Below are 57,671 nucleotides of genomic sequence, written 5' to 3' on the forward strand. Positions count from 1 at the left end.
ACGCGCAACGCTTCATCGACCTGGGCGGCCAGGTGGCTCAAGGCGATGCCGCCAGCTTGCGTCCCGAAGCAGGCGGATGGCAAGTCCAGACCGCGGACGGCCCGCTGCAGGCACGCCACGCGGTGATCGCACTGGGCCCGTGGGCCGCCGAGCTGACATCCACGCTGGGGTACCGCCTGCCGCTGTTCGTCAAGCGCGGCTATCACCGCCACTACCGCGGCGGCCCCGGCCTGAACCTGCCCCTGCTGGATGCCGAGCGCGCCCTGGTGATCGCGCCGATGGCGGCCGGCATGCGCATCACGACCGGCGCCGAGTTCGCTCGCGTCGGTGCGCCCGCGACGCCGGTGCAACTCGGCAAGGCCGAGACGGCGGCACGCGAACTGATCGAGCTGCCGGAGCCCGTGGAGGCCGTGCCCTGGCTCGGCAATCGCCCCTGCACGGTCGACATGAAGCCGGTCATGGGCCCTGCGCCGAAGCATGCGGGGCTGTGGTTCAACTTCGGCCATTCGCACCAGGGCTTCACGCTGGGGCCAGTGAGCGGACGGCTGCTGGCCGAGATGATCGAGGGCTCGCGACCGCTGGTCGATCCTGCGCCTTTCGCGCCGGCGCGGTTCTGAAATTCACCGGGCACAATGGGCCGCCGGCACGCATCGACTCCGGCATACAACAACACAGATGGAGAGAGACACCCGTGCAAATGAAATCCAAGGCCGTGGTCTTCCGCGGTGAGAACCTGACCGTCCACGTCGAGGACATCCTGGTCGACCCGCCGGGCCCCGGCGAAGTGATGATCAAGATGGCGGCCTGCGGCGTCTGCCACAGCGACCTCTCGGTCACCAACGGCACCCTGCCCCTGCCGCCACCCATCGTCCTCGGGCATGAAGGCGCGGGCGTGATCGCGCAGGTCGGCGCGGGCGTGACCGACTTCAAGGTGGGCGACCACGTCATCAGCAGCTTCGTCAACACCTGCGGCAAGTGCCGGTTCTGCGTGACCGGCCGCCCCAACCTGTGCGGCGCCACTCCTCCGATGGTCCTGTTCGGCGGTCATCTGCGCACCAGCGACGCGGCCGGCAGGCCGCTCAACGTCATGGCCAGCTGCGGCGTCATGGCCGAATACGCCACGCTGCACGAGAACAGCGTGGTGAAGATCTCGCAGGACGCGCCGCTGGACCGCTGCGCCCTGATCGGCTGCGGCGTCATGACCGGCTGGGGCGCGGTCTGCAACACGGCCGCGGTAGAGCCCGGGTCGACCTGCGTGGTGTTCGGCGTCGGCGGTGTTGGGCTCAGCGCGATCTCGGGCTGCGTCGCGGCCGGTGCGTCGATGATCATCGCGGTCGACATGCTGGCCAACAAGCTGGAGATGGCGAAGACCTTTGGCGCCACGCACGTCATCGACGCGTCGAAGTCGTCCAACGCCGTGAAGGAGATCCGCAACCTCACCAACGGCGGCGCCGACTACGCCTTCGAATGCGTGGGCCACGGCGACATCGTGGCGCAGGCCTACGGCAGCGTGTGCAAGGGCGGCACCGCCGTCGTGGTGGGCGTGGCCCGGCCGGACAACATCACCACCATCAAGACCGCCACCCTCGCCTTCGAGGAAAAGACGCTGAAGGGCAGCTACTACGGCTCGACCCGGCCGCGCTATGACTTCCCGCGCCTGGTGGGTCTCTACCAGGCCGGCAAGCTCAAGCTCGACGAGCTGATCACGAAGCGCTACAGCATCGACCAGGCGCCGCAGGCCTTCGATGACCTGGCGCAGGGGCGTAACGCTCGGGGCGTGATCGTGTTTGATTGAAGAAGGGGCGAATCTTTCTACGGCGGCCACCGATCTCGGGCCTGCGGTACTCACCGCACGAGAGTGCGGTTCCGTTCCTCAACCCGACCTCGGCGCCCTCGCTACGAAATCTTCATCCCTTCTTACCGCCGTTTGATGCACTTCATCAAGCCGGAGGGCGCGTCGCTTCTACTGGTGCGACCGGCACCACGATCGGCGCCGTCGCCGGCACCGCCACCACCGGCATGCCATCCACATCCTTGTCTTCCAGCCACGCATCAATCAGCGTGTAGGCCACCGCCAGGATCACCGGCCCGACGAAGATGCCGACCAAGCCGAAGCCCAGCAGGCCGCCGATCACGCCGGCGAAGATCAGCAGCAGGGGCAGGTCGGCGCCGCGCTTGATGAGCATGGGCCGGATGAAGTTGTCCATGGTGCCGACGACCAGCGTCCAGACGGCCAGGAAGATGCCCCAGCCGGTGGAGCCGTTCCAGAACATCCAGATGGTCGCCGGGGCCAGCACCAGCGTCGGGCCGACTTGCACGATGCACAGCATGAACATCACGGCGGTCAGCAGGCTGGCGAAGGGAATGCCCGCGATCGCCAGGCCGATGCCGCCAATCACCGCCTGTACGATGGCCGTGACGCCGACACCCATGGCCACGCCGCGGATGGCCTTGCCGGCCAGGACGATGGCGTCTTCCCCGCGCACCCCGCCGAGCCGGCGCCCGAAGCGCCGCATCCAGTTGGCGGCTTCCTCGCCCCCCGCATACATCACGCCGGCGATGGCCACTGTCAGCACGAACTGCACCGACAGCGCCCCCACCACACCCAGTTGGGACACCAGCCAGCTCGTCACCTGCCGGGCATAGGGCGTGACCTTGGCCTCGACGCCGGAGACGCCGGAGGCCACCAATTCGTTCCAGGCTGTCGCGAGCTTCGGACCGACGAAGGGCAGTTGCGCGACCCAGTCGGGCAGCAACAGCGGCCCCTCGCGCGTCAGTTCCTTGACCCAGGCAATCACGTCATCGGCATTGGCGGCGATGGTCGTGATCGCCATCGTCAGAGGCAGCACGAACAGCAGCAGCAGGATTAGCACCATGACCAGCACCGCCGGGCCGCGCCGATTCCACAGCCGCGCCTCGAACCACAGCAATGCGGGCCAGGTCGCCACCACCAGCATGGCAGCCCAGATCGTCGCGCCCAGGAAGGGCCGCAGGATCCACAGTGACGAAAGAATGAGCAGGACGATCGTCAGGACGCCAAACGTGAGCTTGGCCAGGTCGACACGGGGCTCTTGCATGATGCGCACCTCCTGTTGCAGCAATGCCCGGAGTGTGCGCGACGCGGCGCCAGGAGGTGTCGTGTCGGTGCCACAAGTGGGGGAAATGCAAGAAGTCATTTCCCCCGGGGCGGCCAACAGCTGGCGGCCAGTTCAGGCGGTGGGGTCAGGCCGCGGCTTCTGCGTCTGTCTGAGCCACGAGTTCCTGCTTGCGCGCGGCAAGCTGTTCCTTGAGGCCGACCAGGTCCATGCCGGAGGCGCGGGCCTTGGGGAACATTTCCTCGCGTTCTTCCTTGACGTGGTGGTCGATCTGTTCGCCGAGGACGATGACCTTGGCGTCGAACAGCGGCTCGTCCGCCTCCATGCCCTCGATCTGCGAGATCAGTTCCTTGGCGCCCGCATGCTCGACAGTCGCCTCGTCCATCAGCGCATCGTCGTGCAATTCGGCACGCGCCGCAGGGTAGAAGATCTCTTCCTCGATGGTGGCATGCACGGTCAGCGCGTGGCAGATCTCGTCGGCCAGCGCCTTGCGCTTCTGCGCGGGGGCCTTGGCATCGGCGAGCTTGCCGAATTGCTGGAACAGCTTCTTCACGGCGATGTGGTCGGCGTCGAGCAGGTCGACGGCGTCATTCTTTTTCGGGGGAGCCTTGCTCATGATGATTCCTTCCGGTTGTCGTGGGGGTGGATACGCCGCGTGGGGCAGCAGGGATCCAACTTAAGGAAGCGCTTGCGCGGACATGTGGGGCGTGGCACTCGCTGGCTGTAGGACGGCGGCAGTGCGCATCACATCAAGTAGCACTTTGAAGACAGCCGATCGGCCGCACTTCCACAGCCTTGACCGCGCGTGATCCAGCGCGCGCCGTGCCCGAGCGCGCCGGCCGCGCCAGTCAGGACCCGATTGCGAAATTCCCCGGAAAGTAATGCCGAGGTCCTCGTCACGGGATGCTTTCCGACAAACATGGCAGACAAACGCTCTACTTCGCGCGAGACGAGTTCACAACCCGCCGATGTGAGGTCACAAAGCATTGATGATTCGGCCCTGCACCGGCACAGGTCGCCGGTGGTCATTTCAATGAGGAGCATTTCCATGATCAAGATCGGCATCGTCGACGACCACGCCATCGTCCGCAACGGACTGCGCGACTACTTTGCAAACCATGTCGATCTCCGGGTGGTCGGCGAAGCCGCGAGCGGCCGGGAAGCGATTGACCTGGTGCGCAACAACGAAATCGACGTGCTGGTGATGGACCTGCTGATGCCAGGCCAGAGCGGCATCGACGCGATCGCCATGATCCGAGCCAAGGCGCCGGACGTGGGCATCCTGATCCTCAGCGGCTATCCCGAGGAACACTATGCGATGAACATGATCCGCCAGGGGGCTTCCGGCTACCTTAACAAGGATTGCGACCCGGCCGAGATCGTGAAGGCGATCCAGGTGGTGGCGATGGGCCGGCGCTACATCACGCCCGCCGTGGCGGAACTGCTGGCACGCCAGTTGGACCGCAAGGACAACGCGCCGGTGCACGAACATCTGTCGGAGCGCGAGTTCCAGGTGTTCCTGAAGCTGGCCAAGGGCGAGACCATCGGCGCGATCGGCGAGGCGCTGTCGCTGTCGGTGAAGACCGTCAGCACGTACCGCACGCGGTTGATGGAGAAAATGAACCTGGCCAGCAACAGCGACCTCACCTACTACGCGCTGAAGGCGCAACTGATCGATTGATGAACTGGCCGCGCCAGCGCCTGATCAGGTGCTGGCGCATCGGGGTGGGCGTGCTCTCAAGCGCTGCGGCGGACCGCCGGCCAAGTGGTCTGCAACCCCATCAGCGCGCGCGCATAGAGGTAGTTGTTGCGCGCCCTCTCGCTCAGCGAATCCATGTCGACATTGCCGCGCGCATCGCAGGGGAACGCGTAGAGCTGGTTGCCATCCTGCAGCCGGCAAAAGCAAAGGACAAATCCACTGGGTGCTTGCGATGCGTTCATTTCGATCTCCTGCCATTCAGTTCATGGTTGAACTATGGATCGCAGGGCGACGGAAAGATGTCAGCAGCCAAGCCCGCGTGCACGCTGCGCGCAGCCTCTGCGCAGGTAGGACGCCAACCGCCGCGCGCGCAGGCCGCGCGTCAACCAGCGAGTGAGCGGTAGGCGTTCGTCCAGAAGTCGGTGAACACCGCCGGCGGCTCGGGCGAGTCCATCAGGCGCTGTGTCAGCAGGATGCCGATGAAGTCGTTCCTCGGGTCCGACCAGGCCGAGGTGCCGAAGCCCCCGTCCCAGCCGAAGCGTCCGGGCACGGTCCACGGCTTGGTCGCAGCGATGTTCACGGCCATGCCGAAGCCCCAACTGCTGTGGCCGCCGAAGAACATGTCCCCGCCCTGCCGCTGCGCTGGCGTGAGCTGGTCGCGCGTCATCGCGTCGACCGCCGCTTCCGACAGCACGCGCCCGCCGCGCCCGCGGCCCTTGTCCAGCAGCATGCGGCAGAAAGCGTGGTAGTCGTCGACCGTGGAGACGAGGCCGCCCGCGCCTGACGCGAATGCGGGCGGCTGGGACCAATCCGGATTGGCTGCGCTGTCGAAGACTTCCAGCTTTCCGCTCTGATCGTCGAGCCAGTAGCAGCCCGGCAGGCGGTCGAGCTTGAACGCCGGCACAGTGAACGAGGTGTCCGTCATGCCCAGCGGGTCGAACAGGCGCTCTTGCAGGAAGTCTTCCAGCGATTGGCCTGATGCGCGCTCGACCAGCACGCCCTGCACATCGGAGGCCGTGTTGTAGAGCCAGCGCTCGCCCGGTTGCTGCATCAGCGGCAGTGCGTCGAGCCTGCGCATCCATTCGTCGGTGGCGGGCGTTTGAGCGCGGTTGGGTGGGCCGTCACCGCCGAGAAAGCCTTCGGCAATCGGCTGCTGGATCGGATGCGTGCCGGGCATCGCCATGACGCTGCCGAAGCCGAAGCTGGAATTCAGGACGTCGCGCACGGTGATCGGGCGAACGGCGGGAACGGTGTCGTCGAGTGCGGCGCCGATGTGGCGCAGCACCTGGCGATCGGCCAGCTCCGGCAGCCATCGGTCCACGGCGTCGTCGAGATGCAGCCTGCCGTCGTCAACCAGCGCCATGGTTGCGGCGGCCACGATGGGCTTCGTGATGGAGGCGATCCGGAAAACGGTGTCGCGCCGCATCGGCGGGCCGTCACCCACCGTCATCTTGCCGATGGCGTCGACCTGGACGTCGTCGCCGTGTGCGATGAGCGTGACGATGCCGGGAATGTCGCCGCGTTCGACGTGGCCGCGCATGGCGGCGTGGAGACGCGCGGGCTGGAGCTTGGCGTTCATGGTCCTCGCGGCGAGAGCAGTCGGAACGCGGATTCTGCGCGAGGAACGCTGTCGATGCGGGGAACGCGTGCGAATGCGGGAGCGGGATCGGACTTGGCCGTACGCAGAGGACGCGAAGGTTGCGCGAAGGACGCTGAAGAAGACCCAAGATTTCTTCTTGGGTTCCTTTGTGTCCTTCGCGCTTTTTCGCGGCCTTCGCGTGCGATCAGTCAGGTCCGCATTTCTGGCCGCCTCAAACCAGTTGCGTCAGTGCATTCTCGAACGCAGTCTTGGCGATGCCGGTGGGCGCGTTGGAGCGGCCGTGGCAGTTCGCCAGCGCGGTGGCGATGGTGGCCGACACGTCGCGGAAGATCGCGTCATCCGAGATCTCCGCATCGCCCTGCATCATGAAGGCGAAGGCGCGCGCCATGCCGCAGTTGGCGATGAAGTCGGGGATCACGGCGACCTTGTGGTCGGCATGTTCGTAGATCGGGCCGTAGAAGATTTCCTTGTCGGCGAAGGGCACATTGGCGCCGCTGGCCACCACTTCCAGGCCGCCGTCGATCAGTTGCTCGACTTGCTCCTGCGTGACCAGGCGCGAGCCGGCGCAAGGCAGGAACACTTCGGCGCCCACGCTCCACACCAGTTTGTTGACCTCGTCGAAGGACAGCATGTCCTCGGTGTTCAGCTGGTTGCCGTTCTTGTTGAGGAACATGGTGCGGATCTGCGCAAAGCTGAAGCCCTCGGCATTGATCACGCCGCCCTGGCGGTCGATGATGCCGACGACCTTGGCGCCGGCTTGCGCCAGGTAGTAGGCCGCGGCCGCGCCGACGTTGCCCCAGCCCTGCACCACCACGCGCTTGCCGAGGATCTTGCCGCCATAGAGGCCGTAGTAGTGCAGCACCGACTCCGCCACGCCCCAGCCGGTGATGAGGTCGGCCACGACGTATTTGCGGCCGCATATCGGGGTGTAGCGCGGGTCCTCGACGACCTTGGCCACGCCCATGCGCAACTGGCCGACCTTCTGGATGCGCTCGCTGTCGGTGGGCTGGTAGTGGCCGTTGACCACACCCTCCTGCGGATGCCAGAGGCCGTAGCTCTCGGTGATCGGGATCACCTCGTGCACTTCGTCGACGTTGAGATCACCGCCCGTGCCGTAGTAGGTCTTGAGCAGCGGCGTCACGGCCTTGTACCAGCGCTGCAGCACGCCTTCCTTGCGCGGGTCGGCCGGGTCGAAGTCGATGCCCGACTTGGCGCCGCCGATGGCCGGGCCGGAGACGCTGAATTTCACTTCCATGGTCTTGGCCAGCGACACGACCTCGCGCCGGTCCAGGCCCGGGCGCATGCGCGTGCCGCCACCGGCCGCGCCGCCGCGCAGGGAGTTGATGACGACCCAGCCCTTGGCGGGCGTCTCGGCGTCTTGCCATTCGAAGACGATCTCGGGGGCCTTGTTCTCGAAGCGGGTGAGGAGTTCTTTCATTTCAATCTTTCAATGTGTTTGGAGGCGTTCTGAATGCGGACTTGACCGGACGCAGAGGTCGCGAAGAATTCAAAAGAGAAGGAGAAGCTTGCGGCCCGGTTCGGGGCCGCGGCAGAAAGAGCGCAGGCTCAGGCCAGGAGCAATTTGTCGTCGTCCAGCTTTTCGCCACGCGTCTTCTCGAACATGCGCAGCAGGTCGGGCACATCCATGCCGTCACGTTCCTCGCCCTCGACGTCGAGGATCACGCGGCCCTCATGCAGCATCACGGTGCGCGTGCCGTAGTCCAGTGCCTGGCGCATGCTGTGCGTGACCATCATGGCCGTCAGCTTGCTGCCTTCGACGATCTTGCGGGTGAGTTCCAGCACGAAGGCGGCTGTCTTCGGATCGAGCGCCGCCGTGTGCTCGTCGAGCAACAGGATGCGCGAGGGTTGCAGCGAAGCCATCAGCAGGCTCACGGCCTGGCGCTGCCCGCCGGAGAGCAGACCCATGCGGTCGGCCAACCGGTTCTCCAACCCCAGTTCGAGGATGCTCAACTTCTCGCGGAAGAACTCGCGCAGGCTGCGCGTCACTGCAAAGCCGAAGCTGCGGCGCGCGCCTCGCTTCATCGCGAGCGCCATGTTCTCCTCGATCGTCAGCGCCTCGCAGGTGCCGGCCATCGGGTCCTGGAATACGCGGGCCACCAGGTCGGAGCGCTGCCATGCGGCCAGGCGCGTGACGTCGGCATCGTCGATCTTGATGCTGCCGCTGTCGACCATCAGGTCGCCGCTGACGGCATTGAGGAAGGTGGACTTGCCGGCGCCGTTGGAGCCGATCACCGTGACGAACTGCCCCGTCGGGATCGTCAGGTTGAGCCCGCGCAGCACGCGGTTCTCGATCGGCGTGCCGGCGTTGAAGGTGATTTCCAGTCCTTTTGCGCGCAACATTACTTGGCCTCCTTGATGGTCACGACAGCGTTGCCACGCACGCCGGAAAACATGCCCGCCAGCTTGCGGCGGAAGTTGGGCACCAGCAGCGCCAGCGCCACCAGCACGGCAGTCACCAGGTTCAGGTCCTGCGCCTTGAGACCGATGAAGTCGCTGTTCAGTGCCAGCGCAATGAAGAAGCGATACAGCACCGCGCCGAGCACGCAAGCCAGCGTCGTGATGACGAGGCTGCGGGCCGGCAGGATGGTTTCGCCGATGATCACCGCGGCCAGGCCGACGACGATGGTGCCGATGCCCATCGAGATGTCCGCCCCGCCCTGCGACTGCACGAACAGCGCACCGGCCAGCGCGACCAGCGCGTTGGAAATCGCGAGGCCCCACACGGTCTGCCGGTCGGTCGAGATGCCCTGCGCCCGCGCCATTCGCGGATTGCCGCCGGTGGCGCGCATCGCCAGGCCGATCTCGGACGCGAAGAACAGGTCGATCAGCAGCTTGGCCGCGACCACGACCACCAGCAGGACGAGGGGCTTCAGCCAGTAGTCCGGCATGACGCCGAAGTCGAGCATGCTGAACACCGTCGCGTCATTGATCAGCGCGACATTGGGCTTGCCCATGATGCGCAGGTTCACCGAGTAAAGCCCGATCATCACGAGGATGCTGGCCAGCAGTTGCATGATCCGCAGCCGCACGTTGAGCCAGGCCGTGAGGTAGCCCGACATCGCGCCGGCCACGATGGCCGCGCCGGTGGCGGCGAACGGATTCCAGCCCGAGACGATCAGGATCGCCGCGACGGCTCCGCCGAGCGGAAAGCTGCCGTCGACCGTCAGGTCCGGGAAGTTGATGATGCGGAACGAGAGGAAGACACCGAGCGCGACCAGCCCGAAGATCAGGCCGATCTCGATGGCGCCAAGCGAGGCGATGAGCGACATGTGCTGGTGCCCTGCTTACTTGACGACGACCTGGGCCGACTTGATCAGCGCCTCGGACAGCTTGACGCCCTGCTTCTCCGCCGCCGCCGGGTTCACGTGCAACTCGAAGTTGTTGCTGGTCTGCGAGGCGATCGTGCCCGGCTTCTGGCCCTTGAGGATGCTCACGACGATCTTGCCGGTCTGCTGGCCGATGTCGTAGTAGTTGAGGCCCAGTGCGGCGACCGCGCCGCGCTTGACCGCGTCGGTGTCGGCAGCGACCACGGGGATCTTGGCCTGCTGCGCGACCTTGACGATGCCTTCGAGGGCGGACATCACGTTGTTGTCGGTCGGTGCGTAGATCACGTCGACCTTGCCGACCAGGCTCTGCGCCGCGCTCGCCACGTCGACGGTGCGCGCCGCCGCGCCCTCCACCAGCGTCATGCCCGAAGCCGGCATGGCCTTCTTCAGCGCCTCGACGATGGCCACCGAGTTGGCCTCGCCCGGGCTGTAGATCACGCCCACGCGCTTGGCATTCGGCACCACGCGCTTGATCAGTTCCAGATGCTTCTCCAGCGGCGACAGGTCCGACACGCCGGTGACGTTGGTGCCCGACGCATCCCAGCTCTTGACCAGCTTGGCTGCGACCGGATCGGTCACGGCGCTGTAGACCACCGGGATGTCCTTGCTCGCGGCGACCACGGCCTGGGCCGACGGCGTGGCGATGGCCACGATCACGTCCGGGCGCTCGCCGACGTACTTGCGGGCGATCTGCGCGGCGGTGCCGGTGTTGCCCTGAGCGCTCTGGTATTCGTACTTCAGGTTCTTGCCGGGCTCGAAGCCGGCGGCCTTCAGTTCGTCGCGAACGCCATCGCGCACGGCGTCGAGCGCCTTGTGCTCGACGATCGCGGTGACGGCGACCGACTTCTCGGCGGCAAAGGTAGGAGCAGCAGCAAGGCCGGCGACGGCAATGGCGAGCAGGGACAGGGGGGTGCGCAGGAAAGAATATTTCACGGTGAGGTCCAGATGTGAAGAAGAGCGGTTGGCCCGAATTCGAAAAACCGTCCCGAGCGAGGAAGCTTGTGATTCCCGTCGCCGAACTGCTTTCGAGGTGGAGAAGTGTGAACTTCTGCACGAACAATCTGCTTTCATCCCAGGCTAGGGCGAACCCTTGCCCGCGCAATATGATTGCGTCAACAGGTCACATTAGGAGACGATCTTGTATGGACGTTGAATTCGACCGGATCGACCGCAAGATCCTGGGCTTTTTGCAGGAGCATGGACGCGCGTCCAACCTCGAACTGGCCGAGGCCGCCGGCCTCTCGCCCGCGCAATGCCACCGCCGCCACAAGCGACTGGAGGAAGCCGGCTTCGTCGCCCGCTACGAAACCCGCCTGAATGCCGCCAAGCTGGACCTGAACGTCGTCGCCTTCATCCACGTCGCGATGGAAAAGGGCCACATCCGCGAGATGTCGAAGTTCACCGACGTCGTGGTCGACCTGCCCGAAGTGCTGGAGTGCTACTCCACCACCGGCGACTACGACTTCATGATCAAGGTGATCGCCCGCGACCTGAAGTCGCTGTCGCAGTTCCTGATCGACAAGCTGATGCGCCTGCCCGGCGTGGACGCCGTGCGCTCCAGCGTGTGCCTGGACGAGTTCAAGTGCACGAGTTCGTTGCCGTTGCCGGAGTGACGGTCTGGATGGTCGGCAATGCGCGGCAGTCCATGTAGGTTTGCGCTGCCTCGCGTTGTCGAAGTGCGCCGTCAACACTTCCCGCCGCGACGTGCAAACTCGGGTTTTCAACCTTCTGGAGGCGAGTCATGCGCATGCTGTCCGAAATGCTCGGCGGATTCGTCAACGGTGCGCTTGGCGGACGCGGGGCTGCGCAGGCGGGCGGCGGCGCGCGAAGTACGTTGTGGATGGCGTTGCTGCCCGTCCTGCTGACGATGCTGAGCCGGCAGGCCCGCCAGGGTGGCGACGCGTATGGCGCAGAGGCTGCGGGAGAAGGCGGACTCGGGGGCTTGGGCGACCTGCTCGCCCGACTCACTCAGAAGGGCTACGGCCAACAAGCGGCTTCGTGGGTAGCCAGTGGCGAGAACGAGCCGCTGCCGCATCGCGCGATCGATGAAATTTTCAGCGCCAACGAACTGCAACAAGTGGCCGACCAGGCCGGCATCGGCGCGGACGAGGCGCGAACAGTCATCGCCCAACTATTGCCCGATGTCGTCGACCACCTGACGCCGCAAGGCGTCGTGCCTGAGGACCACGCGCTGACCGACAGCGTCGATGCCTACTTGAGACGGCTGGCCTGAGTGCCGAGCCGCGACCGGCGGCTCATCCACCTCTGTCGCTCGTCCCCTTCCGCATCGAGATCACACGGAACGGGCACACCACCGCGCAATCGCTGCACCCCGTGCATTGCCCGGCGTCGTGCAGCGTCGACGTCTTTCGCCATTGCACGACTTCGAGGCTCAACAGGTGCAGGCCGCATGCAGCCACGCACCAGCCGCAGCCCGTGCAGCGCGCGGCGTCGATGACGGGCAGCCAGCCGGGGCGGGCTGGCCTCGCGGGTCTCGCTGGCACCGGGGTTGATTCGTGGGAAGGACTGGGCATGGGTATTGCGATCCGCATTCGACCTCGAGGCGGACACGGTCTTGAGTCATCATAGACACCGATGCCCGAAGCTCGCAGCACGGCCAGGAAAGGCCTCCGAAGCGGCCGGGCCGCTCCCTCAACCTTCATCCGCCGATCCCACCCATGCCCACGTTCCCCGAAGACATCTACACCGAGCCTTCCGACCTGGACGGCCACACCCTCGCCAACCTCGGCCCCCTGCGCCGCATGGCCGGCCTGTGGCGCGGCGAGAAGGGCGTGGACGTCAAGCCCAAGGCGCAGGGCCCGAAGACGCAGACCTACGTCGAGCACTACGAGCTGCAACCGATCGACCCGCAGACCAACGGCCCGCAGGTGCTCTACGGCCTGCGCTATCACACCTTCATCCACAAGACGGGCTTCACCAAGATGTACCACGACCAGGTCGGCTACTGGCTGTGGGAGCCGGCGACCGAGACGGTCATGCACACGCTGGCGATTCCGCGCGGCCAGATCGCCATGGCCAGCGGCAAGGTCAGCGCCGGCGCGGACAGCTTCGAACTCGTAGCCACGCATGGCAGCCTGGTGAACGGGATCGTGTCCAACCCCTTCATCGAGCATGCGTTCACCACGCTGGAATGGCGCATCAAGGTGGACTTCCACCCCGACGGCACGTGGTCCTATGACCAGGACACCGTGATGCAGATCAAGGGCCTCTCCGAGCCCTTTCATCACACCGACAGGAACACGCTCGCCAAGGTCGGCGAGCCCTCCCCGAATCCGCTCGCATTGCAGCCGCGGTGACACGCGCTGGCAGCGAGCCCTCCCTGCTTGCTGCCTCTCTTAAAAGCTGTACTTGATCCCGGCCTGCGCCTTGACCGAGCGGTAGCTGTTGGCCCCGGCTTCCACGCCGACACTGCCCCAGGCGCTCACGTTCTTCGACAGGTTCCCCTGCAGGCCGAACTTCGCCTCGATGCGGTTGGCGGGCACCCGGTTCGCAACCCGGTCGGTGTTGAACATCATCGACTGGTCGAACCCATTGCCGCGCCACCAGTTGAACTCCGCGAAGGGCCGCAGCGCGCTGCCGCCCGCGCCGCTGTCGAGGCTGCCGTGGATGCGAACGCCCAGCCGCGTGGTCACGCCGGAATCGTTCATGCCCGACACATAGGTGCCGGTCGACTCCAGGCGATTGCCGGCGCTGTAGTTCTGCACCACGACCTGCGCCTGCGGCTCGATGAACATCTGGCGCTTGCCGTCGTCCAGCACCTTGAACGCGTAGCCCGCCTCCAGCGATGCCGTGACGACGCGCGACCGGTAGCTCTCTTCCAGCAACCCCTGGCCGCGCACCTTGTTGTTGTAGGAGCCGCCCATCACCCAGGCGTCCACGTAGGCGCCGGTGCTGATGTCCCTGTTGCCGTACCAGGTGGCATACAGGCCCAGGCTGTAGCCGTCCACATCGCCGTTGGCCGTCAGGCCGTCGGCATTCTTCACGCGGTTGCTGGTGCTGCCGAACATGCCCATCGCGCCGATGCGGATGCTGCCGTCGCGGCCATCGCTGAAGCGGAACAGGTCGGCGCCGCCGTGCACCAGGTGCGCCTCGCTGCGGGTCTTGCCGAACGTGCCGGGACCGTCGTAGCGGGTGGTCGCGTCGACCACGCGGAGCCAGCCGTTGCTGTCACCGGAGGCGTCCGTGTTCTTGCCGTCCTGTCCCGTCGGCTGGCCCTGGCGCTCATGCAGGGTGTGCACCGACATCTGCAGGGCCGCCTGGCGGTTGGCGTGATAGGCGCCAACTTCGGGACGATAGACCGGCAAGGCGGTCGCGCCGGCCAACTCAGCGCTCGCCGACGCACCCGACGCGTCCGCGGGTGGGCTGGTGATCACCGCCGACGTGGTGCTCGACAGATACCAGTCCTGCGCGCTGCCACTGTTCGCCCCACGCACCAGGTGGTAGTCGAAAGCGCCAGCCGCCAGGGTGCCGCGACCATTGCGATAGCCGTCCGACGTCGGGTCGAGCGTGAACGCGGTGGCGGCAGTCGTCCCGCCGTTGCGTGTCTCGACGACGCGGATGCCCTGCCGTGTCTGCGCACCGATGCCGCCCGCGGACCGCACCACCAGTTCGGTGGCGCCGGAGGCCTTGCCGCCGTCGATCACCAGCTTGTCCGTGGCCGACGCGTCGTCGCCCATGACGGTGCGGATCACCACATGGCCCCCGTTGCCGAGATAGTCGCCCTTCACCACCAGTTCATTGCCAGGCGCGGTGCCGGCCGGCCCGGTGAGGTCCAGCGTGCCGCTGTTGGTGAGGCCGTTGGCCAGCGTCAGGACGCTATTGCTCGCCGACCCGGCCAGCGCATTCGACGCGATCACGGTGCCGCTGTTGTTCACATGGCCGTTGACCACGCCCGAGCCCGCGAGCACGGCCCGCTTCGCCACCGTCACCAGCCCGGCGCCGGTGGCGCCGAGCGTTCCGGGTGCTTCGGCGTCGCTGATCACCAGCGTGCCCGCGACGACATCGGTGCGCCCGGCATGCTGCAGCTTGCTGCCCACGAACAGCAGGCCGGCGCCGGCCTTGACCACGTCGCCGCTGCCGCCGACCGTGTTGCCCAGCTTTCCGTCGCCGGCCACGTCGGCGACCAGGGTGCCGGTGTCCACGATCGCGCCGCTGCCCAGGCCGTCGGCCCTGCGGATCACGACTTCGGCGCCCGCCGCGATGGTGGTCGTTGCGCTGAACTCCGCGTTGGAACCGGCCACCGCCAGGCTTCCGCCATTGACGTTGAGCCGGCCGCGCCCCGTCAGCGCCCCGTCGACCCGGCCGCCGTCCGCGATGGCCAGCGTGCCGCCTTGCAGCGCCAGCGTCGAGCCGGCATCGGCCTGCAGTTGGCCGATCGACTGCGAGGTGCCGGCGAGTTGCGCCTGCGTGGTGGCGCGCAGGTTGAGCGCGCTGGTGCGGCCCAGTGCGTTGTCGGCGGTGAGCCGCAAGGTGCCGCTGCGCACCGTCGTGGCGCCGGTGTAGTCGTTGCCGCTGTTGGAGAGCGACACCGTGCCCCAGCCCGCGTCGATCGCCAGCTGGCCGGCGCCGGTGATGCGCGCCGACTGGTCGGCCGCGTTGCCCGCCGCCCCTTCGCGCTGCTGCAGGATCAGCATCTGGCCGGCTTGCAGGTCGAGCTGCGTCAGGCCGTAGTTGACGTAGAGGCCGTCATCCTTCTGCGTGGTCAGGCGGAAGTCGTAGCCGCCCTTGGCCACCACCTGGCCGCCTTGCGCGATGTCGACGCTGCGGCGGTCGGATATCCGCATGCCGTCCTGGTCGCGCAGCACCAGTGCGCCGCCGCTGCCGATCGTGGTGGTCGCGTTGACCAGCTTTACGCCGATGTTGCCGTCGTCCTGCTCCATCAAGGTGGCCCTGCCGTCGACGGCCTGTGCGGCCGGGACGTACGGCGCGGGCACCTTGATCTGCACGTTGCCCGCGCCGCTGGCGTCCAGCGTGCCGACCGTGATGGTGCTGGCCGCGAACTTCGCGTCCGGCAGCGTCGCGTCGAAGATCGCGGTGCCGCCGCTGAACTTCAGGCCGCCGATCGCCTGGTCGCCCGCGCCCACGGTGGTGATGCTCTTGTCGCCGAGTTCCAGCATGGCATTCCGCAGCGACGCCGTGTTGGCGCCGGCCAGCCCAAAGGTGCTGTCGCCGAGCTTGACGGTCCCGGCGAAGGCGTTGCCCACGTTGCCGGTGAAGTCGAAGGCCTGTCCCGCGGTGTCGGTCGTGACCGTGCCGGTGCCGGCCAATTTGTTGTTCAAGGCGAATGCCGCACCCGGTGCGACGGCCAGCGTGCTGCCGGCGTCGATGGTGATGACGCCGGTGTCGGCCTGGTTGTCGTCGAGCTTGATCGCGGTCTTGAGCGTGACCACGGATGCGTTCGTCAGGTTCACGTTCTCGAAGTTGCGGATGCGGCTGGTCGCGCTGTCGTAGCTTGTCTGCACGTTGTCGAGCACCAGCGTGTCGCGGGCGCTGCCTACGCCGCCGTCCAGCCAGCCAGTCACCTGCACTGCGTTGCCGCGCAGGGTGACGGTGTCCTGGCCGGAGCCGCCGACGAGGTCGCCGTGGATGCTGCTGTCGGTGAGCAAGGCGGTGTTGGTGCCGTTGCCCAGGCGCACGTTGCCGGTGATCGCGCCGCCGTTGCTGTTCTCGAAGGCATGGCCGGAATCGTCGAGCCGCACCGCGTCGGAGCCGGCCACGCCTTCCAGCACGCCCTGGTTCACCAGCGTCTTCGGTGCGCCGGCGACGAGCACCGCAGCCGCGTTGGTCGCCGTGAGGCGCGCACCGGCGTCGATCGTCACCGTGTCCGCCGACTTCACCAGCACGCCCTGGCCCGTGCCGGACACCTCGATGGACCGGCTGGCCACGTTGACGTTGCCGGTGGTGTTCGCATACACGCCGGAGCCATTGCCGGTCACCGAGATGTCGAAGGCATTGCCTACCTGCAGGTCGCCGGTGGTGGTGCCGCCGTCGGCGAGGCTCGCGGCCAGGCCCTTGCCGCCCGTGCTGCTGCTCACCAGGATCGTGCCGTGCGAGGCCGGGTCGAGACCGTGCTCGGCCAGCAGGGCCGCGCCGCTGCCGCGCATTTCGAGGGAGGCGCCATCGAGCAGCAGATTCCCCGCCGCCGCCTGGTTGGTGACGAGGTTCCCGTAGCCGCTGCCCAGGCCGATGATGCGGGCGTCGCGCGTCAGCACCACCTTGCCCGCATCCGCGCCCACCAGCACGCCGGAGGCGCTGCCGTCGACGGTGACGGTGTTGGCGGTGGTCAGCGTGCCGCCATCGTGGATGTAGAAGCCGGCCTTGCCGTCGTGCACGGTGATGGTGCCCAGCACGCCCTTCGCATCCGCCGCCACGCTGGAGCCGGCGCCCGTGACCTCGATGGCCGTGCCGTGCGCCACGTCGATGTGGCCGCTGTTGGTCAGTTCTGCGCCGTTCTTCACCTGGAACACGGTCACGTCCCGGCCCGCGGTCGTGATGTCGGCCGAGTTGGCGAACTTCGAGGCGCCCGAGCCGATCTTGTTGCCGGCCAGGTCGTAGGCGTTGTCGTCCACCGCGACGGCGATCGTGCCGTCGCCGAGCCGCAGGTTGGCCTTGCCGGTCATGCTGCCCGTCGCGCCGCCTTCCACCTTGAGCCCGGTCGCGCCAGCGCCGGTCAACGAGATGTCGAAGTCGTCCAGGTTGAGGGTGGACCCGTTGCCGGTGGCGCGGATGGCCGTCGAGCCCTTGCCCGATGCAATCAGGGGCGCGGCCACGCCGTTGTGGAACCAGGCACCGTCCTCGATGAGGATGAGCGTCGAGCCTTCCGTCGACACGTCGAGCGCACCGCCACTCGGCGCGGTCTCGAGGTTGATCGAAGAGCCCACCCCGTGGGCGAAGAAGCCGACCTGGCGCGTTCCGGCGGCGAAGTTGACATCGCCGCCGCTGACCTCGATCGTGCCGCCCGCGCGGGCATGCACGCCGATGGTGTGGTCGCCGCTCAGGTTCACGTCGCCGCTCAGGGTCACCGTGCTGCCAGTGCCTTCGGCCCACATGCCGTAGTTGGGCAAGCCGGGATCGGAGGAGGTGCCCAGGTTGATCGTGCCCGAACTGGACGCCTTGCCGCCCCCGGTGGCCTTGATGCCGATCCCATTGACGCCGGACAGGTTGATGGTGCCGGTGTTGCGCACGTCGGAACTGCCGCTGGAGCCGTCGACGCGGATCCCGATGTTCTGCAGCGGCTCGCCGGCGCGGGCGCCCCGGATGTCGATGGTGCCGCTGTTGGTCACCGTGGCCGCGGTGGCGTTCTGCACGAGGATGGCGGTCGCGTCCTGCATGCCGCTGCCGATGGCGATCAGCCCCTGGTTGTCGAAGCGGCTGCTGTCGCGGACCTCCACGCCGATGCCGCCGGCGCGCAGCGAGGTGTCTGGCCCGCCCGCCGCCAGGCTGCCCTGCGTGATCGAGCCGGCCGCGGCGCGACCGAGGTAGATCACGCCGGTGGCCGTGTTGGTGACGGCGCTGCCGCCGCTGGCCATGAGGGCCTGGACAGGGCTGGCCAGTTCGGAGCTGTTGGAGCCGACGTTCATCGCCCCTTCGTTGATGAAGGCGCCGCCGTGGGTCACGTTGATGCGGGAGAAGCCGGTCAGGGCGCGCGTGTCCGAATTCACCGTGCCGAAGTTGTAGATGCCCTTGTTGGTAAGGACGGTGCCCGCACCATCCACCGAATCATTGCCTCCGATGTAGATGATGCCGGGGGCCGATGCGTCCGCGGCGGTGGACACGTAGCCCGTCGTCACCACGCCGTTGTTGACGCCCTTGGCGCCGGTGCGCAATTGGAAGGCCTGCGCCGTGCCGGCGGTCACGCCGATCCGGCCGTCATTGACGACGGTGGCGCCCTGCTCTCCCCTCAGCGCGATGGAATCGGCCAGTTCCATGGTCGTGCCGGCCGGGTTGGCGATGCGGGCCGTGGCATTGGCACCGTTGGCGAACAGCACGGAGCGGGTACCGGCGGCCGTCAGCAGCGGATCGTTGGCGGGCAGCGGCGTGTCGCTGCCGGTGGGCATGACGTGCACGGTCACCGGCGACGCGCCGTAGGCCAGCTTCAGGCTGGCGTCGTAATTCGCGTAGTCGAGCCGCCCGGCGCGGATCTGCTGGACCAGCCAGTCGTTGTACCGGGTCAGCGAGGCCAGATCGGTCACGGTCTGGGCGGTAGTGACGCCGTTCGAGTCCGTCACGTTGAAGCTGCCCTTGTAGACCACGGCGTCGAAGCTCTGGTCGCGCGGCGCGGTTTGCGCCGCGGTGGCGCTGATCTGGTACGCATCGCCGAAGCGGACGTAGTTGCCGGAGGTCCAGTTCGCCTCGGTCTTGTCGGCGGTCGTGCCGTCGACGTAGACCAGCGAGGTTTGCTTTGCAGCCTTGAGGTCGAAGCGGGTGTCTTGCATGTCGATGTTCAGGCTGCCGTTTTGCACGGTCGCCAGGCGCAGATCGACATAAGGCTTCGACTCCTTCGGAAATACCTGCACCGCGTTCACGAAATAGGCGTTGGCGAAACCCGTGCCGATCGCGCCCTGCGTGAATGACGCGGCGCTATAGACAGGCAGCGTGTGCATATTTCCGCTGATCGGGTCCGACACGGCAACGGTCGCATTCTTTACGCCTACCACCAATTGCTGCATGCCCGTGACATCGGGGGCCCTGACATAGCCCATGGCAATGGCGTCCGCCCAGGGAATGAAATAGGCCGAAGGAATACTTTCGAATTGGATATTGCCGGTGAGACTGTTGGCACCCGGATTGGCAAAGACCGTCTGGCCGAGGCTATTGCTGTTGTTCGCGCTGTTCCAATTGCCGGAGATCGTGGTGTCGAGGGCCATTGCCGAGCTGCCGCCAAAGAGGGCCGCCACGCCGAGCAGCACTTGCGACGCCGTGGTGCGGGTGCTCGACTTGCTGCGACCCTTGGCGGTTTCCGGCGCTGCGACATAGGTGCCGAGCGATTCATTCCAGACGACGCGGTGATGCTTGTTCATTACGAATCTCCCCAAAGAACTGAATGCATGAAAGCGATGCCGCCAGGCGATAATCACCCGCCCATGCAAATTCGATCTCCGACGAGATTCGGTATTTATCTAAATTGTGAACTCCATTTCACAATTGCGTCTTCGATAAATTTTGCGAGGGCGTCCTGTAGGACATTTCTTACGACGGGGCTAGTTTGCTCGCAATTTGTAGGACAGGGGCGCATTTGCCAGTGAATTTTTCACAAACCACAAAAAAGTCTCGGAAATTGTGAATCTGGCTAATTCAATAGTTCGCGTGGGTGAATTGAATTAATTCGTTTTATTGCACCTCTTTGTCGCGATCGAGCAACGCAAAAAACCGCAACGAGCAAAGGGGCTTGCGCAATGGGCGATTTGCGGCTGTAGGACAGGCGAAAGGAATGACCTGCCAGCGATGGCAGGTGTGCGGCAGGCGAGAGGAATCGCCTGCCAGCTAGTGCGGTTGCGCAGCGTCCATCAAGGCGCGGTACACCAGTCCGGCGCTCGCGATGTCCTCCACCGCCACGCCGACCGACTTGAACAGCGTGATGTCATCGGCATGCTGGCGGCCCGGGCGGCTGCCGTCGACGACCTCCCCGAGCTCCGCGAAGATGTGCCCCGCCGCGATGACGTCGCCCGACTCACGTGAGGCCGCCTCCCGTGCCTCGACGTAGAGCCGGCAACGGCCGAGCGCCTCGTCATCCAGCTCGCGCCAGTCCGGCCGCGGCGCCCCCACCGTGTTGATGTGCACGCCCGGCGACAGCCATCGCCCCATCAGCACTGGCGTGCGCGAGGTCGTCGCGACGACGATCACATCGGCACCGAGCACCGCATCCTCCGCCGACTTGGCCGCGCGCACGCCATGTTCACGCGCGAAGGCCTCGCCACGGTTGGGGCTCCAGACGCTCACCTCCTCGAATGGCCGGACCTTGCGCAGCGCCTCCAGGTGGCTGCGCGCCTGCACGCCCGAGCCGAGGATGGCCAGCGAGCGCGCATCCTTGCGGGCCAGCAAACGCGTCGCCACCGCCGACACCGCGGCCGTGCGCATCTCCGTGATCAGCCGCCCGTCCATCACGGCCAGTGGTTCGCCGGTCTCGGGCTTGAACAGCATCACCAGCGCATGGTGCGTGTGCACGCCCTTGTTCTGCGGATAGAAGGTCACCAGCTTGGCGCCCAGTTGCCCCGAGACGCTGGCCGGCATCGTGAAGAAGAAGCCACCCTGCCCCGGAACGGACAGCACGTTGCGCTGCGGCTGCACCGCCCCGCCGGACGACAGTGCGTGCAGTGCCTGTTCCATGGCGGGAATCAAGGCGTCCATGTCGAGGAACCGGCGCACTGCGTGCTCGTCGAGGATTTTCATGAGGCTTTGGGGTCAGGCGAATCTCATGCCAGTATCCATGCGGCTGCGCGAACTTCCTCCCCTTCCGGGGGGAGCCGCGAGGGCTTTACCGAGCCCCCTTTCGTCAATGGATTGCGGCGTACATGATCTTTTCCTGCGTCGCCTCCAGCGCGGAAAACTCGACCACGACTTTGCCCTGCTTCGCCACCAGGATCCTGTCGGACAAGGACATCACTTCGGGCAGGTACGACGAGATCACCACCACGGCCTTGCCCGCATCCGCGAGCCGGTTGATCTCCGCATGGATCTCCGCGATGGCGCCCACGTCCACGCCGCGCGTCGGCTCGTCGAAGATGATCACGTCCGGGTCCTGCACGAGGGAGCGCGCGATCACCACCTTCTGCTGGTTGCCGCCGGACAGTTCGATCACCTTCACGTCCTTGCCGATTGCGCGTACGTTCAGCAACTGCGTCCAGTGCTCGCCCACCGCCCGCGCCTTCGCGCCCGACACCCATCCGAAGGCGCTGCCGATGCGCCCCAGCAGCCCCATGTAGATGTTCTGCTGGATCGACATGGTCTCGAAGAAGCCTTCGATCTTGCGGTCCTCGGTGATGTAGGCGATGCCGTCGCGCACCGCCGAGCGCGCCACCTTGTAGCGCACCGGCTTGCCGCGCAGGAGCACCTCGCCGCCATGGAAGAAGTCGCGCTTGATGAGGCCGGCCACCACCTTGAAGGTTTCGGTGCGCCCTGCCCCCACCAGGCCGAACACGCCGGTCACCTGCCCTGCGAAGACCGACAGCGAGTTGTTCTTGACCATCGAGGCCATGCGCAGGTTGCGCACCGCGAGCAGGCATTCGCCCTGCGGCCGCACCGTGGTCTTGCGCTGGCCGTAGAGGGTCTGCGACAGGTCGCGCCCCACCATCGCCTTGACGATGCGCGCACGGTCGAAGTTGGCCTTGTCGTCCGTCACCACATGCTTGCCATCGCGCAGCACCGTGATGCGGTCGGCCAGCAGCAGCGCCTCCTCCAAGGCATGCGAGATGAAGATGATCGACACGCCGCGCGCCTTGAGGTTGAAGATCAAATCGAAGAAGTACTTCTTTTCCTCCGGCGTGAGGCTGGCCGTGGGCTCGTCGAAGATGATGATGCGGGCCTTGTGCAGCACCGCCCGCGCGATCTCCACCATCTGCTTCTTGGCCGCGCCCAGCATGCCGACCGTGGCGGTCGGGTCCACGTCGAAGTTGAGCGATTGCATGAACTGCTGCGCCGCGATGTAGACGCCGCGCAGCCGGTTGAAGAAGGCCTCCTGGCCGAGGTAGAGGTTCTGGGCGACGGTCATGGTGGGCACCAGGCTGGTCTCCTGGAACACCATGGCGATGCCCTTGTGGCGGGCCTCCAGCGGCGTCTTCAGCTCCACCGGCTGGCCCTCGACCAGCATCTGGCCGCTCGACAAGGACACCACACCGGCCATGACCTTCGTCAGCGTGGACTTGCCCGCGCCGTTCTCGCCGACCAACGCATGGATCTCGCCGCGGCGCAGCGTGAAGTCGACGTCCTCGATGGCCGGAACGCCGGCGTATTTCTTGGTGGCGGCGCGCAGTTCGAGCACGTTGTCGACGGCGCTGTCAGTCGATGCGGGGGCTGCAATGGCATCGGTGCCCATGTCGGTCATTCCCCCTCCTCCATCGCGTCGAACTCCACCCGCAACAGGCGCCCGCTTCCCTTCGAGGCGGCATAGAGCGCGCCGTGGTACTCCGCCACGGCCGTGATGCCGTGGTGCTGGCCGTCGACCTGGCTGTGCAGCGAACGTGTGGTGCGACCCGCTGCGTCGACGTGCAGCACCAGGCCGTAGGAACGCGGTGGGGCCCAGGGCTTGAGAACGCCCATCTGCTTGACGCCCGCACCCTGCAGCGGCTCCAGGAAACTCGCCCCCGAGCGCAGCGCGGGCGCGACCCAGAGGCTCGGCTCGATCTCCTGCAGCATGCGCTTGCGGTACGCGTCCTCGCGCAGGATGAATTCCACGAGCTGCGTTCGACAGACGAAGCAGGTCAGCCAGAAGCCACCCGCCGCGGCGTGGGCCATGCGGGAAGGATAGCCCGGCAGGTCCGACAGCAGCGGCGTGGACTTCGCGCCCTTGTCCGTGGCCGCGCGCATCACGCGATGCCGCCAGCTCTCGCTGAAGATGACCTCGCCATCGAGCGGCAGCACGCCGAACGCGTGGTGCAAGCCGCTCGCCAGCAGCTCGGCCTGGCCGCCGCTGCTCCAGCGCAGCACGCGCCCGCTGCGGCCCTTCTCCATGAGGTCGCGGCACCAGTCGGCCGGCGCATGCTCGGCCGACCCATCGCTCAGCAGGATGTTCTCGCCTTCCTCGTCGAAGCACAGCGCATTGACGCCCCGCAGCGGCACGCCTGCGACCTGCTCCAGCCTGGCCCGCTCGCCCCAACCCGTGCGCCCGCGCGACATCACGCTCATGCGCCTGCCGCCCACCGCGAGCGCCACCGCGCCGTTCTCGTGCACGGCCATCGCGGTGATGTCGCCGTCCATCCGAAGCATCTCGACCAGGCTGCCACCTTCCAGGCCGTAGAGCACCGGACCGGCCGTCGCATAGAGCCGGTAGCCATCGGTGGCCAGGTCGTCGATGCCTTCCAGCGTGTCCACGACCTGCGCGTTGTCCAGCACGCGGTTGGGCTTGAGCGCGCCGTCCATCACCGGCACCGTGATGGCCGCACTGCCGCGTCCGAGCACGCGGTCCACAAACCCGCCCAGCGCGCCCCTCATGGATTGGCACTCCAGCGGCGTTCGTACTGCGAGAAGGTGGGATCGGCGTCAGGCAGCTTGTAGACACCAATGCGGTTGTTGGAGATGCCGCCCAGGTAGAGGTGGCCCTTGTGTTCGCGCATCGAGGTGATCATCGGATGGTTCTCTCCGCCCAGGTCCCACAGCGTCTCCAGCACCTCGCCCGCCTCGTTGAACTTGAGCACGCAGCCGGTGTTGATGTTGGGGAACAGCCATTCGTCCAGCGGCAGGCGCTGCGCCATGCGCTTGCGGAAGCCCGGCATGCGCATCGCGAGGTCGTAGGAAGGCGAGCGCATGCCGACCATCGCCAGCCAATAGTTGCCATCCGACGCGAGGTTGATGTTGTCCGGGTAGCCCGGCAGGTTGTCGATGACGCTCTCCACGCGGCCCTTCTTCGGCCCATCGAACCAGTAGCGCTTGATGCAACAGCCCCAGGTCTCGGCGAACAGGATCGACTGGCCGTCGCTCGCGATGCAGATGCCGTTCGGGAACTTGAGATCGCGCAGCACGGTGCGCGTGCTGTTGTCGCGCGGGTCCCAGCAGACGATGCGGCCATTGCCGCGCGCCTCCAGCCCATCGACGGGCCACTCATCCATCTCGTAGCGCACCGTCGCCTCGCTGAAGAAGATGCGGCCATCGTCGGCGATGTCCAGGTCGTCGGCCAGGCGCAGGCGGCTGTCGTCGTTGATGGAGCGCCAGCTTCGATTCGTCTCGTCGGTCACGCGCTCGACGGTCTTGTCGGGCTTGATGCGGTACAGGCCCATGCCACCAATGCACACGTACAGGTTCTGCTCGCGGTCGAAGGCCATGCCCAACGGCTGCCCGCCGATGTGCGCGAAGACCTCCATGCGCTCGTAGTCCGGCGCGAAGAAGCGGATGATGTCGCCGTGGCGCGAGCCGGCATAGAGGTTGTCGTCGCGGTCGAGGATCACATCCTCCGGCGACTCGATGCGGCCCAGGCCGATGAGGCTCACGTCGCGCAGCTTGTTGTTGAGCGCAAAGGCGCCGCCACCGCCCATGCTGCAATCCGGTGCATTGCCCAAGCGGTGGTAGGTCGGGCTCACATAGACCTTGCTGATGATGCGCTGCCGGTTCTTCAACCAGCGCACGTCGATCACCGCGGCCAGGATCAGGATGCCCGCCAGCACCATGCGGATCACGCCGCCCGAGGCCGACATCGAGGTCAGCCCGTTGGTGATCAACAGCACCAGCAGCGTCCCCACCATCGCCTTGGTCACCGAGCCGCGCCCTCCTCCGAGGCTGATGCCGCCGATCACCGCCGCCGTGAGCACCAGCACCTCCATGCCGATGCCGATGTCCGCCCCCGCCGTCGCCAGTCGCGAGGCGAAGAAGCAGCCCGCCGCGCCGGTCAACACGCCGCAGCCCACGTAGCAGAGAAAGACCGTGCGACGCACCGCGATGCCGCCGTTGTAGGCAGAGCGCCGCGAACCACCGATGGCCATGATGTGCCAGCCGATGCGCAGCCGCGTCAGCATGATGTGCCCCGCGATGGCCACCACCGCATAGAACCACGCAACAGTTGGCAGCCCGAGGAAGGCGCCGCTGCCGATGAAGTCCCACACCTCCGAATCCGGCAGATTGCCCGCGATCGCCGTCGAATACTGCCCGCTCAGGATCTCGTACACGGACCGAAAAATGATCAGCGTGATCAGCGTCGTGAGAAAGGCGCGCAGCCGCAGGTAGCCGATGAGGTACCCGTTGATCGCCCCCAGCGCCGCGCCGCAAAGCAGCGTCGCAGGGACGGCCAGCACCACCGGCCACTTCAGCACATGGATGAACAGCAGCGCAAAGAAATTCGTCAGCGCGAACATCGACCCCACCGAGAGGTCGATGCCGCCGACGATCATCACCAGCCCCATGCCCAGCACGATCAGGCCGATCTCGCCGGCCTGCCGCAAGGTGTCGGCCAGCGCGCCGGCCGAGTAGAAGTTGCCGATCAGCCGCCCCGAGGCGATGACGACGAGCACCAGCAGCAGCACCGGGATGGCGGTCTCCGTCCAGCGCTTGGACAGGATCTCGCCGACCCAGTGGTCGGGCCAGTAGCGGTAGCGCAGCCGCGTGAGGGTTTCGGTCACCCTGGGGTCACTTGCTCGCGGTCAGCTTCCAGCAGGTGCCGTCTGCAGCCGCGTTGTCCTTGGTGATCGGGATCAGCGTGGTGTAGATGTTCTGCTTGGCCACGCCCGGCTTCATGCCGCCCTGCACCAGCCACTTGATCATGGCGGCCATGTTGCTGGCCTGCGTGGGCACGTCGTAGCTCAGGTCGTAGTCGATGGCGCCGGACTTCACCTGGTCGCAGGCGCCCTTCTGCTCGCCGCCGCCGGAGGTCGCGAGGAACACCTTCCCGGTGAGGCCCGCTTCCTTGATCGCCGCCGCCGTGCCGATGTCCATGCCGTCCCAGAAGCCGACGATGCCGCACAGGTCCGGGTTCTGCTTGAGCACAGTCTGTGTCAGCGCCTTGGCCTTGGCCGCGTCCCAATCGGCGGCCTGGTTGGACACCACCTTCACGTCCGCGTTCTTCGCCAGCACGTTCTCCACGCCCTTGAGCGTATAGGCGCTGGCGGCCGCCGTCGGTGCGCCCTGCACGATCGCGATCTTGTTCGACTTGCCCTTGCAGGCATTGACCACCGCCGTCGTGGTGCGCTCACCGATGTCGACCCAGTCCGCGCCGACGAAGGCGGTCGAGGGCTGCGCCGAGCGCATGTTGATCTGCACCACGTAGATGCCTTCGGACTCGGCCTTGGAGATCAGCTTGGCATAAGTGGCGACGTCAGGGTTGTGGATCACGATGACGGCCGGCTTCTCCGCGATGAGCGCGGTGAAGGCCTGCGCACCGGCGTTGGTGTTCCAGTTCGGGTCGCGCACCACCACCTTCATGCCCGACGGCTCCAGTTCCTTCTTGAGTCCGTTGAACCAGCCCTGCGACAGGTCGAAGCCCATCGCCACCGGGATGAAGCCCACCGTCTTGCCGTCGAGCGCCTTCTTGTAGCCTTCGCGGAAGGGCTCGTCCAGGCCCTTGCCCTGCGCCAATGCCTGCTGCGCGCCCGCCAGGCCCAGGGCCATGAAGGCTGCGATCGCTATCCTGTTTGCGAGATGCATGAGAGTCTCCTTCGTTCGTCTGCATGGCGCCAATGGAGGCCTGGCGTGTGGCACTTTCAAAACCTAGATGTCACCTTGTTGGGCGGTCTCTTCGTTGCGCGGGTTGAAGATCGAATCCACGAGGATCGCCACCAGCAACACCACGCCCTTCACGATGTTCTGCACGGAATACGACACGTCCAGGATCGTCATGCCGTTGAGCATGGTGCCGATCAGCAGCGTGCCGATGATCACGTTGAGCACCCCGCCGCGCCCGCCCGAGAGCCCGATGCCGCCCAGCACCACCACCAGCACCACGTCGTAGATCATGGTGGAGTTGTAGATGCGCGTCGGCATGCTGTTGACCGAGGCGGCCATCACGATGCCGGCGAACACGCCGATCAGCGCCGCCATCACGTACTGCAGCACCATGATCGGCCGCGTCGGCAAGCCGGCGGCACGCGCACCGAAGGGGTTGTCGCCGATGGCGTAGATGAATGCGCCCGCGCGCATCCGTTTCAGGAACAGCGCCAGCGCCGCGGCGGACAAACCGAACATCACCACCGGCATCGGCACGCCGGCAAAGCTGCCGCGCCCCATCCATGCGAGGGCGTCGAGCGAGGCCGGCCACTGCACCACTTCGAGCTGGAAGAAGAAGGCCTGCCCGCAGCCCGCCAGGAAGAGCCCGGAGGCCAGCGTGGTGAACAGCGACGGCACTTCCGCGTAGGCGATGAGCCAGCCGTTCACCAGCCCGAACACCAGCGACAGCCCGATCGCCACCGCGCAGGCCGAAGGCACCGACATCCCGTTCTGCATCAATTGCAAGAGCAGCCCCGAAGGCACCGCCAGCGCCGCGATCATCGAGATGTCGATGCCGCGCCCGATCACCACCACCGACATGCCCAGCCCGAGGATACCCAGGATGGCCACGTTCTGCAGCAGCGTGAGCAGGTTGTCGACCTGCGCGAAGCCCCGCAGGAACAACGCGAAGCCGGCGAACATGATCACGAACAGGACGAAGACGATGCCCTGCTGCGAGACGTGGAACTTCTTCAAATGTGAGCGTCCTGTCCGGGCCGTCTTCGCGTGCAATGCATGGCACGTCGCGCGGCATTGCCTCGCCTGGTCGCCGACGAGTCTCAGTCTTCGCGGCGCGGGGAGCATCCTGATTTGCCCTTAGCCGCGCCGCGGCTTGCTGTCGCCTAGGCGACCTGGCGCGTGTGGCCTTCCCAGTACGGCTTGCGCAGGTCCTTCTTGAGCACCTTCCCGGTCGGATTGCGCGGCAACGCATCGATGACGTCGAAGGACTTCGGGCATTTGAACGAGGCCAGCCGCTCGCGGCACCAGGCCATCATCTGCGCGCTGTCGATGGTGTGGCCGGGCCGCGCCACGATGACGGCCTTCGGCACCTCGCCCCACTTCTCGTCCGGCACGCCGATCACGGCCACGTCCTCGATGGACGGATGCTCGACCATCACCCGCTCGATCTCGGCCGGATAGATGTTCTCGCCGCCGCTGATGATCATGTCCTTGATGCGGTCGGTGACGTAGAGGTAGCCGTCCGCATCCATGTGGCCGCCGTCGCCGGAGCGCAGCCAGCCGTCCTCCGTGATCGCCGCGGCGGTGGACTCCGGCTTGCCCCAGTAGCCGCCCATGACCTGCTCGCTGCGAACCCAGATCTCGCCGGGCTCGCCGACCGCCACAGGCTCGCCGGTCACGGGATCGCAGACCTTGATCTCAACGCCGTGGATCGCCTTGCCCGCCGACACCAGCCGATGCGCCACCGCCGGGTCCTCATGGTCCGCGGTGGGGAGCACGCTGACGACGCCGCATTGCTCGGTCATGCCGTAGACCTGCTGCATCACGCCGGGAAAGATCTCGTGGGTCGCGCGCATCACCGGCAGCGGCATCGGCGATGCGCCATAGGACAGCGTCTTCAAAGCCGAGTAGTCACGGTCCCCCGCGCCAGGCACCTTGACCATCATCGCCAGCAGCGCGGGCACCAGGAAGGTGTGCGTGACCTTCTCGCGCTCGAGCATCTCCAGCACCGCCGCCGGGTCCGGCATGCGCACCATGTGGATGCGCGCGCCCTGGCCGAGGGCCGCGAGCGAATAGCTGGTGCCGCCCACATGGAACAGCGGCATCGCGACCTGCACGATCGCGTCGGGACCGATGGACTGGTCCACCGCTACGTTGTGCGCATGCGCGACCATGCCGCGGTGCGTGAGCATGGCGCCCTTCGGGAAGCCGGTGGTGCCGGAGGTGTAGAGCTGGACGAAGCAGTCCTCGGGCTTCGACGGATGGACGGCGGCATCGGGTTCCTGTGCCGCGAGCCATGCCTCGTACTCGTCGTCGGGGCCGCCGATGCGGATCACGCGCTCAATGGTCGGCAGCTTGTCGCGCAACTGCGCGACGGCGCCCGCGAACTCCGGCCCGACGAAGAGGATGCGCGCACGCGAGTCGTTGATCACATAGGCGATCTCGGGCGGCGCCAGCCGGAAGTTGACCACCGCGTTGGCCGTGCCGACCTGCGCGCAAGCCAGCGTCAGCTCCAGGCAGGCCGGATGGTTGAGGTCCAGCACCGCCACGCGGTCGCCCGGCACCAGGCCGGCGGCGCGCTGGGCCGCGGCATTGCGCCGCACGCGCGTGGCCAGTTCGGCCCATGTCCAACGCGATGCGCCGAAGGTGATGGCAACGGTATCGGGTCGCTCGGCTTCCCATTGGGCAAGGATGGCTGTGAAGTCGGTGGGCTTGGACATGGGCTTGGGTCTCCTGGATATTGATTTGATTTTTCTGGCGCGATGCTTGCGCCGTCCAAATCGTAGCAATGCAAAGACCCTACTGAAGCACGCCGAGCCCGACCACCTCGAAGGCCCAGAGCCCCAGCACGACGTGCGACACCGACACGCCGATCAGCCCGCCCTGCCGCGCATACAACCATCCCCAGAACAGCCCGGCCACGAAGGCGATGCCGGCCAGCCCGGGCGACACGTACAGGTGCGCCGCCGAGAAGATGATGTTGGCCCCGACGATGGCCAGCCAGGTGCGCCAGCGCCCGGTCAGGAAGTGCGTCAACGGCCCCTGCACGCCGCCGCGATAGATCAGCTCCTGGAACGGCGCGAAGAACACGTAGGCCGCGGCCAGCCAGGGATTGAATTCACCGGGAAACGCCCCGGGCGACGGCGGGAACATCTTGAACACCGGCATGCCCTCCATGCCCGGCAGCCACTCGATCAGCGCCAGCTTGAGCAGCACCGTGCCGGCCATCAATGGCAAGGTGAACAGCAGCGCCTCGCGCACGTGCCGACCGGCATGTTCCGACCTCAACCCGAAGAAGCGCGCCGGATACTTCGACACGTGCACGAAGGCATAGAGGATCGCGCAGCAGACGAAGATCGCCGGCACCGTCACGAACTCGCTGCGGCCGAAGGTCTCCTTCACCTCGATGGCCGTGCCGAGCACCCAGGTGTAGACGGTGTAGGCCAGCAACAGCAGCAGCGTGAAGCGGCCCATGACGGCACGCGTGCGTTCCTCGGCGAGCACGCGATCGGCCGCCGCCGCGGTGTTGACGTTGGCCAGGCGCAGGCGCTCGGCCACCAGCGCGCCGATGTCGATCAGCACCGGCACCAGCGATGGCCGCGACTCGGCCAGGTGCACGATGTCGGCGAGCGGCAGCGCCAGGGTTCGCACCGGTCCCTCGGCCCGGACAGTGGCCGACCGCGGCACGATGTCGAACAGGGCCATCTCGCCGATTGAGTCGCCCGGACCGACGCGGTTGATCACGTGCTCCTCGCCGGTGGCACCGCGCTTGAGCACCTGCGCTCGGCCCTGTTCGACGATGAGCAACTCCTGCGGCATGTCGCCTTCGCGCACGAGGTCGGTGCCATCGGCATGGTCGATCCAGCGCGTGCTGCCGGCGAGCGCCGCCAGGTCGGCCGGGCCACAGCGCCGAAAGATGGGGCAGCGGCCCAGCAAGGCCATGGCGGCGGCGTCCCTGGGCTTGATGTGTTCCATGACGTCGTGGCTCGTCGACCCCTTCATTCATCGGCCTTTCGCGGCAAGCGCAGCACGGCCGGGGCGCACAGCAACATCAGTCCACCGGCCAGGCCTACCGCCGCTTCGAGGCCCGTGAGTGCATCGCCGCCCCACCCGGCCACATAGCCCATCGCGAGGCTGCCGACCAGCAGCCCTACGTCGGTCAACCAAGCCACAGCCCCTTGCGCCAGGGTTTGCGCATCGGGCGGCAGCGCACGCGCGGCGGCGTAGCGCAACGGCCCGCCCGACAACAAGCCGATACCAAAGCCCAGTGCCGCGCCGCCAACCATGAAGAAAGCCGCATGCGGCGGTGCAGCCACCACCATCAGCACGCCGGCGAGTGCGGTGGCCAGCCCGATCAGCACCATGGACCGCGCGCCCATGCGGTCCAGCGATCGGATCACAAAGGCCGTGGCGCACAGCCCACCGAGCAGCAGCGGCACCATCAGCGGCGCCGTGGCCTTCATGTCCAGGCCCAGCCGGATGACCGCCACCGACGGCATCCACACCAGCACCGCCTGCCCCGCGCCGGTGCCCAGCGCCAGCAACGCGGTCGCATGCATCGGCCGGCTGAAGGCCAGCCACCAGGGCGAAGCGGACCGCGCTTCATGGGCGGGCGACGACGCCGGCAACGGCCACAGCAAGGACAACAAGGCCAGGCAGGCGCCCAGTCCGAAGGCACTGCGCCATCCCAGTTCCAGCAGCCACGGCGTGCCGATGGTGGCGGCCACGTAGGTCAGGCCATAGGTCATCGATGTCTGGCCGAGCAGCCGGCCATGCTGTGTCGGCGGCCAATGGACAACGATGACGGCCGCCACCAAGGGCAGCAAGGGGCCGAGGGCCAGGCCCTGCAACGCACGCGCGAACAGCACACCGTCGGGGCTGGGCAGCACCGTCGCCAGGCCGCCCGACACCACGGCCAGCATCAGGCAGGCACGCAACAGTTGCGTGGCGCCCCGGCGTCGCGCGGCGATCGCCGCGAGCGGCACCCCCACCAGCGTCGCCGCGACAAAGACCGACAGCAGCATGGAAGCCAGCTGCGCCGAGGCGCCGGTGGCGGATCGCATGGCCGGCAGCACGTAGCCGATGGCGCCGGCCTCGAAGCCCGCCGTGACGGCGGCGCCGAGCAACGCGAGCATGCGGCGGGATGCCACTTCGACCGAAGCGGAGTGCGCCGGCGCCAAGGCCGCTGGCGGCGGGCGCTCGATCTTCGGTTCCAAAGGTTCCGGCATCAAATGAGTGTAGGCGCTAGCTTGCCTTATGCTCGCCCCCCAGTGGCCCGTACCATTTTCAACACACCCTTGCTGGAGCCCTTGCTGCGCTCGTCGTCGCGCGGCATGTTGCGCCTGCTCGGCTGGCGCCTGGAGGGTGCGTTGTCGCCACGCGCGGCCCGCTGCGTCGTGATCGCGGCGCCGCACACCAGCAACTGGGATTTCCCGTTCACGCTGATGGCGGCCTTCGGCCTGGGCATGAACATCCGCTGGCTGGGCAAGGCCTCCCTGTTTCCTGCGCCCTTCGGCTGGCTGATGCGCTGGCTGGGCGGCATTCCGGTACACCGCGAGCGGGCCAACAACCTGGTTGCCGCGTCGGTGCTGGCCCTGACCTCGGCGCCCGGCCCGCTGCAACTGGTCGTCTCCCCCGAAGGCACACGCAGCCGCACCGCGCAATGGAAGTCCGGTTTTCACCACATTGCGCGCGGGGCGGGACTGCCGATCCAGTTGTCCTACCTGGACTGGGGCGGCCGCCGCTGCGGCCTGGGGCCGCTGGTCGACCCGGGCGAGGATGTCGAGGCCGACATCGCCAGCATCCGCGCCTTCTATGCGCCGTTCAAGGGGCGCAACCAGGATCAGTTCGACACGGGGGCTTGAGCCACTGCCCGCCCCGACACCGCCTCGATCGTTTCACGCGTCAGCCGCGCCACGGCATCCATGTCATCGCGCGGCGTGAAGGCCGGCCCCATCCGCACGAGCACCAGGTCTTCCGACGGCACGATCACGACGTACTGGCCGTGCGCGCCCCTCGCCATGAAGGCATCCGCCGGCATGCCGCGGCCGACGCGGTAGCGCGCGCCTGCACCATCGCCGCGGTTGGTCCAGAAGCCGGCGCCATAGCCAAAGTCCTCGCTGCCAGGCGTGGGCGCAGCGGAGTAGTCGGCCCAGCCAGCAGGCAGGATGCGCTGGCCACCGACCACGCCGTCATGAAGGAAAAGCAGGCCGAACCGGGCCCAGTCGCGCGCCGGCGCCCACAGGTGGCTGGCGCCGATGGGCGTGCCCGCACCATCGAACTCCAGCGTCACGTGGCGCATGCCCAGCTTGTCGAACAGTTCGCGCTGTGCGAATTCGCGCGTTGCCTGGGCGGTGCCACCCGCCTGGTCGCGCACGATGCGCGAGAGCAACTGGGTGTTCGTGTTGCTGTAGTTCCAGGTGCTGCCGGGTGCATGCGCGAGCGGAGCGGTCTCCGCCATGGCCGCCGTGTCGGCCTCGACAAAGATCATCCGGGACGTCGGGTCGAAGGCGGTCAGCGCGCCAGCCGTCAGGGACTGGCCCATGTCCAGGCCACTGGTCATGCGCAACAACTGGTCGATGGTGATGGCGTGGCGCGGGTCGTGCAGGTCGGCCCATGCCGCCACGGGTGCGGGCGCTTTCACGTCGAGCTTGCCCTGTCGCACCAGGATCCCGAGGAGCGCATTGGTCACCGACTTGGTGGCCGACCAGCCAGTCAGCGGCGTGTCGATGCCCACGCCGTCGGCATAACGCTCGGCGATGACGCGGCCGCGGTGCACGATGACGACGGCTTCGGTGTGCCGGTGCGGCGCTTGCGCGCGTTCATCGAAGGCACGGTCGAGCGCGGCCCGGAACGCGGGGTCCGATGCCTCCACCAGCGCGTCGCCAGCGATGTCCGGGAGCAAGGCCGTGGTCGTGCCCTGCGGCGCAGGCACGCCTGGCGCGTCTGGCAGCACCCTGTCGGTCGCATTCACGCAGCCGAGCGGCGGCCGGAAGACCGCACGGGACTCGGCCATCCCCGCCAGCGTGGCGCGCACCTCGCGGTGCTCGAGGTCGACTGTGTAGGCGGTCAGGGATGCGATGGGTCCGGCGACCGGCGCGATCGCCTCCTTGTAGTAGCGCGCGGCGTCCCGGCCGGCGACGAATACCGCCGAGCAGAGTTGGTGACTGGCGTAGCCGGTTGCGACGAGGGCCGCGCTGCCGGGCGAGAGTTGTCCGCAGGCCGGAAGGACGGCGGTGCCGGCCAGGGCCAGCGCGATGCGAGCGAGAGCTTTCATGTGGAGGAATCGGAGGGCGGCCGAAATTGGCTCGCCCACTTTCCTTGCCGGAACGGCCTGCGTCTGGCCGACTTCTGCGTGCGACTAGCCGATTCCGGATTCGGCCAGGTTGCCAGGCGGCACAGGGGCCGCTGGCGCCCCGCCCGCACGCCGGAATTCGGTCGGTGTCATGCCGGTGTCGGCCTTGAACGCCCGGTTGAAGGGCCCAATCGACTGGAAGCCGGCGTCCATCGCAATCGTGAGGATCGGCGTGTTGGCCTGTTGCGGATCGGACAGCCAGCGTCGTGCATCAGCCAGGCGCCAGGTGTTCAGGAAGGCGCTGAAGTTGCGGTGGCCCAAGCCCTGGTTGATCAGGCGCCGCAATTTGTGCTCGGGCAAGCCGAGGCGCTCGGCCAGCGCGCCGATGGTGAGGTCGGGCTCCCGGTACAGGTGATCGACGGTCATCAGCGTGACCAGCGCGTCGACCTGACGCGGGTCTGCTGCTGGCAAGGGCGCTGGATCGGGAGGCGCCGCCGATGACGGAATGGGCCCGAGGGCTGAAGCCGGCACTGACGTCGGCGCCGGGTCGAGCTGTGGATGCGGAGCCGTCGCGGCCAAAGCGGGCACTTCCGCCGCCCCGAACAGCCCGCCATGATCCGGCCGCAGCAGGCGCCAGGCAACGAACAGCGTGAGCACGAAGACGCCGCCCGCGTTCGCCGTGCTTTCGACCACCTCCCGCAAACCCGTGCCGGACACCCACGCGGCCAGCACCTGCGCCAGCGTATAGAGCGAGGTGGCGGCCACGACAAGCGTCCGCAACTCCCGCCGCCTTTCGACGAGGTCTTCCCGCCAACGGGCCAGCGACTGCGCGATGGCCAGCACGGCAAAGGTCGCCGGCACCGCCGCCAGCGCCAGGTTCGCCGCCTGCGCCCACGGCGACGGCGGCGGCAAGGCGGCTGCGCAGTTGGCGACGCCAAGGCCCGCCAGCGCCAGCCATGCCAGCGCATGCCATCCGCGTGTCACGAAGTCGTCATCGAACAGCGCACAGGTGAACAGCCAGAACACGAACATGCTGGCCGCCGCCGGCCCCGAGACCAGCAGCCGCAACGGGAACGGCAAGCCGGCAAAGCCCGGCATCGTCGCCAGCGTGGCCGCCGCCACGGACAGCGCCGTCAGGGCACCCAGTCGTGCCGCGGTGGATCGCGCATGGTCGCGCCAGAGCATGGCCGCGACGAGCAGCAGCACGCCGACCGCGGCGCCGCGCAACAGCAGGTTCAGGCCGAGGCCCGTGCTCATATCCATGGTGAGCCGAAGTATGCGCGGCGCCGGACGGCCGATCGAGCCGGTCTTCCACCCGAGGGGGGATGCTTTGCCGCGACTGGGCGCGTAAAAGGATGGACTGGCCAGGCGCTTCGCTCGCCAGCGCACGACGAGACATTCGCCGTGCCGCATTCGACGAGCGGTATCGAGAAGGGAGTCGCCCATGTGCCCTGCTTCGCAATCCGATGTGCGCATGCATCGCGCCGTGGTGATCGGTGCCGGCGTCGGTGGCCTGTGCGCGGCCGCCGCGCTTGCCGATCGCTTCGACGAAGTCATGGTCCTCGAACGGGACCATCTGCCCGATGGTCCCCAGCATCGTGCCGGCATACCGCAAGGGCGCCATGCCCATGCGCTCCTGACCGGCGGCTTGCGCGCGATGGAAGCGCTGCTGCCCGGCTTCGGTGCACGGCTCAAGCAAGGCGGCGCGGTGCCCTACACCGTGGGGCTGGATGGCCGCTTCGAACGGCCGGGCTTCGATCCCTATCCGCAGCGCGACCTCGGCTTTGGCGGCATGGCGATGTCACGCCCGCTGCTGGAGTGGACCGTGCGCACCTGCGTTCAGCAATTGCGCGGTGTCGTGGTGCACGATGACCGCCGCGTGCTGGAAATCCTCGCGTCGGACGACGGCATGGCTGTGACCGGCATACGCCATGAAGCGCCGGGCGGGATCATCACGACGCTCGATGCAGACCTGGTCATCGACGCCTCGGGGCGCGCCACCCCCACCCTAGCCGCGCTGGAGGCCACGGGCCGCCCGCCCCCTGCGGAAACCGTGATCGGCCTGGACATCGGCTACGCCAGCGCGATCTTCGCGAAGCCGGCCAATGCGCCCACCGACTGGAAGTACCTGATGCATTTCCCGAGAGCGCCGCAGAGCAGCCGTGGCTGCATCATGTTTTCGATCGAGGGCGATCGGTGGCTGGTCTCCATCGGCGGCCGGGGCGAGGAGAAGCCGCCGGGGGACATCGACGGCTTCCTCGACTTCACGAAGGGCCTGCGCGTTGCGACCGTTCACGAAGCCTTGTGCGATGCGCAGCCTGAAGGCGAGCCGATGCGCATGGCCTTCCAGTCCAGCAGCTGGCGGCACTTCTCGAGGATGGACAACTTCCCGCGCGGCCTGCTGCCCATCGGCGATGCGATCTGCCGCTTCAACCCGGTCTACGGACAGGGCATGTCGGTCGCGGCATGCGAGGCCCGCGTGCTGCGCGACCTGCTGGCCGCAAGCGACCAGAATCCGCTCGACGGTCTTGCGAGTCGTTTCCTGCCCGCCACCGACGCGATCATCGACACGCCCTGGGCCATGTCGGCCACGCCCGACCTGCTGTACCCGCAGACCGTGGGCGAGCGCCCTGCGGACCTGATGAACATCCTGCAATACGGCGCGACGCTGACACGGCTGGGCGCCGTCGACCCGGCGGTGCACAAGCTGACCTCCGAGGTGCAGCACCTGCTGAAGCCGCGCAGCGTGCTGCGCGAGCCGGCATTGGCAGCGCGCGTGATGGAGATGATGAAGGCCGCGGCGTAGCGTCTTACCGAAGCAGCTTCCACCCTCCATCCACGACGAACTCGCCACCGGTGATGTAGCCCGCCTCGTCGGACGCCAGGAACGCGATCAGGTTGGCGACGTCTTCGGGCGTGCCCGCCGCGCCCAGGGGAATGCGCTGGGCCGAGGCCTTCGCTTCGCTGCTGCCCGTGTCGCCGGTGCGCTGCGCGCGCTGGGCCACGATGCTGTCCAGCATGGCCGTGTCCGTGCGTCCCGGATGAACCGAGTTGCAGCGGATGCGCTTGCCGCCCTGGCTGCCGAACAGAGCGACGGACTTGGTCAACTGCGTGACGCCGCCCTTGCTCGCGCCGTAGGCAACACTTTGCGTGGTGGGGTAATAGGCTCCGACGGACGAGACATTGACGATCGCGCCCCTGCCCTGTCGTCCCATTGCCGTCATGGCTTCGCGGCAACCGAGAAAGGTTCCGTCCAGGTTGACCGCCATCACCTTGCGCCACTCCGCAAGCGTTGTGCGCTCGAGCGTGCCGGACACCACATCGCCGACGATGCCCGCCGCATTCACGAGCACATCCAGCTTTCCATGCCGCTCGACGACTTGCGCGATGACGCTGGCCCAGCTTTCCTCCGACGTGACATCGAGCGCAAGGAAGTCCGGCCGCGTTCCCTCCGACCCGACGCTCTCAGGCTCGCGAAGATCGGCGACGACGACTGTCGCGCCACGCTCGGCCAGCAACCGGGCCGTCGCGGCGCCGATGCCACCCGCGCCGCCCGTCACCAGTGCCACGTAAGAATCGAACTGTCCCATGTCGATCCTCGTCATCAATCGAACTTCATCGCAGCATCGACGGCGATCTTGCGCCAGGCCTGGATGTCCTTGGCGTTGTCCGCATTGCGCTGCTCGCCCGGGATGAACTCGGCCGTGATGCCCCAGTCGAGCAGCTTGGCCGCCACCGCCGGGTCGCTGATCGTTTCCTTGACCGCCTTGGCGATCTTGTCGAGGATGGGCTTGGGCATGTTCGGCGGTGCGAACATGGCCCATCCCGTCCATTGGTCGAAGTCCACGCCCTGCGCCTTGTAGGTAGCGACGTTGGGGAAGCTGGCCGTGGGCCGCGTGCACAGCGCCACCGGGTGGATCTTGCCGCTGCGGACTGCGGCGGTGCCGGTTGCCATGTCGAGCCAGGCCGCCTTGATCTCGCCGCCGAGCATCGCCGTCATGACCGGCGCCGAGCCCTTGTAGGGCACATGGCTCAGCTTAACCCCAGTCTTCTGGCTCAGCACCTCGGCACAGAAGTGGCCGGTCGATCCGAGGCCCCAGCTTCCGTACTGCACCGGATCCTTGCTCTTGCGCGCATAGTCCAGGAACTCCTTCAGGTCCTTCACTGGCACATCGTTGCTCACCAGCAGCACGATGGGCGAGGTCCCGATGCCGGCGATGGTGGTGAGGTCCTTGACCGGGTCGTAGGGCAGCTTCGGGTACACGGTCGGGGCCAGCGTCGTGGACGTCATGGTGCCCAGGCCGATCGTGTAGCCATCGGGCGCGGCCTTCGACAACTGCGAGATGGCGATGGTGCCCGAGGCACCCGCGTTGTTGTCGATGATGACCGGCTGGCCGAGCCGCTTGTGCAGGCCCTCGCCAATCAGTCGTCCGACCATGTCGCCACCGCCACCCGGCGAGGACGGCAGGATGAACTTGATGGGCTTGTTGGGGTAGTCGGTGCCGGACTGTGCGTGCCCGGCAACGCCGGCCATCAACAACGCCGCGACGAGTCCGACCTTGGCGAATGCTTTCATGTCTTGTCTCCTTGAATCGTGGGTGAAGGTGCGTGGTCGCGCGGTCATTGCTGCGTGACGACGATCTTTCCGAAGTGGCCGTTGGCGCGCATGAGGTCGAAGGCTTCCTTGACCCGCTCCATCGGCAACGCAGCGTCGATCGGAACCCCGAGTCGCCCGGCTTCCAGCGCCGGCCAGAGGTCGGCCTGTACCTGTTGCTGGATCGCATGGACTTCATCGGCCGTCCGCGTGCGGAAGGTGGTCCCCAGGTACTGGATGCGCCGCATCGAGTGCAGGTCGAAGTCGAAGGCGCCGGACTCGCCCGCCATCCGACCCACGTTGACGATCCGCCCGCCCACCCTGACAGCCCGCATGCTGTCGTTGATCAGCGGGCCGGCCAGGAAGTCGATCAGCAGGTCGATACCGCGACCCTGCGTGTGCTGGAGCACCTGCTCGGCCCAGTCGGCGTCGCTGCTGTTGATGGCGATGTCCGCACCGAACTCGCCCAGCTTCGCGCGCCGGTCGGCCTTGGTGGAGGTGCCGATGACCAGGCCCGCGCCCAGGAGCTTCGCCACCTGGAGGCTCATGAGGCCGACGCCCGACGAGGCGCCCAGCACCAGCACCGATTCGCCCTTCTGGAGTTGGCCCGTCGTGGCGATGGCCACATGCGTCGTGCGAAGCGACACGGGCAGGCACGCGGCCGCCTCGTAGCCGATCTTGCGTTGCGGGAAGGCAAAGCTGCGCCGCCAGTCGGCCACGGCATATTCGGAGAGGCCGCCGATGCCGGTGCACATCACCCGGTCGCCGACCTTGAAGTCGCTGACCTCGGCACCGATCGCCACCACGTCGCCCGACCACTCCAGGCCCAGCGGCGTGCCCGCTCCGCCATGGCCGCCATGCGCTCTCCCATCGGCCAGGAACAGGTCGGCACGATTCAATGAACTCGCACGGACCTTGACGAGCAACTCGGTGGCGCCGGGCCGCGGCACGGGCAGCTCCTGGATGGCAATGCCTTGCGGCGTCAGCATCGCGCCCTTCATGCGCTCGGGCATCACGGGTGTGCGGCCTGGAAGGACTGAAGACACCGCGCTCATTTCGGCGCACCGATGCGACGGATCGGGTCCTTGCCGTCCCAGTTCTCGGCAGCCCGCTTCACCTCGGCGAAGTACTCGGCCTTGCCACCGCTGGAGTCGGAGATCTCGAACATGGCGCTCGGCAGGTCGGGATGGACGAAGTACGCGTAGGGCCCGCGGTTGGCGCCCATGCGTCCGCTGTGGCCTTCCACGTAGCCCTGTGCCAGCAGGTGCTTGCAGATTTCGTCGAAACGGTCGGGCGTCCAGTAGGCGACGTGCTGTGCCCCTTCGCCGTTCTTCTTCAGGGAGTCGAGGTAGAGCGAAGGCGCATCGTCATGCTGTTCGATCAGTTCGATCTGCAAGTCGCCGGAGTTCGCCAGTGCGATGGACAGCTTGGGAATCCGCGAGTCCTTGCCGTAGTAGCGGAATTCTGTCGACCCGACATCTTCCTTGTAAAACCAAGGGCCGACGCCCAGCTTGACCCAGTGGTCCATCGCCTTCTCGATGTCCTTGACCACATACCCGATCTGGCGAACGCCGCCAAAGATGGAACTCATGAGGAAATCCTTTCAATCCGTTGTTTGAGAAATGAGATGTGAGAAGTCGAAGGCGTCAGACCTTCGTGGCCCGCTTCAACCTGCGCGATCCGCCTTCTGGCTCGCCCTTCGCGCCGATGCGCCTGGCGCCGCCTTGTTCTTCGGCGCCTGCGCAGACGCAACCGACTCGCGCAGCACCATCTGGGTCGTCAGCACGATGCGTTCGGGCTCGGCCTTCAGGTCGCGGTCGAGCCGCTTGAGGAGCAACTGGGCCAGCGCGGTCCCCACGGCTTCGAAGTCCCAGGTCAGCGATGTGATCGCGGGGCTGAACAGTTGCGACAAGTCGGTATCACCGATGCTGAGAACGCTGGCATCGTCCGGCACCGAGCGGCCCGAATGCCGCAGCGCCTGGAGCACGCCGGAGAGGATGCGCGTCCCCAGGCACATGAAGGCGGTGGGTGCCTGTGGCGCCGACAGCAATCCGAGCGCCTCGCTGAAGGCGTAGTCCATCGCGGACCGTTCCGCGCGGATCAGCTTGGGATTGGGCGTCAGGCCGCGCTCGCGGTAGGCGTCCTCGAAGCCCGCGATGCGGTCGCGCCCGGGGCGCAGCACGCTGCCGGGCGTCAGCAACGCGATCTCCGTGTGGCCGAGGTTCAGCAGGTAGCGCGTGGCCTGGAGCGCACCGTGGTAGTGGTCCACGTGCACGCCGGTGCCGGAGGCGGAGAAGTCGCGGTCCAGCGCCACGACGGGCAGGTCGGCATCGATGCGCTCCAGCAATTCCGGCGACTCGCCCTCGCATGGACCGAGGATGAGGCCATCGACCCGGCGGCCTCTGAAAGTCTCGACCAGCGCCTTCTCGCGCTTGCGATCGTTGTGCGTGTTGGCCAGTAGCAGCGTGTATCCGGCCGCCTGCATGGAAGCTTCCACGGAAGTGATGATCCGTGCGTACAGCGGGTTGGCGAAGTCGGACACCAGGAGCCCGATCACGCCCGTCGAGCGGGTCCGCATGCTCTGCGCCACCGCGTCGGGCTCGTAGCCGAGTTGACGCGCGGCCTTGGTGACGGCGGCGATGGCGTCTTCGCTCACCCGACCCGCACGGTTCAGTGCGCGCGATGCCGTGCCGAGGGATACGCCCGCCGCTTTGGCGACGTCGCGGATGGTTGCACGTGGCTTCATGCGTTGGTCTCCTGGATGTGGGTCTGCAAGCTCGCAAAGTGATGGGTGGCTTTCGGCATGGGCTTAATCCTAAACTTTTTTGTGGAAACGTTTCTACTTAGGGCAATCCCTAGATTGGCTTGGCTATGCGTGATCGAGCTGGGGAATCTCCATTGGTAAAACGCTCTGCTCCACCAGTGGCAGACCTCCGCACATGGATCGAAGATTAGGACAAACCCGCATACACAGTCAAACAAGAAGGTTCAGAATTGCGGAAACGTTTCCACGACACAACCACGGAGCATCCACATGACTGAACTTCAACTGAGGCAGGCCCGCCTGCAAACCGTTCGTGACCACATGGCCCTGGAGTGCACGCAGGACTGGGACGGCGTCATCGACACCTTCGAGCACCCGCGCTACGAGATGTACGGCAATGGCCAGGTCCATGACGGCGAAGAGGAAGTGCGAAAGTACTTCGACAATTCGCGCACGGCCTTCCCGGACCAGAAGAACGAGATCATCTCGCTGGCGGCCGACGACGAATCCCACACCGTGCTGGTCGAGTTCTATCTGCTCGGCACCCACCTCGGCGAGCTCAAGCTCAAGGGCAAGACCTACCCGCCGTCGGGGCGCTCGTTCAAGGTCCGCATGGCGGCTTCCTTCCAGTTCCGGCCCGGCTCTTCCAAGATCATCTGCGAGCGTCCCTACACCTCGCCGGATCTGAAGCTCCAGCAACTGGGCCTCGAATAAGTCGCAGAGGAACATGCCATGACCTCCCCCACCTCCATCACCCAGCAGGACGAGCTGCTCACCGTCAACATCCGCGACATGACCTTCGTCCCCGGCGCGGCGCCGGGCTCGGAAGTCATTCCCCTCTTCCTGGACCGCGAGAACGGCATCTGGGTGCTCTACGGCAAGTTCGCGCCGGGCACGCGGCTTCCGACCCACTTCCACACGGGCACGGTCCACTTCTTCACGACCAAGGGCGAGTGGGCCTACCTGGAGTATCCGCACAACCCGCAGACCGAGGGCAGCTACCTCTACGAGCCCGCAGGCTCCATCCACACCTTCTCCGTTCCCGAGGACGCAACAGGTCCTGCCGAAGGATTCATGGTCGTCCACGGCGCGAACGTCAACTTCGACGGCGAACGCTTCCTGGATATCCGCGATGCGGGCGCCATCGAGGACGGGATCCTGCACTACCTGCGTGACCGGGACCTGCCGGTTCCGGCGTACATCTCGCCGAAGTCATCCAGCTTCAGGGATCGCGCAAGCACCGACTGAAGCGCAATCCAACAGGAACCCGAAATGCGAAATGAACTTCTCCGGGGTGAACTCGGCAAGACGGGCGTACCCGTGACGCGCATGGCGCTGGGCTGCTACTCCATGAGCAATGCCTATGGCCAGCGCTCGGACACCGAATCCGTCCAGGTCATCCAGCGCGCGATCGACCAGGGCATCAACGTCATCGACACCGCCGACTTCTACGGCTGGGGACACAACGAGCAACTGGTGGCCTCGGCACTGCGCGGACGTCGCAGCGAAGTGCTGCTCTCTTCAAAGTTCGGCTACGTTCCGGCGGAGAACGTTGCCTTCGGTGTCTGCGGCGAACCCGCCCATGTCCGCAAGGCATGCGAGGCCTCCTTGAAGCGGCTGGGCACGGACTACCTCGACCTGTACTTCCAGCATCGGCTCGATCCCAAGGTTCCGGTGGAAGACACGGTCGGTGCCATGGGCGAGCTCGTGAAGGAGGGGAAGGTTCGGCATCTCGGACTGTGCGAGATCTCGGAGAGCACGCTGCGCCGCGCCAGCGCGGTGCACCCCATCGCCGCGGTACAGGCCGAGTATTCGCTGTGGACCCGCGATCTTGAGGAGCGCATGCTCGAGGTCTACGACGAGCTTGGCGTGACGCTCATGGCCTTCTCCCCGCTCGCGCGGGGCATGCTCTCGGGCAAGATCCGAAGCCTCGATCAGCTGGCGCCCAACGATGTGCGGCTGAAGTACCCGCGCTTCTCGCCCGAGAACTTCCCGAAGAATGTGGCACTCGTGGATCGCCTCGGTGAGGTGGCGCAGGAACTGCGATGCAGCTCGTCGCAACTGGCGCTGGCGTGGCTGTTCGAGCGGAACCCCCGGATGATGGCCATCTGCGGTTGCGACACGTTGGACTTCCTCGACGAGAACCTGGGCGCGCTACAGCTTCCTCTGGACGAGGCGACAGTCCGGCAGATCGACGAGATGTTCGCCCCCGGGCAGATTCACGGTGATCGCTACCACGCTTCGATGATGCAGATGCTGGATCGGTGAGCGGCTGGAGGCAGGCGCGGCTCAACGCACGGCACCCGCGCGTGCCCGCCACTCATCGATGCACGCCAGCATCAAGGCCGTATCCGCCGGCTTGACGAAGTGCCTGTCGAAACCCGCGTCGACCGCGGCTTGCCGGTCGCTGCGCTGCCCGTAGCCCGTCAATGCAATCAGCAGCATGCCCGGGCCCTCCGGCAATCGTCGGATGCGCCGCGCTACCTCGTAGCCATCGAGCACCGGCAGCCCGATGTCGAGGATGACGACATGCGGCTTGAACGCATCCAGCTCGGCCAGCGCCTCCTGCCCATCTCGCGCCACGCGCACCTCGTGCCCATCCAGTTCCAGCACCGCCGCGATGGCCACCGCCGCATCGTGGTTGTCGTCCACCACCAGGATGCGCTCCGCCTCACGGCCCTCGGCCGCGGTCGCCACCACGGCCAGCGCCTCGGGCACATCGTCCCGCATCACATCGGGCAACCGCACCTTGAACTCGGCCCCCTGGTCGAAGCCCGCGCTGAAGACCTCGATGTCCCCGCCATGCAGTTGCGCCAAGCGACGCGCCAGCGTGAGCCCCACGCCCAGCCCGCCCTGCGAACGATCCAGCCCGCGCTTGCCCTGCGCGAACAGGTCGAAGATGCGCGGCAGCAACTCGGGGTCGATGCCCATGCCATGGTCCACGACCGACACGACCACCGCATCGCCCTCGATGCGCGAATGCAGCGCGATGGCCGTTTCCTCCGGGCTGTACTTCGATGCGTTGTGCAGCAGGTTGGCTACCACCTGCGTGAGCCGCGCCACGTCGCCCTGCAACCAGACCGGGTGCGGCGGCAGTTCCACTGCAAGCGCCTGCCTGCGGCTCTCGATGAGGCCGTGCACCGTCTCCACGCCCTGCGCGATCACCGCGTTCAGGTCCAGGCGCTCGCGCTTCAGCACGATCTTGCCCTGGCTGATGCGCGTGACGTCGAGCAGTTCCTCGATCAGCCGCGTCATCTGCCGAAGCTGCCGGTTGGCAATGTCGATGGCCCAGTCCACCTTCGGATGCGGCGCGGCCGAGCGGCGCACCACTTCCACCGCCATCTGGATCGGCGCCAGAGGGTTGCGCAACTCGTGCGACATCATCGCGAGGAACTCGTCCTTGCGACGGTTCGAATCCTGCAACTCCTCCTGCGCCGTCATGCGCTCGCGCACCTCGCGCTGCAGCACGCCGTAGAGCCGGACGTTCTCGAAGGCGCTCGCGGCCCGCGCTGCAATCTCTTCCAGCAGCATGGTGAGGTGCGCCTTCCACGGGCTCTCCGCATCCGGCGCGACCAGGATCGCACCCAGCACACGTTCGCCCACCAGCAGCGGCACGGCGATGAAGGCATCCAGCGTCGACAGGCGGCGCTCATGGACCGACGCCAGCGCGGGCGAGCCATCGCCGGGTGCGCGCACGACCGCCTGCACCACGCGGCGCTGGCGCGAGTCGATCGCGTCGGCCAGGGTCTCGCGCAGCAAGGGGTCGAGGTCCGTCTCGGGCACGCGCGAGGCGTAGACGCGACGTTCCGAGCCCCCAGGGGGATCAAGGCGCGATGGCAAGGCTACGTCCACTTGAACCGCCGAAGCCACCAGCGCCTCAGACTGGCCGAAGTCCGGGTCACTCAGCTGCACCACCGCGAACGCGGCCAGCTCGGGGATCAGCAGCTCGGCGCACTGGTTCATCGCCACTTCGGCCTGCAGCGAGCCGCTGAGCATGCGGCTGGCCCGCGCCAGGAAGGCGGAGCAGCGGTCATTCTCTTCCGCGATGCGCCGCGCCGCCTCGGCCGCGAGCACGGCGGCCTTGCTGTCGGCCTGCCGGCGGATCTGGCGCGTCATGAGGTAGAGCGAGACGAACACGCCGACCTTGCTGCGCAGGATCTCCGGCACCACCGGCGACAGGATGTAGTCGACCGCGCCCAGCGAATAGCCTTTGGCCGTCTGCACCTCGTCCGCATAGGAGGTGATGAAGATGATCGGCGTGTGGGCGGAGCGCCGGTGCTTGCGGATCAGCGCCGCCGTCTCGAACCCGTCGATCTCCGGCATGTTGACGTCGAGCAGGATCACCGCGAACTCGCGCTTGAGGATCTCGCGCAGCGCCGCCGCGCCGGACTGCACCGGCACCAGGTTCTGGCCCAGTTCCTCCAGCACGGTCTGGAACACCAGCAGCTTCTCGGGCAGGTCGTCGACGATGAGGATGTTGGCCTTCTCCTCCACGCCCGACGCCGCGGCTCCATCGTCGATCGGGAAATCGTTCATTCGCGCTACTTGCACAGCCAGCCTCGCAGCACCACCAGCAGGTGCGCCGTCTCCACCGGTTTCGACAGGTAGTCCCAGGCCCCGGCCTCGATGCACTTCTCGCGGTCACCCTTCATCGCCTTGGCCGTCACGGCGATCAGCGGCAGGTGCTTGCCGCTCGGCAGCTTGCGCAGCTCGCGCATGGTCTGCATGCCGTCCATCTCCGGCATCATGATGTCCATCAGCACCACGTCGATGTCGGGGTCGTCCTGCACCAGCTGGATGGCGTCGCGCCCGTTCTCGGCGGAGACGACCTCCATGCCCTGCTCTTCCAGCACGGTCGCCAGCGCGAAGATGTTGCGCACGTCGTCGTCGACGATCAGCGCCTTCTTGCCCGACAGGATGCGCGAGGCATCGTTGGCCGCCTCCACCGCGATGCGCTCCTGCTGCGTCATCGAGGCCACGCCGCGATGCAGCAGGAAGGCCGTCGCGTCGATCAGCCCTTCCAGCGTGTCCGCCGTGCGCAAGGTGGCGCCCTGCTGGCCGTAATCCCATGGCGATGCCGAGCCGCCCTCGGCCGCGCGATGCAACAGCACGGGCAACTGGCGGACTGCCGTGCGCGAGTCGATGTATTCGGCCAGGTCGTTCCGCCCGAAGCCCTTGAGCAGGCCGTCGGTCACGAGGCAGTCGACATCGCCCTTGGCCAGTTCGCCGCGCAGCGCATCGGCCGCCTCGACCACCACCGGCCGCAGCTCCCCGCTGCCCAGCGCCGCCAGGTACTGCTCGCGCACCGTCGATGGCTGCATGACGACGACCAGCTTCTTGGCGCTCGACTGCACGAAGGCATGCAGATGGCGCAACGCCACGTCCACCTCGTCGATCGATTGCAGCGGCTTGGCCAGGAAGCCGATGGCGCCGGAGTTCAGCGCGCGCTCGCGCGAGTCGTCCGTGGAGACCACGCAGATCGGGATGTGGCGCGTGCCCAGGTCGGCCTTCAGGCGTTCGAGGATGCGCAACCCTTGCATGTCCGGCAGGTGGATGTCGAGCGTGATGAGCGCGGGCCGGTAGTCGCGGATCAGGGCCAGCGAGCCCGCACCGGTCGGGCTCACCAGGCCCTTGAAGCCGCAGCGCCGGCCCGCCTGCAGCAGCATCTTCGAGAACGGCAGGTCGTTCTCCACGATGAGCAGCACCAGTTCGCCGGGCAGGATGTTCTCGCGGTCGTCATCGGCGATGTTGCTGGCAGCCAGGTCTGCCGGCTCATGCAAGGCGCTCAATTCCGACACCGCGGCGACCGTCGAGAGCGTGGACTGCAGCAGCCGCGGCCGCAGCTCTTCCTGCAGGTTGCGTTGCGCCAGCGCCGGGTCGCTCGCCGCGGTCCGGCCCGGCCGCAGGCTGCGTGACGGGCTGTAGCTCTGCGGCAGGTAGAGCGTGAAGGTGCTGCCTTCGGTCGGCACGCTGATCAGGCGGATCTCGCCGCCCAGCAGGCGAGCCAGTTCGCGGCTGATGGCCAGGCCCAGGCCCGTGCCGCCGTACTTGCGAGAGGTCGAGCCATCGGCCTGCTGGAAGGCCTCGAACACGATCTGTTGCTTGTCCGCCGAGATACCGATGCCGGTGTCGGACACGGAAAACGAGATCACGCTGCTGGCCCGGTTCAGCTCCTCGTTGTCACGCGACCAGCCGCTGTCCGCCGTCGTGATGGACAACGCGACCGAGCCCTGGTGGGTGAACTTGAAGGCATTCGACAGCAGGTTCTTCACGATCTGCTGCAGACGCTTGACATCAGTGACGATGGTCTCCGGCAGCATGCCGGCCGCACGGATGTCGAAGCCCACGTGCTTCGCCTCGGCCACGTGGCGGAAGCTGCGTTCCACCGAGCGTTGCAGGTCGTCGAGCCGCAGTTCGCTGACCTCCACCGCCACCGTGCCGGACTCGATCTTCGACAGGTCCAGGATGTCGTTGATGAGCATCAGCAGGTCGTTGCCCGAGAGGTGGATGGTCTTGGCGAACTCGACCTGCTTGGGCGTGAGGTTGCCACCGCCGTTCTTGTGCAACTGGTCCGAGAGGATCAGCAGGCTGTTGAGCGGCGTGCGCAACTCGTGTGACATGTTGGCGAGGAACTCGGACTTGTACTTGGAGGTGAGTGCGAGTTGCTCGGCCTTTTCTTCCAGCGCCTGGCGGGCCTGCTCGACCTCCTGGTTCTTGCGCTCGACTTCCTGGTTCTGGTGGACGAGCAGTCTTGCCTTTTCCTGCAGTTCCTCGTTGGTCTGCTGGAGTTCCTGCTGGCGGTTCTGCAGCTCCTCAGCGAGCGACTGCGACTGGGTCAACAGATGCTCCGTCCGCATGTTGGCCGAGATGGTGTTGATCACGATGCCGATGGACTCGGTAAGCTGGTCGAGGAAGGCCTGGTGCGAGGGGTTGAAGCGCTCCAGCGAGGCAAGCTCCATCACGCCACGCACCTCGCCCTCGAAGATGATGGGCAGCACGATCACGTCCATCGCCGCGCTTTCGCTGAGGCCCGTGGCCACGCGGAAGGCGGTACTCGGCACATTGGTCAGCAGGATCTTGGTCTTGTCGACGGCGCACTGGCCGACGAGGCCTTGGCCCAGTTCCAGTTCTTTCCCGTGGACGTTTTGGCCGCCCGAGGCATAGCTCGCGACCAGCTTCAGTTTGGTGGTGTTGCCGGTGCTGCCCAGCACGTAGAACTCGGCCTGCTGCGCACCGACGACGGGCGCAAGTTCCGACAAGATCAGCTGCCCGACCGTCAGCAGGTCCTTCTGGCCCTGCAGCATGCGGCTGAACTTGGCGAGGTTGGTCTTGAGCCAGTCCTGCTCGGTGTTCTTCTGGGTCGTGTCCTTGAGGTTGCGGATCATCTCGTTGATGGTGTCCTTCAGCGCGGCCACCTCGCCCTGCGCCTTCACGGTGATGGAGCGGGTCAAGTCGCCTTGCGTCACGGCGGTGGCCACTTCGGCGATGGCGCGCACCTGGGTCGTGAGATTGGCCGCGAGCTGGTTCACGTTCTCGGTCAGGCCCTTCCATGTGCCTGCGGCGCCGGGCACCTTGGCCTGGCCGCCGAGCTTGCCTTCGACGCCCACTTCGCGCGCCACGGTCGTCACCTGGTCGGCGAATGTGGCGAGCGTGTCGGTCATGCTGTTGATGGTCTCGGCCAGCGCGGCGATCTCGCCCTTCGCTTCCACGGTGAGCTTCTGCTTCAGGTCGCCAGTGGCCACGGCCGTCACCACCTTGGCGATGCCGCGCACCTGGCCGGTCAGGTTGCCGGCCATGAAGTTCACGTTCTCGGTCAGGTCCTTCCAGGTGCCCGAGACGTCGCGCACCTGCGCCTGTCCGCCGAGCCGCCCTTCGGTGCCCACCTCGCGCGCCACGCGCGTCACTTCCGCGGCGAAGGAGGAGAGCTGGTCCACCATCGTGTTGATCGTGGCCTTGAGTTCCAGGATCTCGCCCTTCACGTCCACCGTGATCTGCTTGGAGAGGTCGCCCGCGGCCACGGCCTTGGTCACGTCGGCGATGTTGCGCACCTGACTCGTGAGGTTGGATGCCATCAGGTTCACCGAGTCGGTCAGGTCCTTCCAGGTGCCGGCCACGCCCTGCACATCGGCCTGCCCGCCCAGAATGCCCTCCGTGCCCACTTCGAGGGCCACGCGGGTCACTTCGGCGGCGAAGGAACGCAGTTGATCCACCATCGTGTTGACGGTGTTCTTCAACTCGGAGATCTCGCCCTTCACGTCCACCGTGATCTTCTTGGAGAGGTCACCTGCGGCCACCGCCGTCGTCACTTCCGCGATATTGCGCACCTGGCTCGTGAGATTACCGGCCATGAAGTTCACCGACTCGGTCAAGTCCTTCCATGTGCCGGCCACGCCTTGCACGTCGGCCTGTCCGCCCAGGATGCCCTCGGTGCCCACTTCGCGCGCCACGCGCGTCACTTCGGCCGCAAAGGAACGCAACTGGTCCACCATCGTGTTCACCGTCGCCTTGAGCTCCAGGATCTCGCCCTTCACGTCGACGGTCACCTTCTTGGACAAGTCGCCCGCCGCCACGGCCTTGGTCACGTCCGCGATGTTGCGCACTTGCGAGGTGAGGTTCGATGCCATCGAGTTCACGGACTCGGTCAAGTCCTTCCACGTACCGGCCACACCCTGCACGTCGGCCTGCCCGCCCAGCTTGCCTTCGCTGCCCACTTCGCGCGCCACGCGCGTCACTTCGGCCGCGAAGGACGAGAGCTGGTCCACCATCGTGTTGATCGTGTTCTTGAGCTCCGAGATTTCGCCCTTCACCTCCACGGTGATCTTCTTGGTCAGGTCGCCCGCGGCCACGGCGGTCGTCACTTCCGCGATGTTGCGCACCTGGCTCGTCAAGTTGCCGGCCATGAAGTTCACCGACTCGGTCAAGTCCTTCCACGTGCCGGCCACGCCCTGCACGTCAGCCTGGCCGCCGAGCCGCCCTTCGGTGCCCACCTCGCGCGCCACCCGCGTCACTTCAGCCGCGAAGGAGCGCAACTGGTCCACCATCGTGTTGATCGTGGCCTTGAGTTCCAGGATCTCGCCCTTCACCGCCACGGTGATCTTCTTGGACAGGTCGCCTGCGGCCACGGCCTTGGTCACGTCCGCGATGTTGCGGACCTGCGAGGTCAGGTTGCCGGCCATCGAGTTCACGGAATCGGTCAAGTCCTTCCAGGTGCCCGACACACCCTCCACTTCCGCCTGCCCGCCCAGTCGCCCTTCGGTGCCCACCTCGCGCGCCACCCGCGTCACTTCCGCGGCGAAGGACGAGAGCTGGTCCACCATCGTGTTGACCGTCGCCTTCAGTTCCAGGATCTCCCCCTTCACATCCACCGTGATCTTCTTGGACAGGTCACCGGCCGCCACCGCCTTCGTCACGTCCGCGATGTTGCGCACTTGCGAGGTAAGGTTCGACGCCATCGAATTCACCGAGTCGGTCAGGTCCTTCCACGTCCCGGCCACGCCTTGCACATCGGCCTGCCCGCCCAGCTTGCCTTCGCTGCCCACTTCGCGCGCCACCCGCGTCACTTCCGCAGCAAAGGACCGCAACTGGTCCACCATCGTGTTGATCGTGTTCTTCAGCTCGGAGATCTCGCCCTTCACATCCACCGTGATCTTCTTGGAGAGGTCGCCCGCGGCCACGGCCGTCGTCACCTCCGCGATGTTGCGCACCTGACTCGTCAGGTTGCCCGCCATGAAGTTCACCGACTCGGTCAGGTCCTTCCACGTCCCGGCCACGCCCTGCACGTCGGCCTGCCCGCCAAGCTTGCCTTCCGTCCCCACCTCGCGCGCCACCCGCGTCACTTCGGCCGCGAAGGATCGAAGTTGGTCCACCATCGTGTTCACGGTGTTCTTCAGCTCCAGGATCTCGCCCTTCACGTCCACCGTGATCTTCTTGGACAGGTCCCCCGCCGCCACCGCCTTCGTCACGTCCGCGATGTTGCGCACTTGCGAGGTCAAGTTGCCCGCCATCGAGTTCACCGAGTCCGTCAAGTCCTTCCACGTCCCCGACACGCCTTCCACCCGCGCCTGCCCACCCAGCGAGCCTTCCGTCCCCACCTCGCGCGCCACCCGCGTCACTTCCGACGCAAAGGACCGAAGCTGGTCCACCATCGTGTTGATCGTGTTCTTCAACGTGAGGAACTCGCCCTTCACGTCCACGTCGATCTTCTTGGAGAGGTCGCCTTTCGCGACGGCGGTGGTCACGTCCGCGATGTTGCGAACCTGGTCGGTCAGGTTGCCGGCCATCGAGTTCACCGAGTCCGTCAAATCCTTCCACGTCCCGGCCACGCCCTTCACCTTGGCCTGCCCGCCTAGCTTGCCCTCGGTGCCCACCTCGCGCGCCACGCGCGTCACCTCGGCCGAGAAGTCGCCGAGTTGTTCCACCATCTTGTTGATCGTCTTGGCCGTGCGCAGGAACTCGCCTTCGAGTTCGCGGCCATCGACTTCCAGCGCCATGCTCTTGGACAGGTCGCCCTGTGCCACCGCGCCGATCACGCGAGCCACTTCAGTCGTCGGATGCACCAGGTCATCGATCAGCGCATTCACGCATTCGATCGACTGCCCCCAGAAGCCGCGTGTCTCGGACAGCACGGCGCGCTGCTTGAGCTTGCCTTCCTTGCCCACCACCTTGCGCAGGCGGATCAGCTCCGCGGCCAACGTGGCGTTCTGGTCGACCACGTCGTTGAACACTTCCGCGATGCGGCCGGTGATGCCGGTCCAGTGCATCGGCAGGCGCACCTTCGCGTCCCCGATGCGCAGTCTTGCGAGCGCATCCAGCAGCAGCTCGTATTCCTCCTGGGGCGCGGCCAATGGGAGCGTGTCGGGTGCATTCATGATCGATCTTCCAGTCGGTGGAGCAACACAATGTCGATGCCTGCACAAACACGCAGGCCATCAGGCTGGCACGACGCCGAACTGTGTTGCCCTCATCCCCATGGAAACATCGGCGGCCCGCAAACAACGAGGCACAAGCTCCCAGTGTTCCGCTTTCGGTACGCCGAACGCTCGTGTCCCCCTAGCCTTCGACGCCATCCGTGGCCAGTCCCGTTGCGCAATCCCCATCCGGCACGCACGCCTCGCCACGCGATGTTGCATGCGGACACATCCGCTGCATGTAGGAGAAATTCGCTCGTTCGCGTCCTCGTCCGGAACGGCGCGCACCGCATCGAAATCCGCCGCCTTTTTTCCCGGACGCGCGTCCGGCGCATCGTCTTTGGCCGCAGGCGGCCCCTGTCGGACAACACGCCGCCCAAGGCCCGGACAAGGGCTCGTCCCATGGACCGGACCTCGCCTGGCATAGGCGCAGAGTTGACTATCTGTCACACTTTCAGCGCTTTGCCCGAGGAGGGCTGGCGCGGCTCCCCAACACTTCACAGAAGAACGATGCGACATGACTCCTGACCACGCCACGATCGACGCCCTTCTCACCGACAAGCATGGCGAGCTCACCCGACGGTGGCTGGCCGACGTCGCCGCCTCATCGCCGATGGGCGCGAGTTCGGCCGATGCCACCCGCGAAGCGGAATCCCTGATGAACGGGCTGCGCTCGGGCTTCCAATCCGGCGCCGACCCCGCCCGGATGGAGCATTCCGGCTGGGGGTCGCTGCGCGTGGCACTCGAGGCCCTGTCGAAGTCGCGTGCGGCCCAAGGCGCCACGGCGGGCGAGACCAGCCACTTCGTGCTCGCGCTCAAGAAGCCCTTGTTCATCGCGCTGCAGGAGCGCCTGGCAGCCAGGGACCCGCAGCAGTTGTTCGACGCGATGCTGACCGTATCGACCCTGCTCGACCACATGGCCCAATGGACCGCCACCACCTACCAGGCCACGCGCGAAGACATCATCATGCGGCAGCAGCAGGAGCTGCTGGAACTGTCCACGCCGGTGGTCAAGCTGTGGGACGGCGTGCTGGCCGTGCCCATGATCGGCACGCTCGACAGCAGCCGCACGCAACTGGTCATGGAGTCGCTGCTGCAGCGCATCGTCGAGACCGGCTCCGAGATCGCGATCATCGACATCACCGGCGTACCGACGGTCGACACCCTCGTCGCGCAGCACCTGCTCAAGACCGTGACGGCGATCCGCCTCATGGGCGCCGACTGCATCATCAGCGGCGTGCGTCCCCAGATCGCGCAGACCATCGTTCACCTGGGCATCGACCTGCAGGGCATCGTCACCAAGGCATCGCTGGCCGACGCCCTGCTGCTCGCGCTGAAGAAGCTCGGCTACGTCGCAACCCGCGCCAAGGCCTGAGGCAAAGCGATGGAACGCATTCCCATTCTGAAGATGGGCAAGTGCCTGCTCGTCACCATCCAGGTCGATCTGCAGGACCAGGTGGCGATGAAGCTGCAGGACGACTTGTCCGCCACGATCGAGACGACCGGCGCTACCGGCGTGCTCATCGACATCTCCGCGCTGGAGATCGTCGACTCCTTCATCGGCCGCATGCTGGCCAGCATCTCGGGCATCGCCCGCGTGCTGGATGCCACCACGGTGGTGGTCGGCATGCAGCCCGCGGTGGCCATCACGCTGGTCGAACTCGGCTTGTCGCTCGAAGGCGTCCGCACCGCGCTGAACGTGGAACGCGGCATGGCCCTGCTGCGCATGCGCGACGGGGAAGGCGGCCATGACCTTGGCGACTGACGGCGCGATGCAACTGCGCACGGAGCATGACATCGTCATGAGCCGGCAGACGGTGCGCAAGCTGACGCAGGAGCTCAAGTTCTCGCTGGTCGACCAGACCAAGATGATCACCGCGGCCAGCGAACTCTCGCGAAACACCGTCGTGTACGGCGGCGGCGGCGAGATGCGCTGGAGCATCGTCAGCAACGGCGTGCGTGCCGGCCTGCGCCTGGCCTTCGAGGACAAGGGCCCCGGCATTCCCGACGTGGACCTGGCCCTGACCGACGGCTGGACCTCAGGCAGCGGCCTCGGCGTCGGGCTTTCGGGCAGCCGGCGCCTGGTCAACGAATTCGACCTTCGGACGGTGCCGGGCGAAGGCACCTGCGTCACCATCACGCGATGGAAATGAAGAGAGCCATGGCGCCGCACATCGCCATCCCGGTGATCGAGCCCAATCAGGTCGGCGAGGCGCGTCGCGCCGCGGCCCGCCTCACGTATGAGATGGGATTCGACGAGGTGACGAGCGGGCGCGCCGCGCTGGTGGTGACCGAGCTCGGCACCAATCTCGCCCGCCATGCCAAGGAAGGCGTGCTGCTGCTCGGAAGCGTGACGACCGGCGCAGGCAGGACGCTCGAAATCCTATCGCTGGACCTGGGCCCCGGCATCGCCGACCTGCGGCAATCGCTGGCCGACGGCCATTCGACCGGGGGCAGTCCCGGCACCGGACTGGGCGCGGTGCGCAGGCTGGCGAGCGACTTCCACATCTTCTCCGTGCCCGGCAGCGGCACCGCCATCGTCGCGCGAGTCCATGCGAAGCACGCGCCGCTGGTTGCCGCCACCAACGGCCACGCCTTCAGCGTGGGCGGCCTCTGCATTGCCGCGCCGGGCGAGACGGTTTGCGGCGACAGCTGGGCCGTTCGCCTGCACGGCAACAAGGCGCAAATCATGGTGGCCGACGGGCTGGGCCACGGACCGCAAGCGGCCGAGGCCTCGCAAGCCGCCCTGCACGTCTTCGAGACCGCGACCGGCGCGCCGCATGCCATCCTGGAGCGCGCGCACACGCTGATGCGTTCGACCCGCGGCGCCGCCGTCGCCATTGCAGAACTCGATGCCAACGCCGGGTCGCTGCTTTTCGCCGGCGCCGGCAACATCGCCGGGCGCCTGCTCTCCGGCGTGGACGACCGCTCGCTGCTGTCGCAGCACGGCACGCTCGGTGTGCAGATCCGCAAGCTCTCCGACGCGAGCTACCCCTGGCCGGACCATGCGATGGTGGTGCTGCACTCCGACGGCATCACCTCGCGCTGGAACATCGACGGCGCCCGCGGCGTGCTCCAGCAAGACCCGGTGCTGATCGCAGGATGGCTGCTGCGCAACAACCTGCGCGGCCGCGACGACGCGACCGTGGTCGTGATCAAGCGGGCGCGGGAGCAAGGCGCATGACCGGCGAAGTCCTGCCCTTGACGCAGACCGATCTCGCGGCCCTCGCCGCCGACCAGGCGCAGCAGATCGCCGCGCTGCAGGACGAACTCGAAGAGACCAATCGCGGCGTGCTCGCGCTCTATGCCGAGTTGGACACGCAGGCCCAGCAGTTGCGCCAGGCGACCGAACTCAAGAGCCGCTTCCTCGCCTACATGAGCCATGAGTTCCGCACGCCGCTGTCCACCTTCCGCAGCCTCGCGCGCCTGCTCCTCGACGAAGTCGACGGACCGCTGACGCCGGAGCAACGCAGGCAGGTGGAATTCATCCGCACCACCGCCACCGAGTTCTCCGACATGGTCGACGACCTGCTGGACCTGGCCAAGGTGGAGGCCGGCCGCATCGACATCTCGCCCGAATGGTTCGACATGCTCGACCTGTTCTCCGCCCTGCGCGGCATGTTCAAGCCGGTGCTGACCAATCCGGACGTCACGCTGATCTTCGAGGAGCCGCCGCAGTCCGTCGCGCTGTTCACCGACGACAAGAAGCTGTCGCAGATCCTGCGCAACTTCATCTCCAATGCGTTGAAGTTCACCGCCGCGGGCGAGGTCCGCGTGTCGGCCGCGATGGAGGCGGACGTCACCGTGACTTTCTCTGTCGCCGACACCGGCATCGGCATCTCGCCGGAGTTCCTGTCGTCGATCTTCCAGGATTTCGCACAGCTCGACTCGCCCGTGCAGAAGCGCCTGCGCGGCACCGGGCTTGGGCTCTCGCTGAGCAAGCGTCTTGCCGAACTGCTGGGCGGCAGCGTCGGCGTACGCAGCCAACTGGGACATGGCTCCACGTTTTTCATCACCCTGCCCCTGCGCCTTCCCGAATTGAAGAAGCCTGCGCCGGGGAACGGAACCCCGCCATGAGCGAAGAAAGCACACCGGAATTCCGGCCGATCGACCGGTCCCAGCATGAACTGCTGATCGTCGACGACGACCCGGCCAGCCGCTATGCCACGGCGCGCACCCTGCGCAACGCGGGCTTCCGCACGCGCGAAGCCGCCACCGGCGCCGAAGGCCTGCGCATGGCCGACGACAACATCTCGGCCATGGTGCTGGACGTGCACCTGCCCGACATCGATGGCTTCGAACTGTGCCGCCGCCTGCGCTCGCGCCCGCAGACCCATCGCCTGCCGGTGCTGCACCTGACCGCCGCCTACGTCACCGACGAGGACAAGGTGCGCGGGCTGGACTCCGGCGCCGACGCCTACCTCACCCATCCGGTGGAACCGGCCGTGCTGGTCGCGACCGTGCAGGCGCTGGTGCGCGCACGCGTCGCCGAGGACGCCATGCGCCGCAGCGAGACCAAGTTCCGCGCCATCTATTCCCACACGCTCACCGGCATCGGCCTGCTCGACGAGGAAGGCCGCCTGATCGACGCCAACGCCGCCCTGCTGACGCTGCTCGGGCGCAGCGCGGAAGAAGTGAACGGCCATGCGCTGAAGGAGTTCGTGCCGGCGGAGCTGGCATCGTCCGTCGACGAGTACATGCGCGGCACCGCCGAATCCCCGCAGCGCCGCGAGTTCCCCGCCCTGCGGCCCGACGGCAGCCTGGTGCACCTGGAATGGAGCGTGTCCCCGCACATCGAGCGCAAGGTCAACATGGCGGTGGCCATCGACATCTCCGAACGCGTGATGCTGGAGGAGCAGCGCCGGCAACTGTTGGACCGCGAGCGTGCGGCGCGTGCCGAGGCCGAGCAGATCAGCCGCATGAAGGACGACCTCATCGCGGTGCTCTCGCACGAACTGCGCGCCCCGCTCAACGTCATCATGGGCTGGGCACACCTGCTGCAGAAACGCGGCGCCAGCGAGGACATCCTGCGCGGCCTGCGCGCCATCGAAA

46 protein-coding genes (2 of these 46 cut by a window edge) are annotated in these 57,671 nt (G+C 66.8%); 17 read left to right on the forward strand and 29 right to left on the reverse strand.

What is annotated here, in order from left to right:
• Positions 1-617, forward strand: the 3' portion of a protein-coding gene (locus WKW79_RS26290) for an NAD(P)/FAD-dependent oxidoreductase (RefSeq protein WP_340338169.1). 619 nt of this gene lie to the left of the window's left edge; 617 of the gene's 1,236 nt are visible here — the last part of the coding sequence; the start codon falls outside the window, past its left edge; its stop codon occupies positions 615-617.
• 80 nt (positions 618-697) lie between these two features.
• The gene (locus WKW79_RS26295; protein WP_340338233.1) at positions 698-1,795 is read left to right on the forward strand and encodes a Zn-dependent alcohol dehydrogenase; all 1,098 of its coding nucleotides are present in this window, start codon (positions 698-700) and stop codon (positions 1,793-1,795) included.
• Positions 1,796-1,940: 145 nt separating this feature from the next.
• On the opposite strand, the gene ydiK is transcribed toward WKW79_RS26295, so the two are convergent.
• The 3 genes from ydiK to WKW79_RS26310 form a co-directional block, all read right to left on the reverse strand.
• Positions 1,941-3,077: an AI-2E family transporter YdiK gene (gene ydiK, locus WKW79_RS26300; protein WP_340338170.1), complete on the reverse strand. Its 1,137-nt coding sequence runs from the start codon at positions 3,075-3,077 to the stop codon at positions 1,941-1,943.
• Between the two features lie 145 nt (positions 3,078-3,222).
• Positions 3,223-3,711, reverse strand: a complete 489-nt coding sequence (locus WKW79_RS26305; RefSeq protein WP_340338171.1) for a hemerythrin domain-containing protein — start codon at positions 3,709-3,711, stop codon at positions 3,223-3,225.
• A gap of 128 nt (positions 3,712-3,839) precedes the next feature.
• Positions 3,840-4,145, reverse strand: a complete 306-nt coding sequence (locus WKW79_RS26310) for a hypothetical protein (RefSeq protein ID WP_340338172.1) — start codon at positions 4,143-4,145, stop codon at positions 3,840-3,842.
• Between WKW79_RS26310 and WKW79_RS26315 the strand changes: the two genes are divergently transcribed.
• Positions 4,144-4,776, forward strand: a complete 633-nt coding sequence (locus WKW79_RS26315) for a response regulator (RefSeq protein ID WP_340338173.1) — start codon at positions 4,144-4,146, stop codon at positions 4,774-4,776. The genes WKW79_RS26310 and WKW79_RS26315 overlap by 2 nt on opposite strands.
• A 56-nt stretch (positions 4,777-4,832) precedes the next feature.
• Here WKW79_RS26315 and WKW79_RS26320 read toward each other — a convergent pair whose 3' ends face one another.
• From WKW79_RS26320 to WKW79_RS26345, 6 genes are all read right to left on the reverse strand, one after another.
• Complete coding sequence (locus WKW79_RS26320; protein WP_340338174.1) at positions 4,833-5,036, reverse strand: hypothetical protein; 204 nt, start codon at positions 5,034-5,036, stop codon at positions 4,833-4,835.
• 140 nt (positions 5,037-5,176) lie between these two features.
• Positions 5,177-6,373 (reverse strand): serine hydrolase domain-containing protein, encoded by a 1,197-nt coding sequence (locus WKW79_RS26325; protein WP_340338175.1) that lies wholly within the window; start codon positions 6,371-6,373, stop codon positions 5,177-5,179.
• A 232-nt stretch (positions 6,374-6,605) separates the two neighbouring features.
• Positions 6,606-7,832 (reverse strand): Glu/Leu/Phe/Val dehydrogenase dimerization domain-containing protein, encoded by a 1,227-nt coding sequence (locus WKW79_RS26330; RefSeq protein WP_340338176.1) that lies wholly within the window; start codon positions 7,830-7,832, stop codon positions 6,606-6,608.
• 128 nt (positions 7,833-7,960) lie between these two features.
• Positions 7,961-8,755 carry an ABC transporter ATP-binding protein gene (locus WKW79_RS26335; protein WP_340338177.1) on the reverse strand — a complete coding sequence of 265 codons (795 nt, stop codon included), beginning with the start codon at positions 8,753-8,755 and terminating at the stop codon, positions 7,961-7,963.
• The gene (locus tag WKW79_RS26340) at positions 8,755-9,684 is read right to left on the reverse strand and encodes an ABC transporter permease (RefSeq protein WP_340338178.1); all 930 of its coding nucleotides are present in this window, start codon (positions 9,682-9,684) and stop codon (positions 8,755-8,757) included. The genes WKW79_RS26335 and WKW79_RS26340 overlap by 1 nt, the downstream gene beginning before the upstream one ends.
• 15 nt (positions 9,685-9,699) lie before the next feature.
• Positions 9,700-10,674 (reverse strand): ABC transporter substrate-binding protein, encoded by a 975-nt coding sequence (locus WKW79_RS26345; protein WP_340338179.1) that lies wholly within the window; start codon positions 10,672-10,674, stop codon positions 9,700-9,702.
• A 209-nt stretch (positions 10,675-10,883) separates the two neighbouring features.
• On the opposite strand from WKW79_RS26345, the gene WKW79_RS26350 reads away from it, so the two are divergent.
• Positions 10,884-11,354, forward strand: coding sequence for an Lrp/AsnC family transcriptional regulator (locus WKW79_RS26350; protein ID WP_340338180.1), 471 nt, complete (start codon positions 10,884-10,886; stop codon positions 11,352-11,354).
• A 128-nt stretch (positions 11,355-11,482) separates the two neighbouring features.
• A complete protein-coding gene (locus WKW79_RS26355) occupies positions 11,483-11,974 on the forward strand; it encodes a YidB family protein (protein WP_340338181.1) in 492 nt (163 codons plus the stop codon).
• Between the two features lie 22 nt (positions 11,975-11,996).
• Here WKW79_RS26355 and WKW79_RS26360 read toward each other — a convergent pair whose 3' ends face one another.
• Positions 11,997-12,404 carry an ATP-binding protein gene (locus tag WKW79_RS26360; RefSeq protein ID WP_422823970.1) on the reverse strand — a complete coding sequence of 136 codons (408 nt, stop codon included), beginning with the start codon at positions 12,402-12,404 and terminating at the stop codon, positions 11,997-11,999.
• 15 nt (positions 12,405-12,419) lie between these two features.
• On the opposite strand from WKW79_RS26360, the gene WKW79_RS26365 reads away from it, so the two are divergent.
• Positions 12,420-13,058, forward strand: a complete 639-nt coding sequence (locus WKW79_RS26365; RefSeq protein ID WP_340338183.1) for an FABP family protein — start codon at positions 12,420-12,422, stop codon at positions 13,056-13,058.
• A 39-nt stretch (positions 13,059-13,097) separates the two neighbouring features.
• On the opposite strand, the gene WKW79_RS26370 is transcribed toward WKW79_RS26365, so the two are convergent.
• From WKW79_RS26370 to WKW79_RS26415, 10 genes are all read right to left on the reverse strand, one after another.
• Positions 13,098-19,781 (reverse strand): autotransporter outer membrane beta-barrel domain-containing protein, encoded by a 6,684-nt coding sequence (locus tag WKW79_RS26370; RefSeq protein WP_340338184.1) that lies wholly within the window; start codon positions 19,779-19,781, stop codon positions 13,098-13,100.
• Between the two features lie 463 nt (positions 19,782-20,244).
• Positions 20,245-21,150 (reverse strand): ornithine cyclodeaminase family protein, encoded by a 906-nt coding sequence (locus WKW79_RS26375; RefSeq protein WP_340338185.1) that lies wholly within the window; start codon positions 21,148-21,150, stop codon positions 20,245-20,247.
• A gap of 103 nt (positions 21,151-21,253) precedes the next feature.
• Entirely contained in the window at positions 21,254-22,801 is a 1,548-nt protein-coding gene (locus WKW79_RS26380; RefSeq protein WP_340338186.1) for a sugar ABC transporter ATP-binding protein, read from the reverse strand.
• Positions 22,798-23,907 (reverse strand): SMP-30/gluconolactonase/LRE family protein, encoded by a 1,110-nt coding sequence (locus WKW79_RS26385; protein ID WP_340338187.1) that lies wholly within the window; start codon positions 23,905-23,907, stop codon positions 22,798-22,800. The genes WKW79_RS26380 and WKW79_RS26385 overlap by 4 nt, the downstream gene beginning before the upstream one ends.
• The gene (locus WKW79_RS26390; protein WP_340338188.1) at positions 23,904-26,021 is read right to left on the reverse strand and encodes an ABC transporter permease; all 2,118 of its coding nucleotides are present in this window, start codon (positions 26,019-26,021) and stop codon (positions 23,904-23,906) included. The genes WKW79_RS26385 and WKW79_RS26390 overlap by 4 nt, the downstream gene beginning before the upstream one ends.
• Before the next feature lie 7 nt (positions 26,022-26,028).
• Entirely contained in the window at positions 26,029-27,042 is a 1,014-nt protein-coding gene (locus tag WKW79_RS26395) for a sugar ABC transporter substrate-binding protein (RefSeq protein WP_340338189.1), read from the reverse strand.
• A gap of 63 nt (positions 27,043-27,105) precedes the next feature.
• The gene (locus WKW79_RS26400; protein WP_340338190.1) at positions 27,106-28,077 is read right to left on the reverse strand and encodes an ABC transporter permease; all 972 of its coding nucleotides are present in this window, start codon (positions 28,075-28,077) and stop codon (positions 27,106-27,108) included.
• A gap of 146 nt (positions 28,078-28,223) precedes the next feature.
• Complete coding sequence (locus WKW79_RS26405) at positions 28,224-29,780, reverse strand: long-chain-fatty-acid--CoA ligase (protein WP_340338191.1); 1,557 nt, start codon at positions 29,778-29,780, stop codon at positions 28,224-28,226.
• Between the two features lie 79 nt (positions 29,781-29,859).
• Positions 29,860-31,035 (reverse strand): cyclic nucleotide-binding domain-containing protein, encoded by a 1,176-nt coding sequence (locus WKW79_RS26410; RefSeq protein WP_340338192.1) that lies wholly within the window; start codon positions 31,033-31,035, stop codon positions 29,860-29,862.
• Positions 31,036-31,058: 23 nt separating this feature from the next.
• Positions 31,059-32,195: an MFS transporter gene (locus WKW79_RS26415; RefSeq protein WP_340338193.1), complete on the reverse strand. Its 1,137-nt coding sequence runs from the start codon at positions 32,193-32,195 to the stop codon at positions 31,059-31,061.
• A gap of 135 nt (positions 32,196-32,330) precedes the next feature.
• Between WKW79_RS26415 and WKW79_RS26420 the strand changes: the two genes are divergently transcribed.
• Entirely contained in the window at positions 32,331-32,924 is a 594-nt protein-coding gene (locus tag WKW79_RS26420) for a lysophospholipid acyltransferase family protein (RefSeq protein WP_340338194.1), read from the forward strand.
• On the opposite strand, the gene WKW79_RS26425 is transcribed toward WKW79_RS26420, so the two are convergent.
• Together WKW79_RS26425 and WKW79_RS26430 are read right to left on the reverse strand one after the other, a co-directional pair.
• Entirely contained in the window at positions 32,903-34,336 is a 1,434-nt protein-coding gene (locus tag WKW79_RS26425; protein WP_340338195.1) for a serine hydrolase domain-containing protein, read from the reverse strand. The genes WKW79_RS26420 and WKW79_RS26425 overlap by 22 nt on opposite strands.
• 84 nt (positions 34,337-34,420) lie before the next feature.
• Entirely contained in the window at positions 34,421-35,617 is a 1,197-nt protein-coding gene (locus tag WKW79_RS26430) for a helix-turn-helix transcriptional regulator (RefSeq protein ID WP_340338196.1), read from the reverse strand.
• A gap of 181 nt (positions 35,618-35,798) precedes the next feature.
• Here WKW79_RS26430 and WKW79_RS26435 point away from each other — a divergent pair, with 181 nt between their 5' ends.
• Positions 35,799-37,160: an FAD-dependent oxidoreductase gene (locus WKW79_RS26435; protein ID WP_340338197.1), complete on the forward strand. Its 1,362-nt coding sequence runs from the start codon at positions 35,799-35,801 to the stop codon at positions 37,158-37,160.
• 4 nt (positions 37,161-37,164) lie between these two features.
• Here WKW79_RS26435 and WKW79_RS26440 read toward each other — a convergent pair whose 3' ends face one another.
• The 5 genes from WKW79_RS26440 to WKW79_RS26460 all read right to left on the reverse strand — a co-directional run bounded on the left by WKW79_RS26440 (position 37,165) and on the right by WKW79_RS26460 (position 41,694).
• On the reverse strand, positions 37,165-37,944 hold the full coding sequence (locus tag WKW79_RS26440) for an SDR family NAD(P)-dependent oxidoreductase (protein ID WP_340338198.1): 780 nt from the start codon (positions 37,942-37,944) through the stop codon (positions 37,165-37,167).
• 14 nt (positions 37,945-37,958) lie between these two features.
• The gene (locus WKW79_RS26445) at positions 37,959-38,930 is read right to left on the reverse strand and encodes a Bug family tripartite tricarboxylate transporter substrate binding protein (protein WP_340338199.1); all 972 of its coding nucleotides are present in this window, start codon (positions 38,928-38,930) and stop codon (positions 37,959-37,961) included.
• A 44-nt stretch (positions 38,931-38,974) separates the two neighbouring features.
• A complete protein-coding gene (locus WKW79_RS26450) occupies positions 38,975-39,994 on the reverse strand; it encodes a quinone oxidoreductase family protein (protein WP_340338200.1) in 1,020 nt (339 codons plus the stop codon).
• 5 nt (positions 39,995-39,999) lie between these two features.
• Positions 40,000-40,539 carry a VOC family protein gene (locus WKW79_RS26455; protein ID WP_340338201.1) on the reverse strand — a complete coding sequence of 180 codons (540 nt, stop codon included), beginning with the start codon at positions 40,537-40,539 and terminating at the stop codon, positions 40,000-40,002.
• Between the two features lie 75 nt (positions 40,540-40,614).
• Positions 40,615-41,694: a LacI family DNA-binding transcriptional regulator gene (locus WKW79_RS26460; RefSeq protein WP_340338202.1), complete on the reverse strand. Its 1,080-nt coding sequence runs from the start codon at positions 41,692-41,694 to the stop codon at positions 40,615-40,617.
• A 288-nt stretch (positions 41,695-41,982) separates the two neighbouring features.
• Between WKW79_RS26460 and WKW79_RS26465 the strand changes: the two genes are divergently transcribed.
• The 3 genes from WKW79_RS26465 to WKW79_RS26475 are packed head-to-tail and all read left to right on the forward strand — an operon-like array spanning position 41,983 to position 43,980.
• Entirely contained in the window at positions 41,983-42,426 is a 444-nt protein-coding gene (locus WKW79_RS26465) for an ester cyclase (protein WP_340338203.1), read from the forward strand.
• Between the two features lie 18 nt (positions 42,427-42,444).
• Positions 42,445-42,960: a 2,4'-dihydroxyacetophenone dioxygenase family protein gene (locus WKW79_RS26470; protein ID WP_340338204.1), complete on the forward strand. Its 516-nt coding sequence runs from the start codon at positions 42,445-42,447 to the stop codon at positions 42,958-42,960.
• 24 nt (positions 42,961-42,984) lie between these two features.
• On the forward strand, positions 42,985-43,980 hold the full coding sequence (locus tag WKW79_RS26475) for an aldo/keto reductase (protein ID WP_340338205.1): 996 nt from the start codon (positions 42,985-42,987) through the stop codon (positions 43,978-43,980).
• 21 nt (positions 43,981-44,001) lie between these two features.
• Here WKW79_RS26475 and WKW79_RS26480 read toward each other — a convergent pair whose 3' ends face one another.
• The gene (locus WKW79_RS26480) at positions 44,002-46,248 is read right to left on the reverse strand and encodes a response regulator (protein ID WP_340338206.1); all 2,247 of its coding nucleotides are present in this window, start codon (positions 46,246-46,248) and stop codon (positions 44,002-44,004) included.
• Positions 46,249-46,253: 5 nt separating this feature from the next.
• Complete coding sequence (locus tag WKW79_RS26485) at positions 46,254-52,580, reverse strand: HAMP domain-containing protein (RefSeq protein WP_340338207.1); 6,327 nt, start codon at positions 52,578-52,580, stop codon at positions 46,254-46,256.
• 556 nt (positions 52,581-53,136) lie between these two features.
• Between WKW79_RS26485 and WKW79_RS26490 the strand changes: the two genes are divergently transcribed.
• The 6 genes in view from WKW79_RS26490 to WKW79_RS26515 are tightly spaced (at most 9 nt apart) and all read left to right on the forward strand, a layout consistent with a single transcriptional unit that may run on beyond the window.
• Complete coding sequence (locus tag WKW79_RS26490) at positions 53,137-53,994, forward strand: STAS domain-containing protein (protein WP_340338208.1); 858 nt, start codon at positions 53,137-53,139, stop codon at positions 53,992-53,994.
• Positions 53,995-54,003: 9 nt separating this feature from the next.
• Positions 54,004-54,384 carry an STAS domain-containing protein gene (locus tag WKW79_RS26495; RefSeq protein ID WP_340338209.1) on the forward strand — a complete coding sequence of 127 codons (381 nt, stop codon included), beginning with the start codon at positions 54,004-54,006 and terminating at the stop codon, positions 54,382-54,384.
• Positions 54,368-54,772 carry an anti-sigma regulatory factor gene (locus tag WKW79_RS26500; RefSeq protein ID WP_340338210.1) on the forward strand — a complete coding sequence of 135 codons (405 nt, stop codon included), beginning with the start codon at positions 54,368-54,370 and terminating at the stop codon, positions 54,770-54,772. The genes WKW79_RS26495 and WKW79_RS26500 overlap by 17 nt, the downstream gene beginning before the upstream one ends.
• Positions 54,773-54,780: 8 nt before the next feature.
• Positions 54,781-55,803, forward strand: coding sequence for a SpoIIE family protein phosphatase (locus WKW79_RS26505; RefSeq protein WP_340338211.1), 1,023 nt, complete (start codon positions 54,781-54,783; stop codon positions 55,801-55,803).
• Positions 55,800-56,696 (forward strand): sensor histidine kinase, encoded by an 897-nt coding sequence (locus tag WKW79_RS26510; RefSeq protein WP_340338212.1) that lies wholly within the window; start codon positions 55,800-55,802, stop codon positions 56,694-56,696. Before WKW79_RS26505 ends, WKW79_RS26510 begins: the two co-directional genes overlap by 4 nt.
• Positions 56,693-57,671, forward strand: the 5' end (the start) of a protein-coding gene (locus WKW79_RS26515) for a response regulator (protein ID WP_340338213.1). 1,022 nt of this gene lie beyond the right edge of the window; 979 of the gene's 2,001 nt are visible here — the first part of the coding sequence; it begins with the start codon at positions 56,693-56,695; its stop codon lies beyond the right edge, outside the window. Before WKW79_RS26510 ends, WKW79_RS26515 begins: the two co-directional genes overlap by 4 nt.

Source organism: Variovorax robiniae (assembly GCF_037889955.1).
Lineage (GTDB): Bacteria > Pseudomonadota > Gammaproteobacteria > Burkholderiales > Burkholderiaceae_C > Variovorax > Variovorax robiniae.

What these genes read in the sequence shown, in the direction of transcription:
- WKW79_RS26295 (WP_340338233.1), top strand. Translation starts at nt 698, where the DNA reads ATGAAATCCAAGGCCGTGGTCTTCCGCGGTGAGAACCTGACCGTCCAC.
- ydiK (WP_340338170.1), bottom strand. Translation starts at nt 3,077, where the DNA reads ATGCAAGAGCCCCGTGTCGACCTGGCCAAGCTCACGTTTGGCGTCCTG.
- WKW79_RS26305 (WP_340338171.1), bottom strand. Translation starts at nt 3,711, where the DNA reads ATGAGCAAGGCTCCCCCGAAAAAGAATGACGCCGTCGACCTGCTCGAC.
- WKW79_RS26315 (WP_340338173.1), top strand. Translation starts at nt 4,144, where the DNA reads ATGATCAAGATCGGCATCGTCGACGACCACGCCATCGTCCGCAACGGA.
- WKW79_RS26310 (WP_340338172.1), bottom strand. Translation starts at nt 4,145, where the DNA reads ATGGAAATGCTCCTCATTGAAATGACCACCGGCGACCTGTGCCGGTGC.
- WKW79_RS26320 (WP_340338174.1), bottom strand. Translation starts at nt 5,036, where the DNA reads ATGAACGCATCGCAAGCACCCAGTGGATTTGTCCTTTGCTTTTGCCGG.
- WKW79_RS26325 (WP_340338175.1), bottom strand. Translation starts at nt 6,373, where the DNA reads ATGAACGCCAAGCTCCAGCCCGCGCGTCTCCACGCCGCCATGCGCGGC.
- WKW79_RS26330 (WP_340338176.1), bottom strand. Translation starts at nt 7,832, where the DNA reads ATGAAAGAACTCCTCACCCGCTTCGAGAACAAGGCCCCCGAGATCGTC.
- WKW79_RS26335 (WP_340338177.1), bottom strand. Translation starts at nt 8,755, where the DNA reads ATGTTGCGCGCAAAAGGACTGGAAATCACCTTCAACGCCGGCACGCCG.
- WKW79_RS26340 (WP_340338178.1), bottom strand. Translation starts at nt 9,684, where the DNA reads ATGTCGCTCATCGCCTCGCTTGGCGCCATCGAGATCGGCCTGATCTTC.
- WKW79_RS26350 (WP_340338180.1), top strand. Translation starts at nt 10,884, where the DNA reads ATGGACGTTGAATTCGACCGGATCGACCGCAAGATCCTGGGCTTTTTG.
- WKW79_RS26355 (WP_340338181.1), top strand. Translation starts at nt 11,483, where the DNA reads ATGCGCATGCTGTCCGAAATGCTCGGCGGATTCGTCAACGGTGCGCTT.
- WKW79_RS26360 (WP_422823970.1), bottom strand. Translation starts at nt 12,404, where the DNA reads ATGAAGGTTGAGGGAGCGGCCCGGCCGCTTCGGAGGCCTTTCCTGGCC.
- WKW79_RS26365 (WP_340338183.1), top strand. Translation starts at nt 12,420, where the DNA reads ATGCCCACGTTCCCCGAAGACATCTACACCGAGCCTTCCGACCTGGAC.
- WKW79_RS26370 (WP_340338184.1), bottom strand. Translation starts at nt 19,781, where the DNA reads ATGAACAAGCATCACCGCGTCGTCTGGAATGAATCGCTCGGCACCTAT.
- WKW79_RS26375 (WP_340338185.1), bottom strand. Translation starts at nt 21,150, where the DNA reads ATGAAAATCCTCGACGAGCACGCAGTGCGCCGGTTCCTCGACATGGAC.
- WKW79_RS26380 (WP_340338186.1), bottom strand. Translation starts at nt 22,801, where the DNA reads ATGACCGACATGGGCACCGATGCCATTGCAGCCCCCGCATCGACTGAC.
- WKW79_RS26385 (WP_340338187.1), bottom strand. Translation starts at nt 23,907, where the DNA reads ATGAGGGGCGCGCTGGGCGGGTTTGTGGACCGCGTGCTCGGACGCGGC.
- WKW79_RS26395 (WP_340338189.1), bottom strand. Translation starts at nt 27,042, where the DNA reads ATGCATCTCGCAAACAGGATAGCGATCGCAGCCTTCATGGCCCTGGGC.
- WKW79_RS26405 (WP_340338191.1), bottom strand. Translation starts at nt 29,780, where the DNA reads ATGTCCAAGCCCACCGACTTCACAGCCATCCTTGCCCAATGGGAAGCC.
- WKW79_RS26410 (WP_340338192.1), bottom strand. Translation starts at nt 31,035, where the DNA reads ATGGAACACATCAAGCCCAGGGACGCCGCCGCCATGGCCTTGCTGGGC.
- WKW79_RS26415 (WP_340338193.1), bottom strand. Translation starts at nt 32,195, where the DNA reads ATGCTCGCGTTGCTCGGCGCCGCCGTCACGGCGGGCTTCGAGGCCGGC.
- WKW79_RS26425 (WP_340338195.1), bottom strand. Translation starts at nt 34,336, where the DNA reads ATGAAAGCTCTCGCTCGCATCGCGCTGGCCCTGGCCGGCACCGCCGTC.
- WKW79_RS26430 (WP_340338196.1), bottom strand. Translation starts at nt 35,617, where the DNA reads ATGGATATGAGCACGGGCCTCGGCCTGAACCTGCTGTTGCGCGGCGCC.
- WKW79_RS26435 (WP_340338197.1), top strand. Translation starts at nt 35,799, where the DNA reads ATGTGCCCTGCTTCGCAATCCGATGTGCGCATGCATCGCGCCGTGGTG.
- WKW79_RS26440 (WP_340338198.1), bottom strand. Translation starts at nt 37,944, where the DNA reads ATGGGACAGTTCGATTCTTACGTGGCACTGGTGACGGGCGGCGCGGGT.
- WKW79_RS26445 (WP_340338199.1), bottom strand. Translation starts at nt 38,930, where the DNA reads ATGAAAGCATTCGCCAAGGTCGGACTCGTCGCGGCGTTGTTGATGGCC.
- WKW79_RS26455 (WP_340338201.1), bottom strand. Translation starts at nt 40,539, where the DNA reads ATGAGTTCCATCTTTGGCGGCGTTCGCCAGATCGGGTATGTGGTCAAG.
- WKW79_RS26460 (WP_340338202.1), bottom strand. Translation starts at nt 41,694, where the DNA reads ATGAAGCCACGTGCAACCATCCGCGACGTCGCCAAAGCGGCGGGCGTA.
- WKW79_RS26465 (WP_340338203.1), top strand. Translation starts at nt 41,983, where the DNA reads ATGACTGAACTTCAACTGAGGCAGGCCCGCCTGCAAACCGTTCGTGAC.
- WKW79_RS26470 (WP_340338204.1), top strand. Translation starts at nt 42,445, where the DNA reads ATGACCTCCCCCACCTCCATCACCCAGCAGGACGAGCTGCTCACCGTC.
- WKW79_RS26475 (WP_340338205.1), top strand. Translation starts at nt 42,985, where the DNA reads ATGCGAAATGAACTTCTCCGGGGTGAACTCGGCAAGACGGGCGTACCC.
- WKW79_RS26480 (WP_340338206.1), bottom strand. Translation starts at nt 46,248, where the DNA reads ATGAACGATTTCCCGATCGACGATGGAGCCGCGGCGTCGGGCGTGGAG.
- WKW79_RS26485 (WP_340338207.1), bottom strand. Translation starts at nt 52,580, where the DNA reads ATGAATGCACCCGACACGCTCCCATTGGCCGCGCCCCAGGAGGAATAC.
- WKW79_RS26490 (WP_340338208.1), top strand. Translation starts at nt 53,137, where the DNA reads ATGACTCCTGACCACGCCACGATCGACGCCCTTCTCACCGACAAGCAT.
- WKW79_RS26495 (WP_340338209.1), top strand. Translation starts at nt 54,004, where the DNA reads ATGGAACGCATTCCCATTCTGAAGATGGGCAAGTGCCTGCTCGTCACC.
- WKW79_RS26500 (WP_340338210.1), top strand. Translation starts at nt 54,368, where the DNA reads ATGACCTTGGCGACTGACGGCGCGATGCAACTGCGCACGGAGCATGAC.
- WKW79_RS26505 (WP_340338211.1), top strand. Translation starts at nt 54,781, where the DNA reads ATGGCGCCGCACATCGCCATCCCGGTGATCGAGCCCAATCAGGTCGGC.
- WKW79_RS26510 (WP_340338212.1), top strand. Translation starts at nt 55,800, where the DNA reads ATGACCGGCGAAGTCCTGCCCTTGACGCAGACCGATCTCGCGGCCCTC.